The 49,775-nt window shown below is 71.2% G+C and carries 46 protein-coding genes and 2 tRNA genes; 29 read left to right on the forward strand and 19 right to left on the reverse strand.

Annotated features, from left to right (window positions below):
• A partial coding sequence (locus A5643_RS18405; RefSeq protein WP_066852782.1) for an MTB12 family secreted protein occupies nucleotides 1–496 on the forward strand: 496 nt, incomplete at its 5' end.
• A gap of 16 nt (nucleotides 497–512) precedes the next feature.
• Here A5643_RS18405 and A5643_RS05545 read toward each other — a convergent pair.
• Nucleotides 513–839 carry a type II toxin-antitoxin system VapB family antitoxin gene (locus A5643_RS05545; protein ID WP_066852786.1) on the reverse strand — a complete coding sequence of 109 codons (327 nt, stop codon included), beginning with the start codon at nucleotides 837–839 and terminating at the stop codon, nucleotides 513–515.
• Nucleotides 840–993: 154 nt separating this feature from the next.
• Between A5643_RS05545 and hrcA the strand changes: the two genes are divergently transcribed.
• The 8 genes from hrcA to era are packed head-to-tail and all read left to right on the forward strand — an operon-like array spanning nucleotide 994 to nucleotide 8,127.
• Nucleotides 994–2,037 carry a heat-inducible transcriptional repressor HrcA gene (gene hrcA / locus A5643_RS05550; protein WP_066852789.1) on the forward strand — a complete coding sequence of 348 codons (1,044 nt, stop codon included), beginning with the start codon at nucleotides 994–996 and terminating at the stop codon, nucleotides 2,035–2,037.
• A 27-nt stretch (nucleotides 2,038–2,064) separates the two neighbouring features.
• Entirely contained in the window at nucleotides 2,065–3,216 is a 1,152-nt protein-coding gene (gene dnaJ / locus A5643_RS05555) for a molecular chaperone DnaJ (RefSeq protein WP_066852792.1), read from the forward strand.
• A 4-nt stretch (nucleotides 3,217–3,220) separates the two neighbouring features.
• A complete protein-coding gene (locus A5643_RS05560; protein WP_066852794.1) occupies nucleotides 3,221–4,006 on the forward strand; it encodes a 16S rRNA (uracil(1498)-N(3))-methyltransferase in 786 nt (261 codons plus the stop codon).
• A 50-nt stretch (nucleotides 4,007–4,056) separates the two neighbouring features.
• Complete coding sequence (locus A5643_RS05565) at nucleotides 4,057–5,091, forward strand: PhoH family protein (protein WP_066852797.1); 1,035 nt, start codon at nucleotides 4,057–4,059, stop codon at nucleotides 5,089–5,091.
• Between the two features lie 7 nt (nucleotides 5,092–5,098).
• Entirely contained in the window at nucleotides 5,099–5,635 is a 537-nt protein-coding gene (gene ybeY, locus A5643_RS05570; protein WP_066852799.1) for an rRNA maturation RNase YbeY, read from the forward strand.
• A complete protein-coding gene (locus A5643_RS05575; protein WP_066852802.1) occupies nucleotides 5,632–6,918 on the forward strand; it encodes a hemolysin family protein in 1,287 nt (428 codons plus the stop codon). Before ybeY ends, A5643_RS05575 begins: the two co-directional genes overlap by 4 nt.
• On the forward strand, nucleotides 6,911–7,231 hold the full coding sequence (locus A5643_RS05580) for a cytidine deaminase-like protein (protein WP_066852805.1): 321 nt from the start codon (nucleotides 6,911–6,913) through the stop codon (nucleotides 7,229–7,231). The genes A5643_RS05575 and A5643_RS05580 overlap by 8 nt, the downstream gene beginning before the upstream one ends.
• Nucleotides 7,228–8,127 (forward strand): GTPase Era, encoded by a 900-nt coding sequence (gene era / locus A5643_RS05585; RefSeq protein WP_066852807.1) that lies wholly within the window; start codon nucleotides 7,228–7,230, stop codon nucleotides 8,125–8,127. Before A5643_RS05580 ends, era begins: the two co-directional genes overlap by 4 nt.
• Nucleotides 8,128–8,140: 13 nt before the next feature.
• Here the strand turns inward: era and A5643_RS05590 are convergent, their stop codons facing one another.
• Complete coding sequence (locus tag A5643_RS05590) at nucleotides 8,141–9,556, reverse strand: amidase (protein WP_066852810.1); 1,416 nt, start codon at nucleotides 9,554–9,556, stop codon at nucleotides 8,141–8,143.
• Nucleotides 9,557–9,618: 62 nt separating this feature from the next.
• Between A5643_RS05590 and recO the strand changes: the two genes are divergently transcribed.
• From recO to A5643_RS05605, 3 genes are read left to right on the forward strand one after another with little or no spacing between them, the layout of a single operon-like run.
• Nucleotides 9,619–10,449 carry a DNA repair protein RecO gene (gene recO / locus A5643_RS05595; protein ID WP_066852813.1) on the forward strand — a complete coding sequence of 277 codons (831 nt, stop codon included), beginning with the start codon at nucleotides 9,619–9,621 and terminating at the stop codon, nucleotides 10,447–10,449.
• The gene (locus A5643_RS05600; protein ID WP_502686208.1) at nucleotides 10,409–11,344 is read left to right on the forward strand and encodes a decaprenyl diphosphate synthase; all 936 of its coding nucleotides are present in this window, start codon (nucleotides 10,409–10,411) and stop codon (nucleotides 11,342–11,344) included. The genes recO and A5643_RS05600 overlap by 41 nt, the downstream gene beginning before the upstream one ends.
• A complete protein-coding gene (locus tag A5643_RS05605; protein ID WP_066852816.1) occupies nucleotides 11,344–11,763 on the forward strand; it encodes a hypothetical protein in 420 nt (139 codons plus the stop codon). The genes A5643_RS05600 and A5643_RS05605 overlap by 1 nt, the downstream gene beginning before the upstream one ends.
• A gap of 11 nt (nucleotides 11,764–11,774) precedes the next feature.
• Here the strand turns inward: A5643_RS05605 and A5643_RS05610 are convergent, their stop codons facing one another.
• Both A5643_RS05610 and A5643_RS05615 read right to left on the reverse strand, forming a co-directional pair.
• A complete protein-coding gene (locus A5643_RS05610) occupies nucleotides 11,775–12,167 on the reverse strand; it encodes a Fur family transcriptional regulator (protein ID WP_066852819.1) in 393 nt (130 codons plus the stop codon).
• Nucleotides 12,164–12,532 (reverse strand): ArsR/SmtB family transcription factor, encoded by a 369-nt coding sequence (locus A5643_RS05615; RefSeq protein WP_066852822.1) that lies wholly within the window; start codon nucleotides 12,530–12,532, stop codon nucleotides 12,164–12,166. Before A5643_RS05615 ends, A5643_RS05610 begins: the two co-directional genes overlap by 4 nt.
• Before the next feature lie 149 nt (nucleotides 12,533–12,681).
• Between A5643_RS05615 and A5643_RS05620 the strand changes: the two genes are divergently transcribed.
• Nucleotides 12,682–14,082 (forward strand): glycine--tRNA ligase, encoded by a 1,401-nt coding sequence (locus A5643_RS05620; RefSeq protein WP_066852824.1) that lies wholly within the window; start codon nucleotides 12,682–12,684, stop codon nucleotides 14,080–14,082.
• Here the strand turns inward: A5643_RS05620 and A5643_RS05625 are convergent.
• Nucleotides 14,079–16,061 carry a TPM domain-containing protein gene (locus A5643_RS05625; RefSeq protein WP_066852875.1) on the reverse strand — a complete coding sequence of 661 codons (1,983 nt, stop codon included), beginning with the start codon at nucleotides 16,059–16,061 and terminating at the stop codon, nucleotides 14,079–14,081. The two genes, A5643_RS05620 and A5643_RS05625, sit on opposite strands and share 4 nt — an antisense overlap.
• A gap of 195 nt (nucleotides 16,062–16,256) precedes the next feature.
• Between A5643_RS05625 and A5643_RS05630 the strand changes: the two genes are divergently transcribed.
• A complete protein-coding gene (locus A5643_RS05630) occupies nucleotides 16,257–17,516 on the forward strand; it encodes a deoxyguanosinetriphosphate triphosphohydrolase (protein WP_066852877.1) in 1,260 nt (419 codons plus the stop codon).
• 60 nt (nucleotides 17,517–17,576) lie between these two features.
• The gene (gene dnaG, locus A5643_RS05635) at nucleotides 17,577–19,457 is read left to right on the forward strand and encodes a DNA primase (RefSeq protein WP_066852826.1); all 1,881 of its coding nucleotides are present in this window, start codon (nucleotides 17,577–17,579) and stop codon (nucleotides 19,455–19,457) included.
• On the opposite strand, the gene A5643_RS05640 is transcribed toward dnaG, so the two are convergent.
• The gene (locus tag A5643_RS05640; protein WP_066852828.1) at nucleotides 19,454–19,699 is read right to left on the reverse strand and encodes a hypothetical protein; all 246 of its coding nucleotides are present in this window, start codon (nucleotides 19,697–19,699) and stop codon (nucleotides 19,454–19,456) included. The two genes, dnaG and A5643_RS05640, sit on opposite strands and share 4 nt — an antisense overlap.
• Nucleotides 19,700–19,830: 131 nt before the next feature.
• Between A5643_RS05640 and A5643_RS05645 the strand changes: the two genes are divergently transcribed.
• A tRNA-Asn gene (locus tag A5643_RS05645) sits at nucleotides 19,831–19,903 on the forward strand.
• A gap of 8 nt (nucleotides 19,904–19,911) precedes the next feature.
• Here the strand turns inward: A5643_RS05645 and A5643_RS05650 are convergent.
• Together A5643_RS05650 and A5643_RS05655 are read right to left on the reverse strand one after the other, a co-directional pair.
• Nucleotides 19,912–20,289 (reverse strand): hypothetical protein, encoded by a 378-nt coding sequence (locus tag A5643_RS05650; protein ID WP_066852830.1) that lies wholly within the window; start codon nucleotides 20,287–20,289, stop codon nucleotides 19,912–19,914.
• A gap of 74 nt (nucleotides 20,290–20,363) precedes the next feature.
• Entirely contained in the window at nucleotides 20,364–22,277 is a 1,914-nt protein-coding gene (locus tag A5643_RS05655) for an acyl-CoA dehydrogenase family protein (RefSeq protein ID WP_066852832.1), read from the reverse strand.
• A 61-nt stretch (nucleotides 22,278–22,338) separates the two neighbouring features.
• Here A5643_RS05655 and A5643_RS05660 point away from each other — a divergent pair, with 61 nt between their 5' ends.
• Nucleotides 22,339–23,442 (forward strand): esterase-like activity of phytase family protein, encoded by a 1,104-nt coding sequence (locus A5643_RS05660; RefSeq protein WP_231995467.1) that lies wholly within the window; start codon nucleotides 22,339–22,341, stop codon nucleotides 23,440–23,442.
• Here A5643_RS05660 and A5643_RS05665 read toward each other — a convergent pair.
• Entirely contained in the window at nucleotides 23,439–23,900 is a 462-nt protein-coding gene (locus A5643_RS05665; protein ID WP_066852834.1) for a MarR family winged helix-turn-helix transcriptional regulator, read from the reverse strand. The two genes, A5643_RS05660 and A5643_RS05665, sit on opposite strands and share 4 nt — an antisense overlap.
• Before the next feature lie 82 nt (nucleotides 23,901–23,982).
• Here A5643_RS05665 and A5643_RS05670 point away from each other — a divergent pair, with 82 nt between their 5' ends.
• The 3 genes from A5643_RS05670 to A5643_RS05680 all read left to right on the forward strand — a co-directional run bounded on the left by A5643_RS05670 (nucleotide 23,983) and on the right by A5643_RS05680 (nucleotide 27,970).
• On the forward strand, nucleotides 23,983–26,073 hold the full coding sequence (locus tag A5643_RS05670; RefSeq protein WP_066852836.1) for an ABC transporter ATP-binding protein: 2,091 nt from the start codon (nucleotides 23,983–23,985) through the stop codon (nucleotides 26,071–26,073).
• Entirely contained in the window at nucleotides 26,070–26,906 is an 837-nt protein-coding gene (locus A5643_RS05675) for a CbiQ family ECF transporter T component (protein ID WP_066852838.1), read from the forward strand. Before A5643_RS05670 ends, A5643_RS05675 begins: the two co-directional genes overlap by 4 nt.
• Before the next feature lie 185 nt (nucleotides 26,907–27,091).
• Complete coding sequence (locus tag A5643_RS05680; protein ID WP_066852881.1) at nucleotides 27,092–27,970, forward strand: type IV toxin-antitoxin system AbiEi family antitoxin; 879 nt, start codon at nucleotides 27,092–27,094, stop codon at nucleotides 27,968–27,970.
• A 242-nt stretch (nucleotides 27,971–28,212) separates the two neighbouring features.
• On the opposite strand, the gene A5643_RS05685 is transcribed toward A5643_RS05680, so the two are convergent.
• From A5643_RS05685 to A5643_RS05695, 3 genes are read right to left on the reverse strand one after another with little or no spacing between them, the layout of a single operon-like run.
• Nucleotides 28,213–29,529, reverse strand: a complete 1,317-nt coding sequence (locus A5643_RS05685) for an extracellular solute-binding protein (RefSeq protein WP_066852840.1) — start codon at nucleotides 29,527–29,529, stop codon at nucleotides 28,213–28,215.
• On the reverse strand, nucleotides 29,526–30,338 hold the full coding sequence (locus A5643_RS05690; RefSeq protein ID WP_066852842.1) for a carbohydrate ABC transporter permease: 813 nt from the start codon (nucleotides 30,336–30,338) through the stop codon (nucleotides 29,526–29,528). The genes A5643_RS05685 and A5643_RS05690 overlap by 4 nt, the downstream gene beginning before the upstream one ends.
• Nucleotides 30,325–31,188, reverse strand: a complete 864-nt coding sequence (locus A5643_RS05695; RefSeq protein WP_066852844.1) for a carbohydrate ABC transporter permease — start codon at nucleotides 31,186–31,188, stop codon at nucleotides 30,325–30,327. The genes A5643_RS05690 and A5643_RS05695 overlap by 14 nt, the downstream gene beginning before the upstream one ends.
• 33 nt (nucleotides 31,189–31,221) lie before the next feature.
• Here A5643_RS05695 and A5643_RS05700 point away from each other — a divergent pair, with 33 nt between their 5' ends.
• Nucleotides 31,222–32,739 carry a TldD/PmbA family protein gene (locus A5643_RS05700; protein WP_066852846.1) on the forward strand — a complete coding sequence of 506 codons (1,518 nt, stop codon included), beginning with the start codon at nucleotides 31,222–31,224 and terminating at the stop codon, nucleotides 32,737–32,739.
• Nucleotides 32,736–34,109: a metallopeptidase TldD-related protein gene (locus A5643_RS05705; protein ID WP_066852847.1), complete on the forward strand. Its 1,374-nt coding sequence runs from the start codon at nucleotides 32,736–32,738 to the stop codon at nucleotides 34,107–34,109. Before A5643_RS05700 ends, A5643_RS05705 begins: the two co-directional genes overlap by 4 nt.
• Before the next feature lie 4 nt (nucleotides 34,110–34,113).
• Here A5643_RS05705 and A5643_RS05710 read toward each other — a convergent pair whose 3' ends face one another.
• Nucleotides 34,114–35,103: an MOSC domain-containing protein gene (locus A5643_RS05710; protein WP_066852849.1), complete on the reverse strand. Its 990-nt coding sequence runs from the start codon at nucleotides 35,101–35,103 to the stop codon at nucleotides 34,114–34,116.
• 31 nt (nucleotides 35,104–35,134) lie between these two features.
• On the reverse strand, nucleotides 35,135–36,406 hold the full coding sequence (locus A5643_RS05715) for an NAD(P)/FAD-dependent oxidoreductase (RefSeq protein WP_066852851.1): 1,272 nt from the start codon (nucleotides 36,404–36,406) through the stop codon (nucleotides 35,135–35,137).
• Between the two features lie 152 nt (nucleotides 36,407–36,558).
• On the opposite strand from A5643_RS05715, the gene htpG reads away from it, so the two are divergent.
• Nucleotides 36,559–38,499 carry a molecular chaperone HtpG gene (gene htpG, locus A5643_RS05720; RefSeq protein ID WP_066852853.1) on the forward strand — a complete coding sequence of 647 codons (1,941 nt, stop codon included), beginning with the start codon at nucleotides 36,559–36,561 and terminating at the stop codon, nucleotides 38,497–38,499.
• 3 nt (nucleotides 38,500–38,502) lie between these two features.
• On the opposite strand, the gene A5643_RS05725 is transcribed toward htpG, so the two are convergent.
• Nucleotides 38,503–39,378, reverse strand: a complete 876-nt coding sequence (locus A5643_RS05725) for an alpha/beta fold hydrolase (protein ID WP_066852855.1) — start codon at nucleotides 39,376–39,378, stop codon at nucleotides 38,503–38,505.
• A gap of 98 nt (nucleotides 39,379–39,476) precedes the next feature.
• Between A5643_RS05725 and A5643_RS05730 the strand changes: the two genes are divergently transcribed.
• Nucleotides 39,477–39,550 (forward strand) — tRNA-Ile (locus A5643_RS05730).
• Between the two features lie 67 nt (nucleotides 39,551–39,617).
• Here the strand turns inward: A5643_RS05730 and A5643_RS05735 are convergent.
• Both A5643_RS05735 and A5643_RS05740 read right to left on the reverse strand, forming a co-directional pair.
• The gene (locus A5643_RS05735) at nucleotides 39,618–40,478 is read right to left on the reverse strand and encodes an alpha/beta fold hydrolase (protein ID WP_066852857.1); all 861 of its coding nucleotides are present in this window, start codon (nucleotides 40,476–40,478) and stop codon (nucleotides 39,618–39,620) included.
• A gap of 46 nt (nucleotides 40,479–40,524) precedes the next feature.
• A complete protein-coding gene (locus tag A5643_RS05740; protein ID WP_066852859.1) occupies nucleotides 40,525–42,306 on the reverse strand; it encodes an N-acyl-D-amino-acid deacylase family protein in 1,782 nt (593 codons plus the stop codon).
• Between the two features lie 213 nt (nucleotides 42,307–42,519).
• Here A5643_RS05740 and A5643_RS05745 point away from each other — a divergent pair, with 213 nt between their 5' ends.
• From A5643_RS05745 to A5643_RS05755, 3 genes are all read left to right on the forward strand, one after another.
• Entirely contained in the window at nucleotides 42,520–44,172 is a 1,653-nt protein-coding gene (locus A5643_RS05745) for a sulfatase-like hydrolase/transferase (protein WP_066852861.1), read from the forward strand.
• A gap of 125 nt (nucleotides 44,173–44,297) precedes the next feature.
• On the forward strand, nucleotides 44,298–44,915 hold the full coding sequence (locus A5643_RS05750) for a hypothetical protein (RefSeq protein WP_066852863.1): 618 nt from the start codon (nucleotides 44,298–44,300) through the stop codon (nucleotides 44,913–44,915).
• Complete coding sequence (locus tag A5643_RS05755; RefSeq protein ID WP_066852865.1) at nucleotides 44,908–45,468, forward strand: GNAT family N-acetyltransferase; 561 nt, start codon at nucleotides 44,908–44,910, stop codon at nucleotides 45,466–45,468. Before A5643_RS05750 ends, A5643_RS05755 begins: the two co-directional genes overlap by 8 nt.
• Here A5643_RS05755 and A5643_RS05760 read toward each other — a convergent pair.
• Nucleotides 45,431–46,171: a hypothetical protein gene (locus A5643_RS05760; RefSeq protein ID WP_066852867.1), complete on the reverse strand. Its 741-nt coding sequence runs from the start codon at nucleotides 46,169–46,171 to the stop codon at nucleotides 45,431–45,433. The two genes, A5643_RS05755 and A5643_RS05760, sit on opposite strands and share 38 nt — an antisense overlap.
• A gap of 39 nt (nucleotides 46,172–46,210) precedes the next feature.
• On the opposite strand from A5643_RS05760, the gene A5643_RS05765 reads away from it, so the two are divergent.
• Nucleotides 46,211–47,806, forward strand: a complete 1,596-nt coding sequence (locus A5643_RS05765; RefSeq protein ID WP_066852868.1) for a class I adenylate-forming enzyme family protein — start codon at nucleotides 46,211–46,213, stop codon at nucleotides 47,804–47,806.
• Here A5643_RS05765 and A5643_RS05770 read toward each other — a convergent pair.
• Nucleotides 47,793–48,425 (reverse strand): cutinase family protein, encoded by a 633-nt coding sequence (locus tag A5643_RS05770; RefSeq protein ID WP_082948752.1) that lies wholly within the window; start codon nucleotides 48,423–48,425, stop codon nucleotides 47,793–47,795. The two genes, A5643_RS05765 and A5643_RS05770, sit on opposite strands and share 14 nt — an antisense overlap.
• Nucleotides 48,426–48,548: 123 nt before the next feature.
• On the opposite strand from A5643_RS05770, the gene A5643_RS05775 reads away from it, so the two are divergent.
• Nucleotides 48,549–49,775 (forward strand): acetolactate synthase large subunit (locus A5643_RS05775; protein ID WP_066852871.1); only part of this gene is annotated, 1,227 nt, incomplete at its 3' end.

A 49,775-nucleotide genomic window follows, 5' to 3' on the forward strand; every position in this document is an offset into this window, starting at 1 on the left:
GCCCACCCCGGACTATCCGGCGCAGAGCCGCTACGCATTCGCGCCGGGGGTCACCTGCGTGACGACGCCGGCGGGGGCGGTGCTGCTCAACCCGCCGCGCAGCGAGAAGTTGACCGGGTTGCCCGCCGACCCGGCCACCGCGCTGCCGACCGCCGAAGAGCTCACCGGCATCCTCGACAACCTGGTCGACCCGGAGGTCTCCGACGAGGTGAAGAGCGACCTGGTCGCCGGCGGCCTGGACCGTCACCGCGCCAACGTGTTCAACCACAAGCTGCGCCAAGCCGGTCACCACGGGGCGCTGCCGCTGACCTTCACCGCCGACAACATCACCGCGGCCGGTGAGAACACGGTCACCTCCGACGTCACCGTCACCGGACCCAAGATGGCCTCGCCGATCGAGAAGAACGTCACCTTCGTCAACCAGAACGGCTGGATGCTCTCCCAGGCCGCCGGCGACGAGCTGGTCGAGGCGATCGTGGGCCGGCTGCCCAACTGACCGCGCCCGCTGCGCGTCAGGCCTCGGCCGACAACCCGTGGTGGCCGAGCACGTCCATGTCGAACAGCCGGGCGTGCAGCACCGTGCGGTTCCGCAACGCCGCGCGAACCGCACGGTGCAGGCCGTCCTCCAGGTAGACGATCCCCTTCCACCGCACCGCGTGCGGGAACAGGTCGCCGTAGAACGTCGAATCCTCCGAGAGCAGCCGGTCGAGGGCCAGCACCGTGGTCGTGGTGACCAGCTCGTCGAGCCGCAGCTGGCGCGGCGGGATCTGCGACCAGTCCCGGTAGGACAACCCGTGCTCGGGATAGGGCTTGCCGTCCCGGACTCCTTTGAAGATCATGAGCGGCTCATCGGGGCAGCGGGGGATGAGACGAGATCATGGGAACCCAGGCTAGTCGCCGTTGCGCACCAGTCGACCCCCGGTGTTGTTAACGGTTGGCAAAAACCCCTGGCAAGGCCCGTAAACTGGAGCCGACCAAGGAGGTGGAACAGCGATGGGTAGCGCCGATGATCGTCGCCTCGACGTCCTGCGCGCCATCGTCGCCGACTTCGTGCAATCCCAGGAGCCGGTCGGCTCGAAGGCGCTGGTCGAACGGCACAACCTGGGCGTCTCCCCGGCGACCGTGCGCAACGACATGGCGGTGCTCGAAGCGGAGGGCTACATCGCCCAGCCGCACACCAGCTCCGGGCGGGTCCCCACCGACAAGGGCTACCGGGAGTTCGTCGACCGGCTCGACGGTGTCAAACCCCTCTCCTCGGCCGAACGCCGCGCGATCCTGTCGTTCCTGGAATCCGGTGTGGACCTCGACGACGTGCTGCGCCGCGCGGTACGCACCCTGGCGCAGCTGACCCGGCAGGTCGCGGTGGTGCAGTACCCGACGCTGTCCACCTCGACGGTGCGTCACCTGGAGGTCATCGCGCTGACCCCGGCCCGGTTGCTGATGGTGGTGATCACCGATTCCGGCCGGGTGGATCAGCGCATCGTCGAACTCGGCGACACCATCGACGAGCAGCAGCTGGCCCAGCTGCGCGACCTGCTCGGCCAGGCGCTGGAGGGCAAGCGGCTCTCCGCCGCCTCGATCGCGGTCGCCGACCTGGTCAGCCACTTCGAGCACCCCGAGGGCCAGGCCGTCGGGCTCAGCGACGCGGTGGCCCGTTCGGCGACGGTGCTGCTGGAGTCGCTGGTCGAGCCCGCCGAGGAGCGGTTGGTGCTCGGCGGCACCGCCAACCTGACCCGCAACGCCGCCGACTTCGGCGGATCGCTGCGCTCGGTGCTGGAGGCGCTGGAGGAGCAGGTGGTGGTGCTACGGTTGCTGGCGGCCCAGCAGGAGACCGGCAAGGTCACCGTGCGGATCGGCCACGAAACCGAAGCCGAACAGATGGCGGGCACGTCGGTGGTCTCCACCGCCTACGGCCCGAGCGGCACCGTGTTCGGGGGAATGGGTGTGCTGGGACCCACCCGGATGGACTATCCGGGAACCATCGCGAGTGTCGCCGCGGTTGCTATGTACATCGGCGAAGTTCTGGGCGCCCGATAGCGGGCACCACGCGGGAAAGGTCAAGCGTTGGCACGCGACTACTACGGACTGCTCGGCGTGAGCAGCAGCGCGAGCGACTCGGAGATCAAGCGCGCCTACCGCAAGCTGGCGCGCGAGCTGCACCCCGACGTCAACCCCGACGAGGCCGCCCAGGCCCGGTTCAAAGAGGTGAGCGTCGCCTACGAGGTGCTTTCCGACCCGGAGAAGCGCCGCATCGTCGATCTCGGCGGTGACCCGCTGGAGAACGGCGGGGGCCCGGGCAACGGGTTCGGCGGGTTCGGGGGCCTCGGCGACGTCTTCGAGGCGTTCTTCGGCGGTGGCGCCGCCACCCGCGGCCCGGTCGGGCGGGTGCGGCCCGGCTCGGATTCGCTGCTGCGGGTGCGGCTGGATCTCGCCGACTGCGCCACCGGGGTGACCAAGCAGGTCACCGTCGACACCGCTGTGCTCTGCGACCGCTGCCACGGCCGCGGCACCAACGGCGACTCGACCCCGATGTCGTGTGACACCTGCGGCGGGCGCGGCGAGGTGCAGAGCGTCCAGCGCTCCCTGCTCGGCCAGGTGCTCACCTCCCGGCCCTGCCCGACCTGCCGCGGCGTCGGCGAGGTCATCCCCGACCCCTGCCACCAGTGCGCCGGTGACGGCCGGGTGCGGGCCCGCCGGGAGATCAACGTGAAGATCCCCGCCGGGGTCGGCGACGGCATGCGGGTGCGGCTGGCCGCCCAGGGTGAGGTCGGGCCTGGCGGCGGGCCGGCCGGCGACCTCTACGTCGAGGTCCACGAGCAGCCGCACGAGATCTTCGTCCGCGACGGCGACGACCTGCACTGCACCCTCTCGGTGCCGATGGTCGACGCCGCGCTGGGCTCCGCGGTCACCGTCGAGGCCATCCTCGACGGCCCCACCGAGATCACCATCCCGGCCGGCACCCAGCCGGGCGCGGTGCTCACCCTGCGCGGGCACGGCATGCCGCACCTGCGGTCGGGGGTGCGCGGCGACCTGCACGCCCACGTCGAGGTGCTGGTGCCCGACCGGCTCGACAGCCACGACACCGACCTGCTGCGCCAGCTGAAGGAGCGCCGCGACCACGAGACGGCCGAGGTCCGCTCCGCCCGCGGCGCCGGCAGCGGCACCGGCGGCGGTGGCCTGTTCAGCCGGCTGCGCGAGACCTTCAGCGGACGCTAGCGCGGTGCTCGGCCTGTTCTACGTCGATGCCCTGCCCGAACCCGGGGCACTGGCCGACGTCGACGGCCAGGAAGGCTTCCACGCGGCCCGGGTGCGCCGCATCCGGCCCGGCGAGCAGCTGATGCTCGGCGACGGGGCCGGCGGGCTGGCGCACTGCGTGGTCGAAACCGCCGACCGCGACGGGCTGCGCGCCCGCGTCCTCGACCGCCGGCAGGTGCCCGCGCCGTCGCCGCCGGTCACCGTCGTGCAGGCCCTGCCCAAATCCGACCGGTCCGAGCTGGCGATCGAGCTGGCCACCGAGGCCGGCGCGGACGCGTTCGTCGGCTGGTCGGCGGCGCGGTGCGTGGCCCGCTGGGACGGCGCCCGCGCCGAGAAGGGCCTGCGGCGCTGGCGCGCGGTGGCCCGCGCCGCGGCGCGGCAGTCCCGCCGCGCCCACATCCCGGACGTCGGCGGCCCGCTCACCACCCCGCAGCTGACCGACCTGGTCCGCGAGCAGGTCAGCGCGGGCACCCTGGTGCTCGCCCTGCACGAATCGGCGCGCACCCCGCTCACCGAGCGGGCCGTCGGCCGGGCCGCGGCGGTGCTGCTGCTGGTCGGCCCGGAGGGCGGGATCAGCGATGAGGAACTGGCCGCGCTGACCGGGGCCGGGGCGGTCACCGCCCGGCTGGGTCCGACGGTGCTGCGCACCTCGACCGCCGCGGCGGTCGCCCTGGGTGCGCTGGGGGTGCTCACCGCCCGCTGGGCGGAAGCGGCGCAACTGGGGGAGTGGTCGCCCTCAGCGGTAGACTGAGGAATCCGAGTACGCCGCCCGAACACACCGAAAGCAGGCACTGAGCACTCTTGACGCTCCGCGAGACCAACGCCGCCGACCCGGCCACCCCGTCGCCGGTGCGCAGCGGCATCGACGTTCCCCCCGACCTTGTCATGGGCCTGCTCGGCTCCGGCGACGAGAACCTCCGTGAGCTCGAGGCCGCCCTCGCCGCCGACCTGCATGTGCGCGGCAACGTCGTCACCCTCACCGGCGAGCCCGCCGACGTGGCGCTGGCCGAACGGGTCATCGCCGAACTGATCACGGTGGTGGCGCGGCGCAAACCGCTGACCCCCGACGTGGTGCGGCACAGCGTCGCCATGCTGGTCGGCGCCGGCAACGAGTCGCCCGCCGAGGTGTTCACCCTGGACATCCTGTCGCGGCGCGGTAAGACGATCCGGCCCAAGACGCTCAACCAGAAGCACTACGTCGACGCCATCGATGAGCACACCATCGTGTTCGGGATCGGCCCCGCCGGCACCGGCAAGACCTACCTGGCGATGGCCAAAGCCGTGCACGCGCTGCAGAACAAGCAGGTCACCCGGATCATCCTGACCCGCCCGGCCGTCGAGGCCGGCGAGCGCCTCGGGTTTCTGCCCGGCTCGCTGAGCGAGAAGATCGACCCGTATCTGCGTCCGCTCTACGACGCGCTGCACGACATGATGGACCCGGAGTTGATCGGCAAACTGATGGCGTCGGGGGTGATCGAGGTGGCGCCGCTGGCCTACATGCGCGGCCGCACCCTCAACGACGCGTTCATCATCCTCGACGAGGCGCAGAACACCACCGCCGAGCAGATGAAGATGTTTCTGACCCGGTTGGGCTTCGGGTCCAAGATCGTCGTCACCGGCGACGTCACCCAGGTCGACCTGCCCGGCGGGTCCCGCTCCGGGCTGCGGGCGGCCACCGAGGTGCTCGCCGGCATCGACGACATCCATTTCGCCGAATTGACCAGCGCCGACGTGGTGCGCCACCGGCTGGTCTCGGAGATCGTCGACGCCTACGAGCGGCACACCGCCGAGTCGCACGGGCCGGGCCTGCGCATCAACCGGGCCGCGCGGCGGTGACCGGCCGGTGAGCATCGAGGTCTCCAACGAGTCCGGTCTCGACATCTCCGAGACCGAACTGGTCAGCGTCGCCAAGTTCGTCATCGAGCAGTTGGACGTCAACCCGGCCGCGGAGCTCTCGCTGGTGCTCGTCGACAGCGCCACCATGGCCGACCTGCACATGCGGTGGATGGACCTGCCCGGCCCGACCGACGTGATGAGCTTCCCGATGGACGAGATCGAACCGGGCGGGCGTCCCGATGCGCCCGAGCCCGGCCCGGCGATGCTCGGCGACATCGTGCTGTGCCCGCAATTCGCCGCCGGTCAGGCCGAGGCCGCCGGGCACAGTCTGGGCCACGAACTGGCGCTGCTCACCGTCCACGGGGTGCTGCACCTGCTCGGCTACGACCACGCCGAACCGGCCGAGGAGAAAGAGATGTTCGCCCTGCAGAACCGGCTGCTGGAGGAGTGGGTCGACGCGGAGGTGGCGGGCTACCGGCGAGACCGGCAGGCCGAGCGGGACCAGCGGCTGCTGGACCGATCCCGGCACTTCGACGCCCCGTGAGCACCCTGGCCCCGCTGTTCGGCGCGATCGTGCTGGTGGTCCTCGGCGGGCTGTTCGCCGCCATCGACGCCGCGATGAGCACCGTGTCGATCGCCCGGGTGCAGGAGATGGTCCGCGACGAGCGGCCCGGCGCGGTGCGGCTGACCAAGCTGGTCGCCGACCGGCCCAGCTACATCAACCTGGTGGTGCTGCTGCGGATCACCTGCGAGGTGACCGCCACCGTGCTGCTGGTCGCGTTCCTCTACGGCGAGCTGGGTTGGGGCTGGGGCCGGCTGTCGGCGGCGGTGGTGATGGTGGTGATCAGCTTCGTGTTGATCGGGGTGTGGCCGCGCACCATCGGCAGGCAGAACGCCTACTCGATCTCGCTGACGGCCGCGCTTCCGCTGCAAGTGATCTCGGTTCTGCTCACCCCGATCAGCCGGCTGCTGGTGCTGGTGGGTAACGCGCTGACCCCCGGCGGCGGTCTGCGCAACGGCCCGTTCGCCTCCGAGATCGAGTTGCGGGAGGTCGTCGACCTCGCCCAGCAGCGCGGCGTCGTCGCCGACGACGAACGCCGGATGATCCAAAGCGTTTTCGAACTCGGCGACACCCCGGCCCGCGAGGTGATGGTGCCGCGCACCGAGATGGTCTGGATCGAGGGCGGGAAATCGGCTGCCCAGGCGACCTCGCTCGCGGTGCGCAGCGGGCACTCCCGCATCCCGGTGATCGGCGAGAACGTCGACGACGTGATCGGCGTGGCCTACTTGAAAGACGTTGTCCGGCAAACCTATTACTCACCCAACAGCGGCCAGGACGTCACCGTGTCGCAGCTGATGCGCCCGGCGGTGTTCGTGCCCGACTCCAAGCCGCTGGACGACCTGCTGCGCGAGATGCAACGCGACCGCTACCACATGGCCCTGCTGGTCGACGAGTACGGCGCCATCGCCGGGCTGGTCAGCATCGAAGACGTGCTCGAGGAGATCGTCGGCGAGATCGCCGACGAATACGACCAGGACGAGGTCGCCCCGGTCGAAGAACTCGGCGACCGCTGCTACCGGGTGTCGGCCCGGCTGCCGATCGAGGACGTCGGCGAACTGTACGGTATCGAGTTCGACCCCGACCTCGACGTCGACACCGTCGGCGGGCTGCTGGGCCTGGAGCTCGGCCGGGTGCCGCTGCCGGGCGCCGAGGTGGTCTGGAACGGGTTGCTGCTGCGCGCTGAGGCCGGCCCGGACCGTCGCGGCCGGGTGCGGGTGGGCACCGTGCTGATCAGCCCGATGGAACCGGAGGAGAACGATGAGTGACCCGCTGAACCCCGAGGACACCAAGCTGGTGGTGTTGGCGCGCGGGGCGATGGGCCGCGCCGAGGCCGGCAGCGGCGCCGCGGTGCGCGACCTCGACGGCCGCACCTACGCCGGCGCCCCGGTGCGGCTCAGCGGGCTGGACCTGACCGCGCTGCAGACCGCGGTGGCCACCGCGGTGTCCAGCGGCGCCGCCGGGCTGGAGGCGGTGGTGCTGGTCGGCGGCACCGTCGACGACGCCGGCGTGCCCGCCGTGCGCGACCTGTCGCCGGAGGCGACGATCATCGTCACCGACCGGGGCGGGACACCGCTGTGAGCGAGTTCCGGTCCGGCTTCGTGTGCCTGGTCGGGCGCCCCAACACCGGCAAGTCCACCCTGACCAATGCGCTGGTGGGCGCCAAGGTGGCGATCACCTCCAACCGCCCGCAGACCACCCGGCACACGATCCGCGGCGTGGTGCACCGGGAGAACTTCCAGATCGTGCTGGTCGACACCCCGGGCCTGCACCGCCCGCGCACCCTGCTCGGCAAACGGCTCAACGACCTGGTCCGCGACACCTACCGCGAAGTTGACGTCATCGCGCTGTGCATCCCGGCCGACGAGAAGATCGGCCCCGGCGACCGCTGGATCGCCGAGCAGATCCGCGCCGTCGCCCCCACCACCACGGTGATCGGGGTGGTCACCAAGATCGACAAGGTGGCCCGCGAGCGGGTCGCCGAACAACTCGTCGCCACCAGCGAACTGCTCGGGCCGGACACGGAGATCGTGCCGGTCTCGGCGGTCGCCGGGGAGCAGATCGACGTGCTCATCGACGTGCTGGTGGCGCAGTTGGCGCCCGGCCCGGCGTTCTACCCCGACGGTGAACTCACCGACGAACCGGAAGAGACGCTGATGGCCGAGTTCATCCGGGAGGCCGCCCTGGAAGGGGTCCGGGAGGAACTGCCGCATTCGCTGGCGGTGGTGATCGACGAGGTCAACCCGCGCGCCGACCGCGACGACCTGATCGACGTGCACGCCATCCTGTACGTCGAACGGCCCAGCCAGAAGGCGATCGTGATCGGCCGGGGCGGCTCCCGGCTCCGCGAGGTCGGCACCGCCGCGCGGCATCAGATCGAGAAACTGCTGGGCACCAAGGTGTATCTGGACCTGCGGGTCAAGGTCGCCAAGAACTGGCAGCGCGATCCCAAACAGCTGGGGCGACTGGGGTTTTGACCCCGGCGGCGGGCTACTCCCACCAGATGTCGGGTTGCTCGCCGGCCCACCCGGAGACCGCCTCCAGCTCGGCGGCCAGCGAGATCAGCAGCGGCTCACTGTTGGCCGGGCCCATCAGCTGCACCCCGATCGGCAGGCCGTCGGAGGTGAACCCGGCCGGGATGTTGACCGACGGCCAGCCCAACAGGTTCCACGGCCAGGTCACCGGGCAGGCGCGGATCATCGCGCGATCGGTGCGGGTGCCGCCCAGGTCGTCGAAGGCGTCCACGCGCGGCGGCGGCTGCGCGGTGGTCGGCGCCAGGATCACATCCACGTTGCGGAAGATCATCCCGATCCGCCGCCGGGTCTTGGCCTCCCGCTTGCGGGCCCGCCGCAGCACCGACTCCGACAGCAGCCTCCCCACCTTGATGTTGGCCTCGGTGCGCGGGTCCAGGGTGACCCCGTCGCCGAGCCGGTAGGCGGCATCCATCACCCCCGCGGTGGAGCGGGCCAGGAAATTCCACGACGCGCGCACCCCGTAGTCGGGGTTGGCGGTGACCACCGGGTGGCCCAGCCGGCCGAGCTGCGCGGCGGTGGACTCCAGGGCGGCGCGGATCTCCGGATGCAGCCGGGCCCGGAACCCGGTGAACGGGAACCGGGTCGACAGCCCCACTCGCAGCGGCCCGCTGACCGTGCCGCCGGGCGGATACACCCGCACCGGCGGCGGTTTGTGCAGGTCCCCGTCGGCGTTGCCGGCCACCGCGTCGAGCACCAGCGCCGCATCGGCGACCGTGCGCGCCAGCACCCCGTTGACGGTGATGCCGTTGAACGCCTCCGGCAGCGGCCACGTCGAGATGCGGCCGCGCTGCGGCTTGATGCCCACCAGATGCGTCCAGGCGGCCGGGATCCGGACACTGCCCGCCCCGTCGGAGCCGATCGCGGCGGTGACCAGCCCGGCGGCCACCGCCGCGGCGCTGCCGCCCGACGAGCCGCCGGGGGTGTGGTGGCGGGACCACGGATTGCGGGTGTAGCCGAACCCCGGGCCGCTGGTGAACGGCCACTGGCCCAGCTCGCAGGTGTTGGTTTTGCCGACGATGACCGCGCCGGCCGCCCGCAGCCGGCGCACCACCTCGGCGTCGGCGCCGGCCGGGGCCACATAGCCCTGGCTGCCGAACGCGGTGGGCACCCCGGCCACGTCGACGTCGTCCTTGACCGCGATCGGCACCCCCAGCAACGGCGCGTCGTGGCCGGCGGCGCGGCGGCGGTCGGCGTCGGCCGCCGCGGCCAGCGCGGATTCGGTCAGCACCACCTTGAAGGCGTTCAACGTCGGCTGGCTCGCCTCGATCCGGTCCAGCGTGGCCCGCACCAGCTCCACCGAGGTCACCTCGCCGCCGGCGAGGCGATACAGCTGCTCGGTGAGGGTGGGGAACCGGACTGCGGGGCTAGTCATCGGTACAGACTGTATCGGCGCGCTTCGGCCGGGTTGTCGCGACGCGGTGCCACACTGGTGCGATGCGACTCTACCGGGATCGTGCGGTGGTGTTGCGCCAGCACAAACTCGGCGAGGCCGACCGGATCGTCACCCTGCTCACCCGTGACCACGGGCTGGTCCGGGCGGTCGCCAAAGGGGTGCGGCGCACCCGCAGCAAATTCGGCGCGCGGCTGGAACCGTTCGCCCACATCGACGTGCAGCTCTACCCCGGCCGCAACCTCGACATCGTCACCCAGGTCGCGGCGATCGACGCGTTCGCCACCGACATCGTCAGCGACTACGGGCGCTACACCTGCGCCTGCGCGGTCCTGGAGACCGCCGAACGCCTCGCCGGGGAAGAGCGGGCCCCCGCCCCGGCGCTGCACCGGCTCACGGTGGCGGCCCTGCGGGCGGTCGCCGACGGCAACCGGTCCCGCGAACTGGTGCTGGACGCCTACCTGCTGCGCGCGATGGGGATCGCCGGTTGGGCGCCGGCGCTGACCGAGTGCGCCCGCTGCGCCACCCCCGGCCCGCACCGGGCGTTTCACGTCGCCGCGGGCGGCAGCGTGTGCACCTACTGCCGGCCCGCCGGGTCCAGCACGCCGCCGCTGGGGGTGCTGGAGCTGATGTCGGCACTGCACGACGGGGACTGGGCGGCCGCGGAGGCCGCACCGTCGGCGCATCGCAGCCACGCCAGCGGGCTGGTCGCTGCGCACCTGCAGTGGCACCTGGAACGCAAGTTGCGGACGTTGCCGCTGGTCGAGCGGGGTCAGCGGATCGATCACGGCGTTGCCGACCAGCGCGCGGCACGGGTCAGGCAGGATGTGGCCCATGGTGATGAACCGGATCGGCGGCTCCCGGCGAGCGGCTGAACGCGCGGGGCAGGCCAAACCCGCGAAACCGGCCGCGAACTGCCCGCAGCTGCCGCCGGCACCCGCCGACTACCCGATGTTCCCCGACACGTCGACCTGGCCGGTGGTATTCCCCGAACTGCCGCCCACCCCGGGCGGCGGGCCGCGCCGGCCCCCGCAGCACACCTCCAAGGCCGCCGCCCCGCAGATCCCGGCCGACCAGGTCCCGCGCCACGTCGCGATCGTGATGGACGGCAACGGTCGCTGGGCGACCCAGCGCGGCCTGCACCGCACCGAGGGCCACAAGATGGGGGAGGCGGTGCTGATCGACATCACCTGCGGCGCCATCGAAATGGGCATCCAGCATTTGACCGTCTACGCCTTCTCCACCGAGAACTGGAAACGCTCCGCGGAGGAAGTCCGCTTCCTGATGGGGTTCAACCGGGAGGTGGTGCGCCGCCGCCGGGAGAACCTCAACGCGATGGGGGTGCGGATGCGCTGGGTGGGGTCCCGGCCGCGGATGTGGCGCAGCGTGATCAAGGAGTTCGAGATCGCCGAGAACATGACCCTGGAGAACCACGTGATCACCGTCAACTACTGCGTGAACTACGGCGGCCGCGCCGAGATCGCCGAGGCGGCCCGCGACATCGCCCGCGATGCCGTCGCCGGCCGGATCAACCCGGACCGGATCAACGAAGCCACCATCGCCCGGCACCTGCACCGCACCGACATCCCCGACGTCGACCTGCTGATCCGCACCTCCGGTGAGCAGCGCTCCAGCAACTTCATGCTCTGGCAGGCCGCCTACGCCGAATACATCTTCCAGGAGAAGCTCTGGCCGGACTACGACCGCCGCGACCTGTGGGCGGCCTGCGAACAGTACGCGGCCCGCAACCGCCGGTTCGGGAGCGCCTGATGGCGTCGCTGACCGACCGGCTGGTCGCCGCGCTCGGCGAGGTGCTCGCCGTCGACGCCGAGTCCGACGGGGCGCTCACCGTGCGCTACGACGGCACGGTGGCCTCGCTGCGGGTGGTGCCCATCACCGAGGGGCTGGAGCTGGTGTCGCTCACCCAGATCGTGGGCTGGGACCTGCCGTTGAACAAGAAGCTGCGCGACACGGTCGCCGGGCACGCGGAGCGCGCGGTGCTCGGTGCGCCGGCGGTGGTGGAGAAGCCCGCCGAAGCCGCGGGCGGGCGCCGCAACACCGGCAAGACCGCCGACGTCATGTTGCGCTACAACTTCCCCGGCAGTGGCCTCGCCGACGACGCGCTGGCCACGATGGTGCTGCTGGTGCTCGACAAGGGCGTGGAGATCCGCCAGGACCTACAGGGCTGATCCCGGTCGCGTCAGCGGCAGTCGGCGCAGGTGCCGAAGATCTCGATGCTGTGGCTGACCTCGGTGAAACCGTGCTTGGCGGCCACCTCGGCCGCCCACGACTCCACCTCCTGGGCGCTGACCTCGATCGTCGACCCGCAGTGCCGGCAGAGCAGGTGGTGGTGGTGATGCTCCGAGCAGCGGCGGTACACCGATTCGCCGGTGTCGGTGCGCAGCGTGTCGACCAGCCCGTCGGCGGCCATCGACTGCATCGTGCGATACACCGTGGTCAACCCGATCGTCTCGCCGCGGCGGCGCAGCTCGTCGTGCAGCTCCTGCGCGGAGCGGAAGTCATCGATGCTGTCGAGCAGCTTGGAGATCGCGGTGCGCTGCCGGGTGGACCGGACACTGCGGACGCCGGTCATGTGCGGCCCTCGGCGGCGTGGGCGACCGCGTCGATGACGATGTGCGCCAGATGATGGTCGGCCAGCCGGTAGAGCACCTCGCGTCCGGACCTTTCCCCGACCACCACGTCGGCGGCCTTGAGGATCCGCAGATGCTGGCTGACCAGCGGTTGCGGCACCCCCAGCGCGTCGACCAGCTCGTGCACGCACCGCTGGGATTCGCGCAGCTGCAGCACGATCGCGATGCGGACCGGGGCGGCCAGCGCCCGCAGCAACTCACCGGCCGCGTCGAGGATCTCCCGGGGCGGGGGCGCGGGCAGCGGCTCGCCGTCGTGCTGGTGGTCCGGTGACGCGGCGTCGAGCGGGCGATCGGTGGTGGTCGGCATCGGTGACCTCCCGCGTAATCGACAATGGTTCCCTGTTAGCCTAGCCCATTCATGCGCAAACACGCATTTAACGCGCACCCGGGTGTGGTGGCTAGGCTGTCCGGGTTGCGTCCCAACCGACCCCCCACCAGACAGGAGCGCACCCACTCGTGGCGTCCGTGATCGACACCATCGTCAACCTGGCCAAGCGTCGCGGCCTGGTCTTCCCGTCCGGCGAGATCTACGGCGGCACCCGCTCGGCGTGGGACTACGGCCCGCTGGGGGTGGAGTTCAAGGAGAACATCAAACGGCAGTGGTGGCGCTCGGTGGTGACCGCCCGCGACGACGTGGTGGGGCTGGACTCCTCGATCATCCTGCCGCGCCAGGTGTGGGTCGCCTCCGGCCACGTCGACGTCTTCAACGACCCGTTGGTGGAATGCCTCAACTGCCACAAGCGGCACCGGCAGGACCACATGCAGGAGGCCTTCGCGGAGAAGAAGACCGCCAAGGACGGCGGCACCGTCGACCCCGACACCGTGCCGATGAGCGAGATCGCCTGCCCGGACTGCGGCACCAAGGGCCGCTGGACCGAGCCGCGCGAGTTCAACATGATGCTCAAGACCCACCTCGGGCCGATCGAGACCGACGAGGGTCTGCACTACCTGCGCCCGGAGACCGCGCAGGGCATCTTCGTCAACTTCGCCAACGTGGTCACCACCGCGCGCAAGAAGCCGCCGTTCGGCATCGCCCAGACCGGCAAGAGCTTCCGCAACGAGATCACCCCGGGCAACTTCATCTTCCGCACCCGCGAGTTCGAGCAGATGGAGATGGAGTTCTTCGTCGAGCCGTCGACCGCCCGCGAGTGGCACCAGTACTGGATCGACACCCGCCTGGCTTGGTACGTCGACCTGGGCATCGACGCCGACAAGCTGCGGCTGTTCGAGCACCCCGCCGAGAAACTGTCGCACTACTCCGAGCGCACCGTCGACATCGAGTACAAGTTCGGCTTCGCCGGCAACCCGTGGGGCGAGCTGGAGGGCATCGCCAACCGCACCGACTTCGACCTGTCCACCCACTCCAAGCACTCCGGGGTGGACCTGTCCTTCTACGACCAGGCCAACGACACCCGCTACACCCCCTACGTCATCGAACCGGCGGCCGGGCTGACCCGCTCGTTCATGGCGTTCCTGGTCGACGCCTACGCCGAGGACGAGGCCCCCAACGCCAAGGGCGGGGTGGACCGGCGCACGGTGCTGCGGCTGGACCCGCGGCTGTCCCCGGTCAAGGCCGCGGTGCTGCCGCTGAGCCGGCACGCCGACCTGAGCCCGAAGGCCCGCGACCTCGCCGCCGAGCTGCGCCGCTACTGGAACGTCGAGTTCGACGACGCCGGCGCGATCGGTCGCCGCTACCGCCGCCAAGACGAGATCGGCACCCCGTTCTGCGTCACCGTCGACTTCGACTCCCTGGAGGACCAGGCGGTCACCGTGCGGGAGCGGGACTCGATGAGCCAGGAGCGGGTCGGCCTCGACGCGGTCTCGGACTACCTCGCGACCCGGCTGAAGGGCTGCTAGAACCGGCCGCCGCCGCCGTAGAAGCTGCCGCCCGACGATCCGCCGAACGAGGAGGAGCGCCAGCCGCTCGACCCGGTCCGCGGGCCCGACCGGTAGCCGCGGGCGCCGCCCTGCATGGCCCCGGCGAGGAAGTTGAAGATGATCCCGCCGACCAGCGCGGCGGTGTCGTCGCCGCGGCCGTAGCGGGCGGTGTAGCTGTGTTCCGCCGAGCGCACGTCGCGGTCGGCGAGCACCTGCGCCTGCGCGCCCAGCGACGCCGCCCGCACCGCCCGGTCGATCGCCCCACGCAGATCGGTGTCGTGCTGCTGGCGGGCCGCCTCCAGCTGCCTGCGCGCCTCGGCGAGCTTGGTGCGGGCCTCCGGTCCGACGCTGCCGCGGCGGGTGTCGATGAAATCCGACGCCGAGCGCACCCGCGCCTGCGCGTTGAACTCCGCCTGCTCCCAGCGCCGGGCGAGCCGTTCGGCGGCCGCCTGCTCCTCGGCGACCACGTCGAGCAGCCGGTCGAGCTCGGTGTCGGCGTCGGTCACCCGAGCGAACGCGGTCAGCGGGTCGTCGGTATCGCGCGCCGCGGTGACCGCGTTGACCGCGGCGGTCCGGGCCGCGGCCAGTGCCTTGGCATGCCCGGCCGCGGTGGCCTGCGCCGCCTCGGCACGCGCGATGCCGGCCTGCAGGTCGGCGATCGCCGCCGGCAGCGCGGCCCGGGCGTGCCGGATGTCGGCGGCGGCGCTGTCGATCCCGTCGAGCAGCGAGCGCGCCTGGCCCAACGCTGATTCCGCCGCCCGGATGCAGTCGACCAGCTCGCCCTGGCGTCCGCTGACGGCGCGACCGGCCAGCTCGCGGGCCCGGGCGATGTTCGTTTCGGCGAACGCCACCCGGCTGCGGGCGGTGGCCGCGTTGTCGGCCACCGAGGCCAGCGCGGAGGCGGCGAACTCGGTACGCAACTGCGCCAGCCGGTCGGTGGCGGCCGGGCCGCGGGCGGTCAACTCCACCACCGTGCGGGTCAGCGCGTCGAGCCGGTCCGGCGCGTTGATCACCAGGTCGCGCAGCGCCTCGAACGCCGCCCGCTGGGCCTCCAACTCCCGGTCGGCGCGCGCGGCCGCCACGATCACCCCGGTGAGCAGGTCGCGCTGCTGGGCGGGGGTCTCCGGGATCGCGTCGTCGAGTTGGGTGCGCACGTCGAACGCGTGGCTGAGCGCGGACCGGGCCGCGGCCACCGCGCTGGTGAACGGTTCGGTGCGGGACTCGCCGAACTCGTCGACCGCCAGCGCCAGCTCGTTGGTGCTGGTGCGCAACGCGTTGTCGACGTCGACCACCTTCGAGCGGGACAGCGCCTCGAGCGCGGGCAGCGACACCGCCGCCAGGGTCGCCGGGTCGGTGGCGTCGAGGCGCTCGGCGGCGGCCACCTCGGCGCGGCTGCGTCGCCGGCGCCGGTAGCCCAGCACCGCCACCAGCACCGCCAGGACCGCGGCCACCGCGAGGAGCCCGACCAGCATCGCCCGCCAGTCGGTGGGGTGACCCACCGCGGCGGCACCCAACCCGTCGGCGGCCGCGACCGCGGCGCCGGCCCAGTCGCCGCGGCGCAGTGCCGGTTCGATCCGGTCGCGGCGCAGCGCCGCCACCTTGTCGGCGGTCAGATGCGGCACCGACGAGGACGCCAGGAAGGCGTAGCTGCGGTCGGTGACCGCCACCGCCAGCAGCGCGTCGCGGTCACCGAGGTCGCTGGCGCTGATCGTGGCCCGGGCCCACTCCGCCGGGCGCTGCCCGGAGAAGTCGGCGACGTAGACGACCCGGAGTCGGACCCGGTGCTGGTCGTAGAGCTCGTCGAGCGCGGCGCGGACCTCGCCGCGCCCGGCGGAATCCAGCGCCCCCACCTCGTCGGTGATCGGCCCGCCCAGCCGGTGCGGCGGCGTCGCCGCCGCACCGGGCGCCACCAACAGGGCGGCGAGCAGCAGGGCGGCGACGATGCGGGCAGCGCGCATGTCCACCAATGTAATCGGGACCGCGTCGGGCGGCCGGGCGCGTTTGCGGCGACCGTCCCGGCCGTACTCCCTGAGATCGACACGGATTCGGGGCTATCCGGGCGATTTCGGGCCCATCGGCCCGCCTGGGCGTCGATTTCAGGGATGACCGCCGTGTTCAGCCCGGTGACCACCGCTTTGGCAGACTGTGCGGCAGTGACTACAGAACAGCGGGACCCCTACCGGGCGGCGGACCGCCAGCGGCAGGTGGCCGAGGCGGCGAAGACCGCCGGCCTGCCCGGCAGCGACGCCCAGCACCGCACCGACTTCGCCCGGGACCGCGCCCGGGTGCTGCATTGCGCCGCGCTGCGCCGGCTGGCCGACAAAACCCAGGTGGTCGGGCCGCGGCAGAGCGAGACACCGCGCACCCGGCTCACCCACTCGCTGGAAGTGGCCCAGATCGGGCGCGGCATGGCGATCGGGCTGGGCTGCGATCCGGACCTGGTCGACCTGGCCGGCCTGGCCCACGACATCGGGCACCCGCCCTACGGGCACAACGGGGAACGGGCGCTCAACCAGCTGGCGGCCGACTGCGGCGGGTTCGAGGGCAACGCGCAGAACATCCGCATCCTGACCAGCCTGGAACCCAAAGTGCTCGACCGGAACGGTCGCAGCGCGGGACTGAACCTGACCCGGGCGGCGCTGGACGCGGTCACCAAATACCCGTGGCCGCGCAGCGCCGGGCGGACCAAGTTCGGGTTCTACGACGACGACATCGACACCGCCGCCTGGATCCGCCACGGCGCTCCGCCGGAGCGGGCCTGCCTGGAAGCGCAGGTGATGGATTGGGCCGACGACGTCGCCTACTCGGTGCACGACGTGGAGGACGGCGTCATCTCCGGGCGCATCGACCTGCGGGTGCTCGCCGACCCGGACGCCGCGGCCACCCTGGCCCGGCTGGGGGAGAGCCAGTTCGCCCAGGTCCGCGCCGAGGATCTGATCGCCGCCGCCGAGCGGCTCTCCGGGTTGCCGATCGTGAACACGGTCGGCAACTACGACGGCACGCTGGCGGCCTCGGTGGCCCTCAAACGCCTCACCAGCGAACTGGTGGGCCGTTTCGCCTCCGCGGCGATCGCCGCCACCCACGAGGCGGCCGGGTTCGGGCCGCTCGGCCGCTACGACGCCGACCTGCACGTCCCCGACCTGGTCCGCGCCGAGGTGGCGGTGCTGAAAACCCTAGCCGTGCAGTTCATCATGTCCGACTCCGGGCACCTGGCCATCCAGGCCGAGCAGCGGGCCCGGATCCAGGCGGTCGCCGAGTGGATGCTCGCCGGCGCCCCGGGCACCCTGGAGCCGCTGTTCGTGCCGGCGTTCAACGCCGCCGCCGACGACGCCGCCCGGCTGCGGGTGGTCATCGACCAGATCGCCTCCTACACCGAGGGCCGGCTGGAGCGCATCGCCGCCGAGTCGGGGTGAGCCACCACCCCCGCGGGCCGGCGAACACCGTGGCAGACGGCCGCCGCCTAGACTGACGCGATGGCCGGCCGCATCTCTGATCGTGACATCGCCGCCATCCGTGACAAGATCCGCATCGACGACGTGGTCGGCGACTACGTGCAGCTGCGCCGCGCGGGCGCCGACTCGATGAAGGGCCTGTGCCCGTTCCACGACGAGAAGACCCCGTCGTTCCACGTCCGGCCCAACCACGGCCACTTCCACTGCTTCGGGTGCGGGGAGGGCGGCGACATCTACGCGTTCATCCAGAAGATCGAACACGTCAGCTTCGTCGAATCGGTCGAGCTGCTGGCCGACCGGATCGGCTACACCATCACCTACACCGGGGCGGCCAGCCGGGTGCAGCGCGACCGCGGCTCGCGCAGCAGGCTGGTCGCGGCCACCACCGCCGCCCAGGAGTTCTACGCCGCGGCGCTGGGCTCGGAGGAGGCCGCGCCGGCGCGGCGGTACCTGACCGACCGCAACTTCGACGCCGCCGTCGCCCAGCAGTTCGGCTGCGGTTACGCGCCGTCGGGCTGGGACACCCTGACCCGGCACCTGCAGCGCAAGGGATTCGAGTTCAAAGAGCTCGAGGCCGCCGGGCTGTCCCGGGAAGGCCGGCGCGGCCCGATGGACCGGTTCCACCGTCGGCTGCTGTGGCCGATCCGCTCCACCGCCGGTGAGGTGATCGGGTTCGGCGCGCGTCGCATCTTCGACGACGACCCGATCCAGGCCAAGTACGTCAACACCCCCGAGACGGTGCTGTACAAGAAATCCCACGTGCTGTTCGGCATCGACCTGGCCAAACGCGACATCGCCCGGACCCATCAGGCGGTGGTGGTGGAGGGCTACACCGACGTGATGGCGATGCACCTGGCCGGGGTGGGCACCGCGGTCGCCTCCTGCGGCACCGCGTTCGGCGACGAGCACCTGGCGATGCTGCGCCGGCTGATGATGGACGACAACTTCTTCCGCGGGGAGCTGATCTACGTCTTCGACGGCGACGAGGCGGGCAAGGCTGCCGCGCTGAAAGCCCTCGACGGCGACCAGAACCTCGCCGGGCAGTCCTTCGTCGCGGTCGCCGACGACAACATGGACCCCTGCGATCTGCGGCTGGCGCACGGCGACACCGCGCTGCGCGACCTGGTGGCGCGGCGCACCCCGCTGTTCGAGTTCGCGATCCGCACCGCGCTGGGGGAGATGGACCTCGACACCGCCGAGGGGCGGGTCGCCGCGCTGCGGCGCTGCGTCCCGATGGTCGCCCGGATCAAGGACGCCACCCTGCGCGACGAATACGCCCGGCAACTGGCCGGCTGGGTGGGCTGGGACGACGTCGCGCAGGTCGTCGGCCGGGTGCGCGAGCAGGCCAAATCGCCGCGTTCCGGGCGGCCGCGCGGCCGCCCCGCCGAGCCGCCGGCCGAGCACCGCCCGGCCCGGCCCGACCCGCGCGACCCGACGCTGTGGCCGCAGCGGGAGGCCCTCAAGTCGGCGCTGCAGTACCCGGCGCTGGCCGGCCCGGTGTTCGACACCCTCAGCGTGGAGAGCTTCACCCACCCCGGCTACGCCGCGGTGCGCGCCGCGGTGGAGGCGGCGGGCGGCACGAGCAGCGGTGCGCTCGGCGCGGCCTGGATCGACCTGGTGCGCCAGCACGCCGGGTCGGAGGCGGCCGCCGGGCTGATCAACGAGCTGGGGGTGGAGGCCATCCAGGTCGACGAGGACCGGTTACCGCGCTACATCGGCGGGGTGCTGGCCCGGCTGCAGGAGGTCTGGGTGGGCCGCCAGATCGCCGAGGTGAAATCCAAGCTGCAGCGGATGTCCCCGATCGACGACGGCGACGAGTACCACGCCTTGTTCGGCGACCTGGTCGCGATGGAGGCCTACCGGCGCAGCCTGCTCGACCAGGCCAGCGGCGACGACGCCTAGTCGACCCGCTGCGGTTCCGGCGCTACCACGGTGGTGCCGTCCTCGATCTCGGTGAGGGTCACCATCGGGGTGTCGGGGGAGAGCCGGTTGGCGATCTTGCGTCGGCCGGCGTCGATGACCGACCGGGCCACCGGCGAGCCGGTGATGCCCCGGTAGGTGCCGACGATCTGCTCGTAGCGGCGACGTCCGGCTTTGGTGCCGAACACATATCCGACGCCCATGACGACGAGATACCGGATCACAGGGCCCCTCCCGTTGACGACTGCTGGCCCCCATCCTGCCTTATGCGCGGCGGCCTTGGCGCGAACCGCCCCCGGTAGGCTAGAGTCATCCCTCGGCCGCGCGGTGCCACCGGTCCGACGCGACCGAGCCGTCCCCTGTAGCTCAATTGGCAGAGCATTCGGCTGTTAACCGAAGGGTTGCTGGTTCGAGTCCAGCCGGGGGAGCAAAGCGTTCACTGACCGGGGAAACCCTGGCCCGGCTGCGGGATGGTCATCCCGATCGTGGTCGGACCGGCATGCCGCCCCTGCTGCTGTTTGGCGGCGGCCTGCGCCATCGCGTTGATCAGCGGGTTCGCGGCGATCATCTCCCGGCGCTCGTCCTCGCTCATCTCGTAGAACGCCCACACCCCCCACAGCGACGGCCGCACGTACAGGGTCACCTGCTGGCGCCGGGGCGGCAGGACGGCGGGGATCTCGACGACCCGGTCGGCGGTCGCGCCTGCGCTCATCTCCTGGGCCAGCCGGGCGGTGTCCGCCGACTCGTGCAGCTCGTAGGTGAGCGACTGCCCGCCCTTGCCGGACATGCCCTGCAGCGCAAGGAACCATGCCATCGTGTCACTCCTTTGCTAGGTGTTTCTCAGGTCAGCTTAGAGAGCCGCGCGCCGGTTGCGGGCGCGGGTCGGGTTCAGTCGTCGAGCATCTCGGCCTGGCGGAGCTGTTCGGGCACGCCGAACGCCTCGACCAGGGTCTCGGCGTGCGGGCGCAGCTTGCGGCAGCGGTCGTTGATGCCGCGGGTGACCGCCTTGGCCCGCTCGGTGGACAGGTAGCGGTGCTCGATGTACCAGGCCTTGTCCTCCTCGATGACGCAGAGCGCGTAGAGGTCGCAGACCCACTCCAGCAGCTCGCGGGCCTGCTCGTCCTCGCAGGAGTCGATGCCGGCGACGAACGCCTCGAGCACCACCCGGTCGATGTGGGCGGCGGCGGCGTGCAGCACGTGGTCCTGCACGGCGTTGAACGCGTCGAACTCCGACATCTCCTTGGCCTTGGCCTGCAGCCGGCGTGCCACCGACGACAGCAGGTATTGCTCCCGGTCTTCGAACATGTGCAGCTGGGTGCCGCGGTTGAACAGGCTGCCCTCTTCGTCGCTGTCCTGCCGCGAGTCCAGGATCGTCTGGAAGATCGTCTCGGCCGCAGTGCGTTTCATCACCCGGTCACCGACGGCCTCGGCGGCGAAGCGCACCCACTCCACCGGGCTCATGCCCTTGATGTCGTCGGCGTAGGCGGTCAGCAACTGCTTGGCGACCAGCTGCACGAGCACATGGTTGTCGCCTTCGAACGTGGTGAACACGTCGGTGTCGGCGCGCAGCGCGATCAGCCGGTTCTCGGCCATGTAGCCGGCACCGCCGCAGGCCTCGCGCGCCTCCTGGATGGCCCGGGTGGCATGCCAGGTGTTGGCCGCCTTCAACCCGGCGGCGCGGGCCTCCAGCTCCCGCTGGTCCTCGGGGTCGGGCTCGTCGACGGTCTGCAGGTCGTGGCAGCGCTCGACGAGCTGGTTCTGCGCGAACTGCAGTGCGTAGGAGCGCGCGATCAGCGGGAACAGCCGGCGCTGGTGCACCAGGTAGTCCATGATCAGCACCTCGGTCTCGTCGTCGGGACCGTGGAACTGCCTGCGCTGCAGGGCATACCGCACCGCGATGTCCAGGGCGACCCGAGCGGCGGCCGCCGCGCTGCCCCCGACGGTGACCCGGCCGCGCACCAGGGTGCCCAGCATGGTGAAGAACCGGCGGCTGCGGCTCTCGATCGGTGAGCTGTAGGTGCCGTCGGCGGCGACATCGCCGTAGCGGTTGAGCAGGTTCTCCCGCGGGACGCGCACCTGGTCGAACAGGATGCGGCCGTTGTCGACGCCGGGCAGCCCGCCCTTGTACTCGCAGTCGGAGGTGGTGACGCCGGGCAGGTCGTTGCCGTCGCCGTCGCGGATCGGCACCAGCAGGCAGTGCACCCCGTGGTTGAGCGGGCCGTCGTCGCCGGGGGTGATCAGCTGCGCGAAAACCGCTGCCACGGTGGCGGTCTCGGCGGCGCCACCGATGTAGTCCTTGCGCGACGATGCGGTGGGGGAGTGGACGACGAATTCCTCAGTGGCCGGGTCGTAGGTGGCGGTGGTCTCCAGCGCCTGCACGTCGCTGCCGTGCCCGGTCTCGGTCATCGCGAAGCAGCCGAGCAGGTCGAGATTGATGGTCGGTTCGACGTAGAGCTTGTGGTGCCGGCGGGTGCCGAGGTTCTCGATGGCCCCGCCGAACAGGCCCCACTGCACGCCGGCCTTGACCATCAGCGACAGGTCCGACATGGCCAGCATCTCGATCATCGTCACCGCCGCGCCGACGTCGCCGGTGCCGCCGTGCGCGGCGCGGAACCCGTCGGTGGCCGCGCCCTGGGCCGCCATGATGTGCATCTGCTCGGCCACCTTGGCCCGGGCGATCACCGTGTTGGGGGTGTGGTGCGGGCGGAACACGTCGGCCTGCAGTTGTTCGCGCATCCGGTTCTTGGTGTTGCGCCAGCGCCCGTCAAGGGTGTGGCGCAGCTGTTCGGCAGTGGTGGGCATACCCGACGGTAACGTGCCGGGCGGCGGTGCCGGGCCGGCTTGGGTGGGTTTGAATGGCCGGGTGACCCGTCTCCTGGCGGCGCTGCTGGCCGGCTGCCTGCTGCTCACCGGATGCGGCCCGGGCCGCCCCGCCGCCGGGTCGGGCGCCCTGACCTACCTGGGCCAGTTCCGGCTGTGGCCGGGCGCCGGTTTCGACGGCACCGTCCTCGGCGGACTCTCCGCGCTCAGCTACGACCCGGGTCGCGACCGCTATTACGTGCTCAGCGACGACCGCTCGAACCTCGGCCCGGCCCGCTTCTACACCGTGCGCCTGGAGGTCTCCGAGCGCGGCATCGACGACGTCGTCGTCACCGGGGTGCGGCCGCTGCTGGACGAGACCGGTCAGCCGTTCCCGCCGCGTGATCTGGCCGCGTCGCCGCCGCTGGTGCCCCCGGATCCGGAAGGGCTCGCGTTCGACGCCCGCCGCCAGCGGCTGTACTGGTCCTCGGAAGGGGAGCGGCGCCCGCCGGTGCTGGTCGACCCGGGTGTGCGCACCGCCGGGCTCGACGGCGCCTACCTGGGCGAGTTCGCGTTGCCGCCGGTGCTGGCGATGTCGGAGCAACGGCGCGGCCCGCGCCGCAACAGTGCCCTGGAGGGGCTGACCCTCACCCCCGACGGGCGGTTCCTCTACGCCGGTATGGAGCGGCCCGGCTACGACGACGGCGATCCGCCCGACCGCGACCACGGGGCGTTGACCCGCATCACCAAACTCGACGTCGCCACCGGCGAACCGGTCGCCCAGTACGCCTACCCGCTGGAGCCGGCGGGCGCGCCGGCCCGGTCCAACGGCCTCACCGACCTGGTGGCGCTGACCGAGTCGCGATTTCTGGTGATCGAGCGGGCCGGGGCGCCGCGCCCGGTGGTGCGGCTGTTCTACGCCGAGGTCGCCGACGCCACCGACGTGCTCGAGACCGCGTCGCTGGCCGACACGCCGGTCACGCCGCTGACCAAGACCCTCGCGCTGGACCTCACCGCGACACCGGAGATCGCCCCGCTGGACAACGTGGAGGGCATCACGCTGGGCCCGCGGCTGCCCGATGGGCGCCAAAGTGTGGTGTTGGTCACCGACGACAACTTCTCACCGCGCCAGATCACCCAGTTCCTGGCGCTGGCGATCGAGGATTAGCGGCCGACCCGACGCGGCGGGGCGGCATGGTCGAGCACCCGGTGCAGCACCGCGATCGCCGCGCTGAGCGCCGCCCGGTCCTCGTCGGCCAGGTGCGCCAACTGCGGGTCGATGGCAGCCGCCCGGTCGGCGCGCACCCGGTCGAGGGTGCGCACCCCCTCGTCGGTGATGCGGATGCGGACCGCGCGGCCGTCGTCGGGGTCCCCGGCCCGGGTGACCAGGCCGGCTTCCTCGAGGCGACGCACGTGGGTGGTCATCGTCGGCTGGGAACAGTGGTCGGCGGCGGCCAGGTCTCCGATGCGGGTCTCACCGAGTTCCTCGATCGCCGCGAGCAGCCGCGCCTGCGCCCCGGACAGCGGCATCTGCACCAGTTGGGTGGCCAGCCGGTTGACGCGGGCGATGACCCCGAGCAGGTCGGCGCCCAGGCTCACACCGGTTTCGGTCGAGGAGGATCCCATGCCCCCATAATTCCATAGCCTTTCTAAATAAACCACCGACCGCGTGCCGCGGCCGGTGAGCGGCGACTGGCAGAATCGGGCAATGCACGCAACCGGCCCGGCGGCCCGGCCCGAACGGGCCCGGACGTTGCGACCCGCCGAACTGGCGCAGGCCTCGGTGATGGCGGCGCTGTGTGCGGCCACCGCGGTGATCGCGGTGGTGGTGCCGTTCGCCGCCGGCCTGGCGTTGCTGGGCACCGTGCCCACCGGGTTGCTGGCCTACCGCTACCGGCTGCGGGCGCTGCTGGCCGCCACCGTCGCCGCCGGGCTGATCGCCTTCCTCATCGCCGGGATGGGCGGGCTGATGACCGTGATCAGCAGCGCCTACATCGGCGGGCTCACCGGCACCATCAAACGCCGCGGCCGCGGCACCCCGACGGTGATCGCGGTTGCGCTGGTCGCCGGGGTGATCTTCGGTGCCGTGGCCGTCGCAGCCCTGGCGGTGCTCTCCCGGTTGCGCCTGCTGGTGTTCGCCGCGATCACCGCCAACGTCGACGGGCTCGCCTCGGTGATGGGGTGGCTAGCCGGGCGCGGAGCGTGGGCCGGGGATCAGGTCTCCTGGCTCAAACCGCTGATGGTCCCGGTGCGGTGGCTGGAACCGGCCGGCGCCGGACTGCAGCGGTTCTTCACCCTGGCGCTGCATTACTGGCCCTGGCTGCTGCTGGCGCACGGCGTGCTGAGCATCCTGGGGGTCTCGCTGGTCGGCTGGTGGGCGCTGTCGCGGGTGTTGGAGCGGCTGCGCGGCGTGCCCGACGTCCACAAACTCGACGCGCCCGCGGAGAGCGGGCCGGCCGGCCCGGTGCCGGTGCGTTTCGACGCGGTGCGCTACCGCTACCCCGATACCGACCGGGACGCGCTGCGCGAGGTCAGCCTGCAGATCGCTCCCGGCGACCACATCGCGGTCACCGGCCCCAACGGGGCGGGCAAGACCACCTTGATGCTGATCCTGGCCGGTCGCACCCCCACCGCCGGGACGGTGGAGCGACCCGGCGCGGTGGGGCTGGGGCGCCCCGGCGGCACCGCCGTGGTGCTGCAGCACCCGGAGAGCCAGGTGCTGGGCACCCGGGTCGCCGACGACGTGGTGTGGGGCCTGCCGGTCGGCGCGCACACCGACGTGGAGCGCCTGCTCACCGAGGTCGGGCTCACCGGATTCGCCGACCGCGACACCGCCAGCCTCTCCGGCGGGGAGTTGCAGCGGCTGGCGGTGGCGGCGGCGCTGGCGCGGGAACCGGCGTTGCTCATCGCCGACGAGGTCACCAGCATGGTCGACCAGCAGGGCCGGGAAGGGCTGCTGGCGGTGCTGGCCGGCCTCACCGAGCGGCACAACACCGCGCTGGTGCACATCACCCACTTCGACGACGAGGCCAACGCCGCCGACCGGGTCATCGCGCTCAGCCCCACCCGCGACAACACCGGTGCCGCACCGGCCGCCCCCGCCGGCGCGGCGAGCGAGCCGCGGACCGGACCACCGGTGCTGGAGCTGCGCGGCGTCGGCCACGAATACGGCAGCGGCACCCCGTGGGCCAACGCCGCCCTGCGCGACGTCACGCTGACCGTCGAGGAGGGCGACGGCGTGCTCGTCCACGGCGGCAACGGCTCGGGTAAATCCACCCTGGCCTGGATCATGGCCGGGCTGACGGTCCCGTCGACCGGTGTCTGCCTGCTCGACGGCCGCCCCGCGCACGAGCAGGTCGGGGCGGTGGCGCTGTCGTTCCAGGCGGCGCGGCTGCAGCTGATGCGGGGCCGGGTGGACCGGGAGGTGGCCTCGGCGGCCGGCTTCCCGCCCGAGGACCGTGACCGGGTGATCGCGGCGCTGGCCCGGGTCGGCCTCGACGCCACCCTGGCCGGCCGGCGCATCGACCAGCTCAGCGGCGGGCAGATGCGCCGGGTGGTGCTGGCCGGGCTGCTGGCCCGCTCGCCGCGCGCCCTGATCCTCGACGAGCCGCTGGCCGGGCTGGACGTGGCGAGCCAACGCGGCCTGCGGACGCTGCTGGAACGCCTTCGGCAGGACACCGGCCTGACGGTGGTGGTCATCTCCCACGATGCCACCGGGATGGAGGGGCTGTGCCCGCGCGTCGTGCACCTGCGCGAGGGCACCTTGCATTCGGCCGCCGCGACGGGAGGTGTGGTGTGAGCGAGACGACGTCGCGGTCCCCCCGCCCGGTGGTGCTGCTGCGCCCGGTGCCGGGCACCTCGACCATCCACGAACTGTGGGCCGGTACGAAACTGCTGGTGGTCCTGGGCATCTCGGTGCTGTTGACCTTCTACCCGGGCTGGGTGCCGATCGCCGCGGTGGCGGCCCTAGTTTTCGCGGCCGCGCGCCTCGCCCGCATCCCGGCGGGGGCGCTGCCGTCGATACCGCGGTTTTTGTGGATCTTGCTGGCGATCGGTGCGGGGACCGCCGCCCTCGCCGGCGGCAGCCCGGTGCTGACGCTGGGATCGGTGTCGCTGGAATTCGGCGGGTTGCTGCACTTCCTGCGCATCACCGCGCTGTCGCTGGTGTTGCTCGGGTTGGGTGGGATGGTGTCGTGGACCACCAATGTCGCCGAGATCGCGCCCGCGGTGGCCACCCTGGGCCGCCCGCTGCGCCGGCTGCGCATCCCCGTCGACGACTGGGCGGTGACGCTGGCGTTGGCGCTGCGGGCCTTCCCGATGCTCATCGACGAGTTCCGGGTGCTCTACGCCGCGCGTCGGCTGCGCCCCAAGCACACCCCGAAGAGTCGCCGGGCGCGGCGCCGGCAGCGGGCGGCGGAGGTCATCGACCTGCTCGCGGCGGCGATGACGGTGGCGTTGCGCCGCGCCGATGAGATGGGTGACGCGATCACCGCCCGCGGTGGGGGCGGGCAGATCTCGGCGCACCCGTCGCGGCCGCACCGCAGGGACTGGGTGGCGCTGGCGATCGTCGCCGTGGTCTGCGCGTTGGCTTTGCTGCTGGAGCTGACCGTGCTGTCCACCAGCACGGTGTAGGGCGCGTTTGGGGCTCGCCGCTTTTTTCCCCGCGCCCGCGCCCGCTCCCACGCCGCTCCGCCCCCACGCCGCGACGCGCCCGCCGCCAAGCCGCGAGGCAGAAACCATGCAGGGCGCTTCTCGCACTTTTCCTGCATATCTTCGCTCTCGCGGAGGTGTCGGGGGGCCACGGCATGCTCGCGGGCATGCAGCGGGTATTTCTGGGCAGTGAGGCCGTCGCCAACGGCGACGTCACCCGCCACGAACTGCAGCGCTGGTACCGCAGCATCTACCCCGACGTCTACCTCGCCCGACGGGAGCAGGCTTCGCTGCGGGACCGGACGATCGGGGCGTGGCTCTGGTCGCATCGCCGCGCCCCGATCGCCGGGGTGGCCGCCTCGGCGCTGCACGGGGCGCGGTGGGTGGACCCGGATGTCCCGATCGAGTTGATCTGGCGCAACTGCCACCCGCCGCCCGGTATCCGGGCCCGCAACGAGACCATGGCCGCCGACGAACAGACCGTCGCCTGCCGCATCCCGGTGACCACTCCGGCCCGAACCGCTTTCGACCTGGTCCGGCACCGGCCCCGTGGTGAGGCGCTGGCCCGGCTGGACGCGCTGATGCGGGCGACGCCGTTCGCCCGGGACGACGTGCTGGGGCTGGCCCGCCGCTACCCGCGCGTCCGTGGCCTGCGGCAGCTTCGCGAACTGCTGTCCCTGGTCGACGGGGGCGCGGCCTCACCGAAGGAGACGTGGCTGCGTCTGCTGCTCATCGACGCCGGCTTCCCGGTGCCCACCACCCAGATCCCGGTGCACCTGAACTGGCGGGTGGTCGCCGTGCTGGACATGGGCTGGGAACAGTTCGGTGTCGCCGCGGAGTACGACGGCGACCAGCACCGCGCCGATCGCGGCCAATACGTGCGTGACCAGCGGCGTCAACGCCTGCTGCCGCAGCTGGGCTGGATCAATGTCCGGGTGATCGCCGAGGACCGGCCCCCCGACATCATCGCTCGCGTCGAACGGGCGATGCGGTCCCGGGGTTGGCAAGGTCAACTGCGGTCGCCGCGCGTCGGGCGGGCGGCCTAGGTTGCCGCGGGCCCGCCGCGCGACTCCCCGTCCCCACGCTTCCCGGCCGTCCCGCCCGGCCCCACGGCTCCCGGCTGCGAGACAGAAAATATGCAGACGCCCACTCGCACTTTCGCTGCATCGTTTCTGCCTCGCGAGCGCCGGGGAGCGCTTGGAGCGCTGCGAGCGCCGGGAGCGCGGGGGACGCTAAAGCCCCGCGAGCCCCGCAAGCCCCGCGAGCACTCGGCGACGACCACCGACCGCTACCGCTGCGCGGCGGCGTTGGCGGCCCGCTCGGCGCGTTCCAGCGTCGTCGCGACGTCGGCGCGACCCAGAAACATCTCGTCGAACAACGGGATCAGCGCCTGGTAGCCCGCGGCGAAGCCGGTCCCGCCCGGCGCGGTGATCCGCGGGCCATCCAGCACCGTGAAGAACGGGCTGACGTCGACGCCGCGGCCGGCCCAGTAGTCGAGGTAGTCGCGTTGCGCGGCGAGCACCGCCGGGATCGCGGCGCCGCGTGCCGCCAGATACCCGTTGCCCTGCCGCCCGCCCAGCCAGGTCAGCACCCGGCGCACCGCCGACGGGTGCTCGGACGCGGCGTTGCCGGCCGCGGCGATGCCGTTGGTGACGCTGACCCGCCCGGCCGGCCCGGACGGCAACAGCGCCACCCCCCAGGCGAACTCGGCCTGCCCGGCGATCGCCGCCAGGTTGTAGGTGCCGGATTGGAACAGCGCCATCCGGCCGGCCAGGAACTGGTTACGGGAGAAGTCGCCGTTGGTGTTGGTCTCCGACGCCGGCGGTGCGACGTGGTCGTGGTTGATCAACCCGACCACATACTCGAAGGCCCGCACCGCGGCGGGGTTGTCGAACACGAACCGGTCACCGACACGGAACTGCCCGCCGGCCGAGCCGATGTAGTTCAGGTAGATGCCCTGCATGTCGTTGGCGGCGTTGTAGCCCCACTGCCGGACGCGGCCGGCGTCGAAACCCCGGGAATCGGCGGTGCGGCCCGCGTCGTCGACGGTGAGCCGGGCCAGCAGCGGACGCAGCGAGTCGGCACCGGCGGGATCCCAGCGCAGCCGATCCAACTCGGCCGGGTCGACGCCGGCCGCGGCGAGCAGGTCGGCGTTGTAGTACAGCGCGATCCCGGCGTCGGTGAGTTGCGGTACTCCCCACAGCGTCTGGTCGCGGGTGAACTGCTCGACCACGCTCGGCTCCCACCCCGAGGCGTCCCCGGCGATGGGAAGCAACCGGCCGTTGTCGGCGTAGTCGGCCAGATACGCGCTGGAGAGCCAGAAGATGTCGTCGGCGCCGCCGCCGGCCACATCGGTGCGCAACGTGTCGAAATAGGACGCATAGGACACCAGGTTCACCCGCACCTCGACGTCGGGGTTGGCGGCGCTGAACGCGGCGAACGACGCCCGGTAGGCCGCGGCGGCCTGCTCATCCCAGAGTCGGACGGTGACCACCGTGACCCCCGCCCGCGGTGCGCCGGAGACGTCGAGCAGGACCGCGGCCACCGCCAACAGCGCGGCCAGCCCGGCAATCGCCGCAGCCACGAGCGTGGAGCGCCGGATCATTTCAGCCCCGTCACGACGATCGAACGCACCACCTGGCGTTGGAACACCACGAACAGCAGCAGCAGCGGCGCCACGGCCACGGTGGTGGCCGCCAGCACCAGCGTCCACTGCGCGTTGTACTGCGACTGCAGTCCGGCGGTCGCCACCGTCAGCACCCGCCACTTCGGACCGCTGGTGATCACCAACGGCCACATGAAGTTGTTCCACTGCGACACCACGGTGATCAACGTCAGCGTCACCAGAACCGGCCGGGACGCGGGCACCACCACATGCACCAGGATGTCCAGGGTGTTGGCGCCGTCCAGGCGCGCCGCGTTGAGCAGGGCGTCGGGGATGGTGCGGAAATGCTCACGCAGCAGGAAGATCGCGAACGGCGAACCGAACACGAACGGCAATACCAACGCCCAGAACGTGTTCCGCAGCCCCAGTTGCGCCATCATCAGATACAGCGGCACGACGGTCACCGTGGCCGGCACCATCAGCGTGGCCAGATACACCCAGAACAGCGCGTCCCGGCCGGGAAACCGCAGCCGGGCGAACGCATAAGCCGCCAACACCGAACAGGTCAGCTGCCCCAGTGTGATCACCGCGGTCATCAGCGCGGTCACCGCCAGGGCGCGGCCGAACCCGGCCCCGGCCAGGTCGGCGTAGTTGGTCAGCACCGCCGGATTCGGCCAGGCCAGTGGGCTGCCGGTGGCGAACTGGCGCGGTGAGGTGAACGAGGTCAGCAATCCCAGGCCGAACGGCGCGAGGGTGATCAGCGCGGCGACCGCCAGCAGCCCGTAGACCAGCGTGTTACGTGAGGTCATAGGAGATCCGACGACGAAAGTACAAGTGCTGCACGACGGTGATCCCGACCAGCAGGGCGAACAGCACCACCGACATCACCGCGGCCCGCCCGATAGCCGCCGCCCCGAACGCCTCGGCGTAGATGCGGTGGGCCACCAGGTCGGTGCGCCCGGCCGGCCCGCCCCCGGTCAGCGCGTAAACGGTGTCGAACACCTGCGCCGCGCTGACCACCCCGGTCACCAGCACGAAGAACATGGTCGGACGCAACATCGGCACCGTGATCCGGGTGAAGCGCTGCCAGCCGCTGGCTCCGTCGGTGCGGGCGGCGGCGTGCAACTCCGCGGGGATCGCCAGGATGCCGGCCAGGAAGAACAGCGCCACGTAGCCGACGTTGGTCCACACGATCACCGCCGAGACCACCGGCAGCGCCAGCCCCGGATCGGTGAGCCACTCCACCCGCTGCCCCAGCACCGTGTTGATCGCCCCGCCGGTGGGCGCGAGCAGCCAGCGCCACAACACCGCGATCGCCAACGGTGCGCAGATCCACGGCAGCACGTAGACGGTCCGAAACACCGCACTGCCGGGCAGATCCCGGGCCAGCAACACCGCCACGCCCAGACCCAGCACGGTCTGGGCCGGCACCACGATGGCCACGAACGCCAGCGTCACCGCCAGCGAATTGCCGAACGTCGCGTCGGAGAGCACCGCGGCCCAGTTGCTCAGCCCGACGTACTCGATCGGGCCCAGCAGGTCCCAACGCTGCAGACTCAGCCACACCACCACCAGAATCGGCAGCAGCAGAAACGCCGTCACCCCGAACAAGCTCGGGGCCAGCAGCGCATACCCCAGCGCGGTGCTGCGTCGGGTCATTGCTGTATTAAAACCGGTGGCTACGGTGAAGGGGTGACACCGAAACGCAGCATCGACGCGGAGTTTCTCGCGCTGCCCCGACGAGAACTGGCCGACGCCGCCCTGTCCGCGGCCACCGCCGCCGGCGCCAGCCACGCCGACCTGCGCATTCACCGCATCACCACCGAGACGATCGCGCTGCGCGACGGGGAACTGGAAACCGCCGCGGTCACCCGGGAACTGGGCCTGGCGGTGCGGGTGATCGTCGACGGGACCTGGGGCTTCGCCTCGCACGCCGAGCTCACCGCCGACGTCGCCGCCGAGACCGCCCGGCGCGCGGTGGCGGTGGCCCGAGCCCTGGCGCCGCTGAACCGGGAACGCGTCGAGTTGGCGCCCGAACCGGTCTACCCCGACGCTACCTGGGTGTCGCGCTACGACATCGACCCGTTCGAGGTGCCCGCCGCCGACAAGATCGCCGTCCTCGACGACTACTCCGGTCGGCTGCTGGCCGCCGACGGCGTCGACCACGTCACCGCCGCGCTGATGGCCGTCAAGGAGCAGAGCTTCTACGCCGACACCTTCGGCTCGGCGATCACCCAGCAGCGGGTACGGCTGATGCCGACGCTGTCCGCCCTCACCGTCGACACCGCCGAGGGCGGATTCGACTCCATGCGCACCCTGGCGCCGCCGACCGCACGCGGTTGGGAGCTGGTCGCCGGCGACGAGATCTGGGACTGGTCGGACGAGTTGGCTCAGCTGCCGGTGCTGCTGGCCGAGAAGATGAAGGCGCCCAGCGTCGCGGCCGGGCCCACCGACCTGGTGATCGACCCGTCGAACCTGTGGTTGACGATCCACGAATCCATCGGGCACGCAACGGAATACGACCGTGCCATCGGCTACGAGGCGGCCTACGCCGGCACCTCGTTCGCCACCCCGGACAAGCTCGGCAGCATGCGCTACGGTTCGCCGGTGATGAACGTGACCGCCGACCGCACCGAGGAGTTCGGCCTGGCCAGCATCGGCTACGACGACGAAGGAGTGGCCGCCCAACGCTGGGACCTGGTGCGCGACGGCGTCTTCGTCGGCTATCAACTCGACCGGGTGTTCGCGCCGCGGCTCGGGCAGCAGCGCTCCAACGGCTGCTCCTACGCCGACTCCCCGCACCACGTACCGATCCAACGGATGGCCAACGTGTCCCTGCAGCCCGCCCCCGACGACGTCTCCACCGACGATCTGATCGGACGCATCGATGACGGCATCTACATCGTCGGGGACCGGTCCTGGTCAATCGACATGCAGCGCTACAACTTCCAATTCACCGGACAGCGGTTCTACCGGATCCGCGGCGGGCGCATCGACGGCCAGCTGCGCGACGTGGCCTATCAGGCCACCACCACCGACTTCTGGAACTCGATGGAGGCGGTCGGCGGGCCGCGCACCTGGGTGCTCGGCGGGGCGTTCAACTGCGGCAAAGCCCAGCCGGGTCAGGTGGCCGCGGTGAGCCATGGCTGCCCGGCGGCGCTGTTCCGCGGCGTCAACGTGCTCAACACCCGCAGTGAGGCCGGCCGATGATCCCCGCGCAGCAGGTCGTGGAGTCGGCCCTGGCCGAGGCCGCCCGGCTGGGCCGGGCAGAGGAGACGATCGTGGTCGTCACCGACCGGGCGCAGGCGTCGCTGCGCTGGGCGAACAACTCGATGACCACCAACGGCGCCTCGGTGAGCCGCGAGACCACGGTGATCTCGATCCGGCGCGACGACGCCGGCGCCCGGGTCGGGTCGCTGACCACCGCGGAAGTGGATCCGGCGGCGCTGCCGGGTCTGGTTGCCGCCTCCGCCGACGCCGCGGCGGCCGCGTCCCCGGCCCGCGACGCCGCGCCGCTGCTCCCCGGCGGTGACCCGCCGGCGGATTGGGACGACGCGGTGCCCGGCACCGGGCCGGAGACGTTCGCCGGCCTCACCGGGCCGCTCAGTCGCGGCTTCGGCGGCAAGTCCACCCTGTACGGCTTCGCCCGCCACGAGGTGGACACCGTCTTCGTGGCCTCCTCGACCGGGCTGCGGCGCCGGTTCACCCAGCCCACCGGATCGGTGGAGATCAACGCCAAAAAGGCCGGCGCCAGCGCCTGGGCCGGCGTGGCGACACCGGATTTCGTTGCCGTGCCGACCGATTCGCTGCTCGAGCAGTTGGAGACCCGGTTGGGCTGGGCGGCGCGCAGCGTGGACCTGCCGGCCGGCCGCTATGAGACGCTCATGCCCCCGTCGACGGTGGCCGACATGCTGATCTACCTCGGCTGGACGATGGCCGGACGCGGCGCCCAGGAGGGCCGCACCGCGCTGTCGGCGCCGGGCGGCGGCACCCGGGTGGGGGAGCGGCTGAGTGCCCTGCCGTTGACCCTCTACTCCGACCCGCACGCCCCGGGGCTGGCCTGCACCCCGTTCGTCGCGGCCACCAGCTCCTCGGAGACGGTGTCGGTGTTCGACAACGGGTTGGACATCACCCGCACCGACTGGATCCGCGACGGCGTCATCACCGCGCTGGCCTACCCGCGGGCCTACGCCGCCGAGTACGACGCCCCGGTCGCGGTGGCCGCCGATAACCTGCTGATGACCGGCGGGCAGGCCACGCTCGAGGAGATGATCGCCGGCACCGAGCGTGGGCTGCTGTTGACCACGTTGTGGTACATCCGCGAGGTCGACCCGACCACGTTGCTGCTGACCGGGCTCACCCGCGACGGCGTCTACCTGATCGAGGACGGCGCGGTGCGCGCCGCGGTGAACAACTTCCGGTTCAACGAGAGCCCGCTGGATCTGCTGCGCCGCGCCAGTGAAGCCGGCGTCAGCGAGCCGACCCTGCCCCGCGAATGGGGCGACTGGGCCACCCGGGCGTCGATGCCGGCGCTGCGGATCCCCGACTTCCACATGTCGTCGGTGAGCCAGGCGCAGTGACGCCTCAGCGGCGTCCGACCTGAACGCCGCGCGAGATCGCCGCCGTGCCGGCCTTCATCAGCAGGCGCTTGACCATCGCCGCGCCCGCACCGGCGGTCGAGGAGATCAGCGAGCGGTGCGCCGGCCGGAATTCCAGCGGGTCTCCCTCGCGCAGTCGGCCCGGCCGTCCGACGGTTCCGTAGACCCCGAGGCAGTGGTGGGCGTGGGCGGCGAGGGTGCGGGTGATCTGCCGGTCGCGGGCCAGTTCGTATTGGGCATGCGAAGGCATCACGCAGCGCACCGTCGGCAGCAGCGGTTTGAGCTCGGCCTGTGGGGCGACCAGCGTGCCGCCGCACCAGTCCGTCTCCGGAGAGTCGGACGAGCCGGCGGCGTCGACCAGAATCGTGGGCCGGAACCGACGGACGTCGAAATCCGAGCCGGGCGCCAGCCCGGCCATGGCCTGCAGCGTCTGTTCGGTGATCACGTGGATCGGATAGGCGTCGACGTAGCTGCCGACCGGGGTGATGTAGCGGCTCAGCTCGGCGAGTTTCTTCACCGGGAACATCGACAGGTCCGGGAGCGGCTCGTCGGGATCGAGGCCGAAGTAGGAGTGGATGTCGGAGGGGGTCGCCATCGTCCCGCGGTACTGGTCGCGGTCCTCGATCGGCGGCAGCGGGCGCAGTTCCACGTCGCGGTCGAGGTACGACGACAGCGCCGCGTGGACTTCCGGATCGGAGCTGGAGATCTCGGTCCCGTCCGGGAACTCGATGATCACCTCGGGTGCGTGCCCCGGACCGGCCTCCGGCGGCGGTGGCTGCGCATAACGCGCGCTGCACAAGAGCAGACCGGCCAGCCGCTTGGCGCTGGTGGTCGCGTCCTTCGCCAGGTCACGCACGGCCCAGGTCCGGTCGGCGTGCACGCCCAGTTCACCGACTTCGGCGGTGGTGATGCGCTGTCCGGCCATGGACTTCACCGGATACCGCCAGATCCCGGTGATGCGCCCGATCTCGACCATCCCGCGCGAGCCTACCCGAGTAGCCGCGGGCTCAATCGGTGTCGACGTGGCCGAGCACGATCTGCGGTCGGCTCGGGGTGAGGTAGCTGACCGCCCAGGATGCCGCCGCCCCCAGGCGCTGCCAGATCCCCGAGAGGAGGGCGGCGTGCACGGCCAGCCAGGACACGAACGCGATCGGGCCCTGCATCTGCAGCCGGCGCGGGCCGAGCTCGGCCACCGCGGCGCCGCGACCGATCATCGCCATGATGCCTTTGTCCAGGTAGCGGAACGGCGTGCGGGCGCGCCCGGACAGGTCGGCGAGGATGTTGCGGGCGGCCCACTTGCCCGACTGTTGGGCCACCGAACCCAGCTGCGGCAGCTGACGACCCTTGCTGTCGGTGATGTTGGCGCTGTCGCCGAGCACGTACACGCCGTCGAATCCGGGGGCGGTGAGGTCGGGGTTGACGTCGACGCGTCCGCCCTTGCCCTGGGGCAGCGCGGTGTCGGCGATCAGTTGCGGTGCCTTGAGTCCGCCCGCCCAGACGATCACGTCGCCGGGCAGTTCGGTGTCGTCGGCCAGCGTGACGCCGTCGGGCCGGACCGCGGTCACCTTGGTGCCGAGCCGTAGTTCGACGCCCATCTTCTGCAGTTGCTCACGCGCGTAGGCCTGGGACCTGTCCGAGAACGGCCCGAGCACGGTGGGCACCATGTCGACCAGCTTGATGCTGATGCCGCGGGCGAACTCCTCGGAGAAGGCGGCCGCGATCGCGGTGTGGACGTTCTCGGCGACCGCGCCGGCCAGTTCCACCCCGGTGGGCCCGCCGCCGATGACGATGAGGTCGAGGCGGCGCTTCATCCCGGCGGGGGAGTCGGCGTCGTCGAGGTGGGCGACCATCTTGGCGCCCAGCCGGATGGCGTCGTCGAGGCTGTAGAGCGGATAGGTGTGCTCGCGGGCGCCGTCGATCCCGAAGTAGTTGGCCGACGCGCCGGGCGCGAGCACCAGGATCTTGGCCCGGCAGATCGTGCCGTCGGACAGCGTCACCTGCTTGGCGGCGGGGTCCACGCCGGTCACCTCGTCGACGACGACGCGGACCCGCCGGTAGCGGCGGAAGATCGCCCGCAGCGGCCGGGCCACCTCCGAGGTGCCGATCTGGGCGGTGGCGACCTGGTAGAGCAGCGGCTGGAACTGGTGGTAGTTGTTCTTGTCGACCAGCAGGACGTCGACCCCCTTGCGGGCCAGCCGGCGGGTGACCGCCACCCCGGCGAAGCCGCCGCCGACCACGATGACGTCGTGAAAAACCGTCCGAGCATCGTCTGAAGCCATGATCGCGAGGCTAGCTTGATTCGGCGCGTCGCGTATCGCGGCAGGTGAACACCGGCGATCCCGGGCCGGAAAGGGCCGCCGGCCGGGAGGGCGTTGACAGCGGCGGTACGGGCCTCGCTAAATTCGAGACAGAGTCCGGTGAGGGGAGTGGCATGAACGCGCGTGTCGAACAGCGGGAGTTCCAGGCGGAGGCCCGCCAGTTGCTGGATCTGATGATCCACTCGGTGTACTCCAACAAGGATTCGTTCCTGCGGGAGCTGATCTCCAACGCCTCCGACGCCCTGGACAAGCTGCGGCTGGAAGCCTTCCGCAACAAGGACCTCGACCCGTCCGGGGAGCTCACCTCCGATCTGCACATCGAGATCGACACCGATCCCGAGGCCCGCACCCTGACCGTGCGCGACAACGGGATCGGTATGACCCGCGACGAGGTCGTCGACCTCATCGGCACCCTGGCCAAATCCGGCACCGCCGAACTGCGCCAGCGGCTCCGTGAGGCGAAGAGCGAGGAGGCCTCCGAAGAGTTGATCGGCCAGTTCGGGATCGGCTTCTACTCGGCGTTCATGGTCGCCGACAAGGTCGAGTTGCTCACCCGCAAGATCGGGGAGGGCGACGCGACCCGGTGGGAGTCCAGCGGGGAGGGCACCTACACGATCGAGACGGTCGAGGACGCACCGCAGGGCACCTCGGTCACCTTGCATCTCAAACCGGTGGATGCCGAGGACGGGCTGCACGACTACACCGCCGAGTGGACCATCCGCAACCTGGTCAAAACCTACTCCGACTTCATCGCCTGGCCGATCCGGATGGCCGTGGAGCGGCGCACACCGCCGGCCGAGGAGGGCGGCGAGGAGACCGTGACCACCGAGGTCGAGACCATCAACTCGATGCAGGCGCTGTGGGCACGCCCGAAAGACGAAGTCTCCGAGGACGAGTACAAGGAGTTCTACAAGCACATCGCGCACGCCTGGGACGACCCGCTCGACGTCATCGCGATGCGCGGCGAGGGCACCTTCGAATACCAAGCGCTGCTGTTCATCCCGTCGCACGCCCCGTTCGACCTGTTCAACGCCGACGCCCGCACCGGGGTGCAGCTATACGTCAAACGGGTCTTCATCATGGCCGACTGCGACGACCTGATGCCGACCTACCTGCGCTTCATCAAGGGCGTGGTCGACGCACAGGACATGTCGCTCAACGTCTCCCGGGAGATCCTGCAGCAGGACCGGCAGATCACCGCGATCCGCCGTCGTCTGACCAAGAAGGTGCTCTCGGCGATCAAGGATCTGCAGACCAACCGGGCCGAGGACTACCGCACCTTCTGGGGGCAGTTCGGTCGGGTGCTCAAGGAAGGGCTGCTGTCCGACACCGAGAACCAGGAGACGCTGCTGACGGTGTCCTCGTTCGCCTCCACGCACAGCGAGGAGGAATCCACCACGCTGGCGCAGTACGTCGAGCGGATGAAAGAGGGCCAGGAGCAGATCTTCTACGCCACCGGCGAATCCCGCGAGCAGCTGCTCAAATCGCCGCACCTGGAGGCGTTCAAAGCCCGCGGCTATGAGGTGCTGCTGCTCACCGACCCGGTCGACGAGGTCTGGGTGGGCGTGGTCACCGAGTTTGACGGCAAGCCGCTGCAGTCGGTCGCCAAGGGCGAGGTGGACCTGGACACCGAGGAAGAGAAGTCGGCGCACGAAGCCGAGCGCAAGGAGCAGGAGAAGGACTTCGCCGACCTGCTGAGCTGGCTGCAGGAGACCCTCGACGACCACGTCAAAGAGGTGCGGCTGTCGAGCCGGTTGACCGACTCCCCGGCGTGTTTGATCACCGACGCGTTCGGGATGACCCCGGCGCTGGCCCGCATCTACCGCGCCTCCGGCCAGGAGGTCCCGATGGGCAAACGGATCCTGGAGCTCAACCCGACCCATCCGCTGGTGACCGGGCTGCGCGCCGCGCACGCCGACCGCGCCGACGATCCGGCGGTCGCCGAGACCGCCGAACTGCTGTACGGCACCGCGCTGTTGGCCGAGGGCGGGATGCTGGAGGATCCGGCCCGGTTCGCCGAACTGCTGGCCGGGCGGCTGGCGCGGACGCTGTAGCCGCTACCCGAGGCGGCGGGTCAATAAACCCAGCACCGCCTCGGCGAACACGTCGTTGCGGTCCCCGGCGACCATGTGCCCGGCGCCCTGGACGTCGACGAACTCCACCTGCGGGAAACGGGCGCGGAATGCCGCGGCGCGGTGCTCGCTGACCAGGTCACTGACCTGACCGCGCACCAGCAGCATCGGCACCTCGTCGGCCAGGATCGCAGCGACCGCGCTGTGCAGCCGGTCGACGTCGGTGACCTCCAGCGGTGGCTGTGCGGCCGTGCCGCTGATGAACTGCGGGTCCCAGTGCCAAAACCAGCGGTCACCGCGGCGGCGCAGGTTGGCGGCCAGCCCGGCCAGATCGGTCGGGCGGGGCCGGTGCGGGTTGTAGGCGGCGATCGCGTCGGCCACCTCATCCAGGGAGGAGAACCCGGTCTCCATCTTCTCGGCCATGAAGGTGTGGATCCGGCCGGCGCCGACGGGATCCATGTCCGGCACGATGTCGACCAAGACGATGGCCTCGGCGATGCCGGGGGAGAGCTCCCCGGCCAGCAGCATCGCGGTGATCCCGCCCAGCGAGGCCCCCACCAGCACCGGGCGCGGCGGCAGCCGGCGCAGCACCTCGTTCACGTCGGCGGCGAAGCTGACCACCCGGTAGTCGCCGTCGGCCGACCAGTCCGACTCGCCGTGACCACGCAGATCGACGGTCACCGCCTGCCAGCCACGGCGGGCGACCGCGGCCGCGGCGCCGCCCCACGACCGGCGGGTTTGTCCGCCGCCGTGCAGGAACACCACCGCCGGGGCGGCCGGATCACCGAGCCGGTCGGCGACGATGCGCAGGCCCCGGGCGGGGACGGTGAAGGTGTCCGGGGTGGCGGCGTCGGCGGTCATCTCGCCCTGATCGTAGAACGCGGCGCATCGGGCGAAGACGACGCGCGGCGGGACGCCCCCGCGGGCATGGCACGATAGTGGCGCGCCGCAGGCGTTCGGGGGCGGTAGCTCAGTTGGTTAGAGCCGCGGACTCATAATCCGTTGGTCCCGGGTTCAAGTCCCGGTCGCCCCACATACCTCGCGTGTGACGTCGGTTGGCCCTTGACACTTCCTCGATGACGAGGGGCTGTCGGTGTCGTTCAGGCCGCCGTCGCGGTGGCGTGCTCGTCGATGAGGCGGGCGAGCTCGTCGGGGGCTTCGTCGGGGATCCAGTGGCTCACTCCGGCCAGCGTCTCCAGCCGCCAGGGGGCGGCGACGAACCGCTGGCTGAGTTCGTGGCCCTTCACCCCGACCGCGGTGTCCCCGTCACTCCACACCTGCAGGGTGGGCACGGTGATCGGTCGGCGCAGCGCCGGCATCGACGGCAATGACCACGGCAGCGCCCGGTAATAGTTCAGCGCCCCGGTCGCAGTGTCGCCCTGCCGCATCATCTGGATATCGCGACGCGCCGCTTCCGGCGACTGTCCGGTTCGGGTCAGCATCGTTTGGAAGATCCCGTTCTCCTGGCGCATCAGCCACTCCGGCAGCCACGGCAGTTGAAACATCGCCATATACCAGGATTTCGCCAGCTGGTTGCTGCGCAGCATCGATGACGTGAACGCACTCGGGTGAGGCACCGAGACCGCGGTCAGCGACCGCAACCGCCGCGGGTGGCTTGCGGCCACACCCCAGGCCACCGCGGCGCCCCAGTCGTGCCCGACCAGGTGTACCGGTCCGGTCTCGGCTGTATCGATGAGGGCGACGACGTCATCGACCAGTTCGGCGAGCCGGTAGTGGCGCCGGCCGCGCGGGGTGGCCTGCGGTGAATAGCCGCGTTGGTCGGGGGCGAGGGTCCGATAGCCGGCGGCGTTGAGCCGCTCGGCCACCGCGGTCCACGACGACGAGTTCTGCGGAAAGCCGTGCAGGAGCACCACGGCTGTACCGTCGGCCGGTCCGGTGTCGCGGACTGCGAAGGACAACCCGCCGCGGCGAAAGCCGGTGATGCGGGTGACATCGGTCATGAGCAGTCCTTCCGAGCAGTTCGAGGTACCGACGGGCGGCGGCGGCTCAACCGGCCGTCGCAGCGGGCGCCTGTTTCTCTCCGGCTTTGAGGTAATGCCCGGTCTGCATCGTGCGTCCGTAGCCATCGATGAACGCCCCGCCGCTGAACACCACCTTGCCGCCGATGCCGGTGGCCACCACCGCGTTATCGCTGCGGTTGACCATCCGCGACAGCCCACCGAAGAAGTCGGCGGGCTCCTCGTGGTAGGCGGCGAGCGTGTCGTCGAGGCCTTCCGGGTCGATGACGACGAAATCGGCACGGTCGCCGCGGCGCAGGAACCCGGCGTCCAACCCGAACCAGGTGCCCAGCTCGCCGGTGAGCCGGTGCACCGCGGTCCCCAACGGCAGCACCGGTTGGCCGGCTGCCTCGGCGTCACGCATCCGCTTGAGGAACCGCAGGCCGAAGTTGTAGAACGCCATGTTGCGCAGATGCGCACCCGCGTCGGAGAAACCCATCTGCACATTGGGGTCGCGGGCGATCTTGTCCAGCACGCCGGGCCGGTGGTTGCCGACCGTCGTGGTCCAGCGCACGTTGTTCTCGCCGTTCTCCACCAGGACATCCAAGAACACGTCGAGCGGATGCTCGCCGCGTTCGTCGGCGATCTGGCCGAAGCTCTTGCCGATCAACGCCGAATCGGGGCATTCCACGATCCGCGCATCGTGGAAGTCCTTGTGCCACAAGCCGGGCATATGGCGTTTGATCATGAACTCGCGGCGGAACTTGCGCCGGTAGTCTTTGTCGGCCATCAACGCGTTGCGCTGGAGTTGGTCGCGCAGGTGCAGTGCGGCGGTGCCGGCGCCGAATTCCTCGAACACCGGCAGGTCGATGCCGTCGGAGTACAGGGTGAACGGCACCGGCAGATGCTGAAAGCGGACCCGCGAGCCGAAAACGGCGTTGCCGATCTCCGCGGCCCCACGCAAAACCAGATGCGCCCCCGGGGCGGATTTTCCGTCGGCCACCACCAGCAGGCTGATCGGAACCTGCTTGCGCCGCGTCCGGTACGAACCCGACGCCGCGAAGAACATCACCGCGGTCAACGGATTCTTGATGTTCGGCGCGCTCTGCATGATCCGGCCGTGGCGGCGCAGCACATCGATGAGCATCCACCGCTCATGCCACCACGCGTAGGTGGAGGGCAGTGCCCGGGAGCGGTAACGATCCCCGTCGAGTTTGTCGATGGGGGAGTCCATTCCGGAAAGACCGAGCATGCCGGCATCCAGCGCCTCGTCGAGGCGGGCGGCCATGGCCTTGAGCTCACCCCGTGTCGGCAACGCCCAGGTGTTGGTGGCCCGGCCCAGACCCATCACCGAGGTGCGTAGATCCGAATGGCCCAGGAACGACGTCACGTTCGGCCCCAGCGGCAACGCGTCGAGGGCCTTGACATAGCCCTCGGGCCCGTCCCAGGTGCGGAACTTTTCGAGTGCGCCCAGCACATGGGCGCGCGGCACCGCCTCCACCCGGCTGAACAGGTCGGCGACATCCTCGGTGCCGGCGTAGACCGACGACATCGAGCAGCAGCCCAACGCGATCGTCGTCACCCCGTGGCGCACCGACTCGTCGAGGCCTGGATTGAGCAGCACCTCGGCGTCGTAGTGGGTGTGGATGTCGATGAACCCCGGCAGCACCCACTTGCCCGCGGCGTCGATCACCTCGGGACAGTCGGCCTCGTCGAGGGCGCCGAAGCTGACCTCGGCGACTCGGCCGTCGCGAATCCCGAGCGTGGCCCGCCGCGGTCCGGAATCAGTCCCGTCGAACCACAGTCCATTGCGCACGATGAGGTCGAACATGGTGGCGCACCCCTTCAACTCGGGTCGCGAGAGCAACCTACCTCTGTGTCTAGCATGGACCCCCGCGCCGCAAAAGTGGTCCAGGTCACAATGGTGGCCGGGCCGGGGGAGTCGACGGCGCGTGGTTCAAGTCCCGGTCGTCCCGCCAAACCCGGGTGTGACGTCGGTTGATAATCCCTCCGCCGCCCGCCGACCTTCCTTAGGCTGACCGCCATGACGAAGATCAGTCGCCGGACGCTGCTGGGTGGTGCGGCGGTGGCCGCCGGAGCGGCAGCCGTCGGGGTGGGCGGGTATGAACTGCTGCGCAGACCGGCCACCGACACCGCGAAACCCAACGTCCTGGTCATCATCGTCGACCAGATGCGCGCCCCGCAGTGGTTCCCGGAGCCCCAAGAGCTCAGCGCGCTGTTGCCGCGTCTTGGCGGTCTGCAGCGGGAGAGCATCACGTTCGGCGCGCACTACAGCGCCTCGAGCATGTGTACGCCCTCCCGCGGTGTCATGACCACCGGGCTGTACTCGCATCAGACCGGGTGTCTCTTCACCGGCGAGGGCCCGAGCGAATCCACCCTCGCGCCCCGGTTCCCGACCTGGGGCACCATGCTGCGCGACGCCGGCTACCGCACCTGGTGGTGGGGCAAGTGGCACCTGGGTCACCACGCCGACACCACCCCCGACGGGCTGGACGCGCACGGCTTCGCCGGCGGCACCTACCCCTCGCCCAACGGGGCTCCCAATCAAGGTTTGGAGCAGGACCCGTCGATCGTCGACCAGTTCAGCGGCTGGTTCGACGAACACGGCGGCGACGGCCCGTGGTGCACCACGGTGTCGCTGGTCAACCCGCACGACATCTGCTGGTGGCCGAGAAGCCCGCTGCCCGACGATGTCCCGCACCGGTTCGACGCCCGGCCGGCCAACTTCGAAACCGCCGACGATCTGCGCCGACGAAACAAGCCCCAACTTCAGATCGACTACATGAACTTCATGTCACCGGTGCTCACCGGGGAGATGACCGACCCGACGCTGTGGGCCCGCTGCCTGGACATGTACCTGTGGTTGCAGCAGCAGGTGGATGACCAGATCGGCCGGGTGCTCGACACCGTGGCGGCCCGGCCCGACGTCGACCGCAACACGATCGTGGTGTTCACCTCCGACCACGGCGAGTACGCCGGCTCCCACGGTCTGCGCGGCAAGGGCGCCGCGCTCTACGAGGAGAGCATCCGGGTGCCGCTGTACCTGCGCGATCCCTCCGGGCGGCTCACGCCGAATCCCGGCGAAACCCGCACCCAGTTCACCTCCAGCGTGGATTTGGCGCCGCTGCTGTTGACCATCGCCCACGGCGGGGACCGGTGGCGGTCCGATTCGCGGTACTCCTACCTGGCGGATCGCGCCGACATCGCCGCGATCGCGGCCGACGGCGGCCATCCGGGCCGGCCGTGGATCGCGCACGCCACCGACGACATGTCGGTGGAGGAGTTCGTGGCGCTGGCGAAATCCCCTGCGGCCAAAGAGATCTTCGGCGGCTTGCCCTCGCCGTCGGCGCAGATCCCGACGTCGGCGCCCAGCCACATCGTCGGCGTGCGCACACCGGAGGCGAAGTTCGGCGTGTACTCCTACTGGAAGCCCGACAGCATGGATATCGACACCACGCGACCCATCGACCGCGAGTTCTACGACTACACCACCCCCGGCGGCGTGACCGAGGTGGACAACCAGGCCGGGCGCCATCCCCGCCAGGCCGAGTTGCAGACGCTGCTCGACCGCCAGGTGCTCCCCGAACTGCGCGCACCGCTGCCCGACTTCCTGCACGAAGCCCAGGAACAGGGCCTGGCCGACATGGCCGAACTCACCAAGCTGCGGGCCGGCTGACGCTGCCCCAATCAGCGCGGCGCGAAGTTCCCGTGCGGCGATCCCACCGAACCTCCGGCTCGACGTGCCCCGAATCCGTAGGGTGGCCACCACCAGCAGGTCGGGCGTCCGGAAGGGAGAGCCACATGACCAGTAATTCCCACCACCACCTGTCCCGCCGGGTTTTCGTCCGCGGCGCCGCGTTCTCGCTGCCGCTGCTCGGCGCCGCACTGGCCGCACCCCGCGTTCTGGCCGCACCCGCACCCGGTTGCGAAGATCCGGCCGGACAGGTCGACCAGTGCGCGGTCCAGCTACCGGAGGAGTTCAGCTCGACCAGCTTCAGCACGACCGCCGTGGTCGGCGGCACCAACTACTCAATCTTGTTCAGTACGAAGATCTCCGCCGGCCCGCTGATCCCCGCGGCCGCCACCGGCTATGAGATCCACAGTGTCGCCGTGGCCGGCGAAAAGCGCGACGGCACCACGTTCTCGGTGGCACCCGGGATCGGGGAGGCCGGGCCGCGGGCACTCGGGGCGGCCTCGGCGTCCTCGCTCGGCTTCGTCCTCGACGTGCCGTGGAGCGCCGGCCAGTTGGTCCGGGTATTCGACTACACCTTCGACGTCGCCTTCCTCAACGGCCTCACCGTGATCGCGAACTGCTCGTACGTGACGACGATGACGCTGGCCGACAACGGGATGACCCTCGGCGGCGTCGGATCGGTCACCTTCTCCCCGCCGAGACTGACGACCTGCGCGGGTGAATGACGGGCCGAGCGGCGTTCAGGTCGCCGACGCCCGGCGCGCCGACGCCGCCGCCCTCGCCGAAATCGCCGCCCGCACCTTCCCGCTGGCCTGCCCGCCGTCGTTGACCTCGGCGGACATCGCCGCGTTCATCGCGGCGAACCTGTCGGTCGAGCGCTTCCGCGGCTACCTCGCCGACCCACAGCGCGCCGTCCTGGTCGCGCACTGCGGCACCGACCCGGCCGGCTATGCGATGCTCATCCGCCACACGGGCGGCCCGGCCGTCGCTGGGGCGCGCGCCGAGGCGCCGGTCGCCGAACTGTCCAAGATGTACGTGCTGCCGTGCTGGCACAGCCGCGGAACCGCGGCCGCACTGATGGCCACGGCGCTCGACCGGGCCCGGGCGTGGCACGCCGAGATCATCTGGCTGGGCGTCAACCGCGCGAACGTTCGCGCCCAACGCTTCTACGCCAAACACGGCTTCACCGTCTCGGGCACCCGCACCTTCGCAGTCGGGACCGCGCTGGAACACGATTACGTCATGTCGAGGCGGCTGGACCGACCCGCAGACCGGTGACCGCGAACCGCTCGACCGTGGCCACATGACCACCGGTCGACACCACCACGGTGAGCACGCCGGGGTCCGTGTCGCGCAGCGGGAGCCGACCGGACCACCGCGAACGCTCGCCGCCGGCCGGCACACAGGAGAACTCACCGACTGTGTCGGCGCGAGAGTGCTGGCGGGCATGCAGGTGCAGGCATTCGTCGACACCGGTGACGAGCCCGCCGGCCTCGATGACCCGGCCGCCGACGGCACTGCCATAGCTCGGAGTGTCGATGGTCAGCACGTCGTCGGCACTGCCGACGACCTCCCACGGCGCGTCGGCGGTGCTGCCGAAGCGGGCGAGGTGCAGCGTCGCAGCCGTCGCCACGGCGTTGTTGGGCAGCACGAAGCCCACCGACACCCACGCCTCGGACCCGTCGATCCGTGTACCGGTCACCTGATCGACCCCCGAAAACCCCAGGTAGTCGCGGGTGAAACGCAACGCGGTCGACTCGGCGTGCCAGGCGAACCCGTCCGCCGGAGCGTCCCGGGTCCACCGGTCGGCCTCGTCCCGGGACGCGAACGGCCACAGCGGCTGGTAGGAGAAGACGACCGGACGCAGGTCCCGCGGCGGCGCGGCGACCCGCCACGACACCCACACCAGGGCAACCGCGGCGAGGAGAACACCCGCGGCCAGCGCCAGCCAGCGGGCGGGCGGAACGCGAGGGCGTGGCATGCGCGAAATGCTAGCGGCCGCACGCCCTATCATGCGGTGATGCGTGAAATCGACCGTTCCCCGGCGTTCACCGTCGAGGAACGGGACCGCTACTACGCCAACGGCTGGTGGTCGACGACCACCCTGTCCGACGCGGTGCGGCGCAACGCCGCCGACACCCCCCAATACCCCGCCTACCTCGACCATGGCGGCGTGCGCCTGACCTGGCGCGAGTTCGATGAAGCCGCCGACACCCTCGCCGGACAGCTGGCCGGCGCCGGCGCCGAACCCGGCGTGCGTGTCGCGGTGTGGCACCACGACGGCGTCGCCATGCACGTGCTGCTGGTGGCGATCGAGCGCTGCGGCGCGGTGGCGGTGGGCATCGGCGCCCGCGTGGGCACCGCGGAGGCCACCGCGATCCTCACCACCGCCGGTCCGCGCCTGGTCGTCAGCGACCCGGAGCGCGCCCGGGCTGCCGCGCAGGTGGCCGCGGAGGTGAGGGCCGCCGCGCTGGTGCTGCGGAAGCTGAGCGTCGGCACGGCGCGCGCCGAACCGGGACCCGCGCTCGACGCCGACGACGTCTTCCTGATCAACTCCACCTCCGGGACCACCGGGCTGCCCAAATGTGTGGTGCACACCCAGAACCGGTGGCACTATTTCCACCGCAAGGCGGTCGCGCACGCGGCGCTGACCGCCACCGACGTGTTCCTACCGGTCATCCCGACACCGTTCGGGTTCGGACTGTGGACCAGCCACACCACCCCGATCCACTTGGGCGCCACCACCGTTCGGCTACCCCGGTTCACCACGGCGGCGACCTGGGCGGCGATCGCCGCACACCGGGTCAGCGTGTTGTGCTGCGTCAGCACCCAATTGACGATGCTGATGGCCGATCCTCGCCGCCACCACCACGACCTGAGCTCGCTGCGGGTGGTGTTCACCGGCGGGGAGGCGCTGCCCTTCCGGCCCGCCGCCGAGTTCGAGGAACTGACCGGTGCGACGATCCTGCAGTTCTACGGATCCAACGAGACCGGACTGCTCAGCGGCACCACGCGGGCCGATTCCCGGCAGCGCCGGCTGACCACCGGCGGACGGGTCGTGCCGGAGATGGCGGTGCGGCTGTTCGACGGAGAGCGCGACCTGACCGCGACCGGTCACGGCCAGCCGGCGTGCCGCGGCCCGGCCACCAGCCTCGGCTACCTCGACGAGAACGGAAACGACCGACTGTTCACCGCGGACGGCTGGATGCGGATGGGCGATCTGTGCCGCATCGACGCCGAGGGCTACCTCCGCGTCAGCGGGCGCACCTCCGATTTCATCCTGCGCGGCGGTAAGAACATCAGCGCCGCGGCGGTGGAGGACGCGGTGAGCAGCCATCCGGCGGTTTCGGTCGCCGCGGCCGTGGCGATGCCCGACGCGGTGTTCGGCGAGAAGGTCTGCGTCTATGTCGAAACCGTCGAAACCGCTGAACCCGCCGCGCGGAGCGCGCTCGAGTTACCCGAACTCGTCGAGCACCTGCTGGCGTGCGGTGTCTCCAAGGAACTGCTGCCCGAACGCCTCATCGTCGTCGACGAGTTGCCCCGGTCGTCGGGCGGCAAGATCGCCAAAGGCGTGCTGCGCGACGACGTCCGCGCCCGCGGCGCTACAGCCGGCTAGCCGCGAAATCGGCGCCCTGCGCGGGCAGCCCCGAGTCGGCGTAGCCCAGCGCATGGGCCACCATGTTGCCGCCCTCGGTGCAGACGATGTCGTCGGGCACGCAGTACTCGGCGGTCTTCGGCCGGTAGGACTCGTTGAGTACCGGCGGCGGCCCGCCCCACAGCGACGCGGCGTAGCTGCTCGTCGGCGGCCCGAACAGGGTGACCGCCGCGATGTGATCGGCGGCCTCGGGCGCCAGCCGATCACTGGTCATCTCCATCACCAGCGCGCCCTGCGAGTAGCCGCCCAGCACGATCTTGGTGTCCGGGCAGCTGGCGATCACCGACTGGACGTGAGCCACGGTGTCGTTCACCCCCACCTCGGAGCTGGCGTGGTAGTCATGGGTCGCCGGGTAGTTCACCGGGTAGTCCGCGATCGACTTGTCGGGCAGCTTCGCGCGCAGCGCGTCGACGAAGGCGTGCCCGACCCCGCCGAGCCCGGCGGGCTCGCCGGACCCGCGCCCGAACACCACCTCGGCGTCGGGACAGGGGTCGGCGCTTGCCGACGGAAGTGCCGCCGGTACCAACACAGCTGCCCCGGCCAGCACCGCAGCTCCGAGAATACGAAGAACTCCGATCATGGATAAAGGTTCGCACGAGCGGTTCCGGGGGTTGATCCAGGGTCCCGCCACACGGTCGGAGCCGGCCCGCGCGGCGATATACTCGGCCGCGATTTGCTGGTCTGAGACGTCGGAAAGGATTCCATGGCCAACGGCGCGCGGGCGCTCATCACCACGCTGGTCGACTGCGGGGTGCAGGTGTGCTTTGCCAACCCCGGCACCTCCGAGATGCACTTTGTGGCCGCGCTCGACGAGGTACCCGACATGCGCGGGGTGCTGTGCCTGTTCGAGGGAGTGGCCACCGGCGCGGCCGACGGGTATGGCCGCATCGCCGGCAAACCGGCCGCCACCCTGCTGCACCTGGGCCCCGGGCTGAGCAACGGGCTGGCGAATCTGCACAACGCCCGGCGCGCCCACACCCCGGTGGTCAACGTCATCGGCGACCACGCCACCTACCACCAGAAGTACGACGCGCCGCTGGAATCCAATATCGAGCCGCTCACCGACTGGACACACGGCTGGGTGCGACGCACCGCCGGCAGCGGGGAGGTGGGCCGGGATACCGCCGAGGCGGTCGCGGCCGCCCAGTCCCGTCCCGGTCGGGTCGCCAACCTCATCCTGCCCGCCGATATCTCCTGGGACGACGGCGCCGAGAGCGCCGCCGCGATCGAGCCGGTGCCGCCCGCCGCCCCGGATCCGCAGGTCATCGCCGAGATCGCCGAAGTCCTGCGCAGCGGCGCGCCGGCCGGCCTGCTGCTCGGCGGCCCCGCCACCGATCTGGCCGGGCTGTCGGCCGCCGACCGGATCGCCGCGGTCACCGGCGCGCGCACGCTGGTCGAGACCTTCCCGGCCCGGCTGACCCGCGGCGCCGGCGTCCCGACGATCGACCGGCTCGGCTACCTCGCCGAGCAGGCCAGTGCGCAACTGGACGGTGTCGAGCACCTGATCGTGGTGGGCACCCGCGCTCCGGTCACCTTCTTCGCCTACCCCGGCAAACCCAGCGACCTGGTCCCCGAGGGCGCCGTCGTGCACACGCTGGCGGGCCTGGAAACCGACGTCGTGGCCGCGCTGGAGCAACTCGCCGAGGTGGTGGCCCCGGGCATCGCGCCGCGGTTGGCCCCGCCGGCCACCCCCGAGCTGCCGTCGGGGGAGTTGACCGCGCAGAACTGGGCGCAGGTGATCGGGGCCCTGCTGCCCGAGGACGCGATCGTCTCCGACGAATCCAACACCTCGGGTCTGCTGTTGCCGGCGGCCACCGCCGGGTCCCCCCGGCACGACGTGCTCGCGCTGACCGGCGGCGCGATCGGGCAGGGTCTGCCGGTCGCGGTGGGCGCGGCGGTCGCGGCGCCCGACCGGCCGGTGATCTGCACT

The sequence above is a fragment of the Mycobacterium sp. 1274756.6 genome (genome assembly GCF_001668625.1).
Classification (GTDB): Bacteria; Actinomycetota; Actinomycetes; order Mycobacteriales; family Mycobacteriaceae; genus Mycobacterium.

Coding starts and splice junctions, on each gene's coding strand:
- A5643_RS05545 (WP_066852786.1), bottom strand. CDS start 839: ATGATCTTCAAAGGAGTCCGGGACGGCAAGCCCTATCCCGAGCACGGG.
- hrcA (WP_066852789.1), top strand. CDS start 994: ATGGGTAGCGCCGATGATCGTCGCCTCGACGTCCTGCGCGCCATCGTC.
- A5643_RS05580 (WP_066852805.1), top strand. CDS start 6,911: ATGAGTGACCCGCTGAACCCCGAGGACACCAAGCTGGTGGTGTTGGCG.
- A5643_RS05590 (WP_066852810.1), bottom strand. CDS start 9,556: ATGACTAGCCCCGCAGTCCGGTTCCCCACCCTCACCGAGCAGCTGTAT.
- recO (WP_066852813.1), top strand. CDS start 9,619: ATGCGACTCTACCGGGATCGTGCGGTGGTGTTGCGCCAGCACAAACTC.
- A5643_RS05600 (WP_502686208.1), top strand. CDS start 10,409: ATGGTGATGAACCGGATCGGCGGCTCCCGGCGAGCGGCTGAACGCGCG.
- A5643_RS05605 (WP_066852816.1), top strand. CDS start 11,344: ATGGCGTCGCTGACCGACCGGCTGGTCGCCGCGCTCGGCGAGGTGCTC.
- A5643_RS05610 (WP_066852819.1), bottom strand. CDS start 12,167: ATGACCGGCGTCCGCAGTGTCCGGTCCACCCGGCAGCGCACCGCGATC.
- A5643_RS05615 (WP_066852822.1), bottom strand. CDS start 12,532: ATGCCGACCACCACCGATCGCCCGCTCGACGCCGCGTCACCGGACCAC.
- A5643_RS05625 (WP_066852875.1), bottom strand. CDS start 16,061: ATGCGCGCTGCCCGCATCGTCGCCGCCCTGCTGCTCGCCGCCCTGTTG.
- dnaG (WP_066852826.1), top strand. CDS start 17,577: ATGGCCGGCCGCATCTCTGATCGTGACATCGCCGCCATCCGTGACAAG.
- A5643_RS05650 (WP_066852830.1), bottom strand. CDS start 20,289: ATGGCATGGTTCCTTGCGCTGCAGGGCATGTCCGGCAAGGGCGGGCAG.
- A5643_RS05655 (WP_066852832.1), bottom strand. CDS start 22,277: ATGCCCACCACTGCCGAACAGCTGCGCCACACCCTTGACGGGCGCTGG.
- A5643_RS05665 (WP_066852834.1), bottom strand. CDS start 23,900: ATGGGATCCTCCTCGACCGAAACCGGTGTGAGCCTGGGCGCCGACCTG.
- A5643_RS05670 (WP_066852836.1), top strand. CDS start 23,983: ATGCACGCAACCGGCCCGGCGGCCCGGCCCGAACGGGCCCGGACGTTG.
- A5643_RS05680 (WP_066852881.1), top strand. CDS start 27,092: ATGCAGCGGGTATTTCTGGGCAGTGAGGCCGTCGCCAACGGCGACGTC.
- A5643_RS05685 (WP_066852840.1), bottom strand. CDS start 29,529: ATGATCCGGCGCTCCACGCTCGTGGCTGCGGCGATTGCCGGGCTGGCC.
- A5643_RS05690 (WP_066852842.1), bottom strand. CDS start 30,338: ATGACCTCACGTAACACGCTGGTCTACGGGCTGCTGGCGGTCGCCGCG.
- A5643_RS05695 (WP_066852844.1), bottom strand. CDS start 31,188: ATGACCCGACGCAGCACCGCGCTGGGGTATGCGCTGCTGGCCCCGAGC.
- A5643_RS05705 (WP_066852847.1), top strand. CDS start 32,736: ATGATCCCCGCGCAGCAGGTCGTGGAGTCGGCCCTGGCCGAGGCCGCC.
- A5643_RS05710 (WP_066852849.1), bottom strand. CDS start 35,103: ATGGTCGAGATCGGGCGCATCACCGGGATCTGGCGGTATCCGGTGAAG.
- A5643_RS05715 (WP_066852851.1), bottom strand. CDS start 36,406: ATGGCTTCAGACGATGCTCGGACGGTTTTTCACGACGTCATCGTGGTC.
- htpG (WP_066852853.1), top strand. CDS start 36,559: ATGAACGCGCGTGTCGAACAGCGGGAGTTCCAGGCGGAGGCCCGCCAG.
- A5643_RS05725 (WP_066852855.1), bottom strand. CDS start 39,378: ATGACCGCCGACGCCGCCACCCCGGACACCTTCACCGTCCCCGCCCGG.
- A5643_RS05735 (WP_066852857.1), bottom strand. CDS start 40,478: ATGACCGATGTCACCCGCATCACCGGCTTTCGCCGCGGCGGGTTGTCC.
- A5643_RS05740 (WP_066852859.1), bottom strand. CDS start 42,306: ATGTTCGACCTCATCGTGCGCAATGGACTGTGGTTCGACGGGACTGAT.
- A5643_RS05745 (WP_066852861.1), top strand. CDS start 42,520: ATGACGAAGATCAGTCGCCGGACGCTGCTGGGTGGTGCGGCGGTGGCC.
- A5643_RS05750 (WP_066852863.1), top strand. CDS start 44,298: ATGACCAGTAATTCCCACCACCACCTGTCCCGCCGGGTTTTCGTCCGC.
- A5643_RS05760 (WP_066852867.1), bottom strand. CDS start 46,171: ATGCCACGCCCTCGCGTTCCGCCCGCCCGCTGGCTGGCGCTGGCCGCG.
- A5643_RS05765 (WP_066852868.1), top strand. CDS start 46,211: ATGCGTGAAATCGACCGTTCCCCGGCGTTCACCGTCGAGGAACGGGAC.
- A5643_RS05770 (WP_082948752.1), bottom strand. CDS start 48,425: ATGATCGGAGTTCTTCGTATTCTCGGAGCTGCGGTGCTGGCCGGGGCA.